The sequence below is a fragment of the Sphingobium estronivorans genome (assembly GCF_008692605.1).
Lineage (GTDB): Bacteria > Pseudomonadota > Alphaproteobacteria > Sphingomonadales > Sphingomonadaceae > Sphingobium > Sphingobium estronivorans.
The window spans coordinates 1-54217 of the sequence record NZ_LFCT01000032.1; the positions used below are offsets into that span (position 1 = coordinate 1).

The 54217-nt window shown below is 64.9% G+C and carries 63 protein-coding genes (1 of these 63 cut by a window edge); 23 read left to right on the forward strand and 40 right to left on the reverse strand.

All coding sequences use genetic code 11. From position 1 onward, the window contains the following. Positions 1 to 670 precede the first annotated feature (670 nt). Entirely contained in the window at positions 671 to 1288 is a 618-nt protein-coding gene (locus tag F7P65_RS19345) for a 5'-methylthioadenosine/S-adenosylhomocysteine nucleosidase (protein ID WP_150294713.1), read from the forward strand. A gap of 28 nt (positions 1289 to 1316) precedes the next feature. Here the strand turns inward: F7P65_RS19345 and F7P65_RS19350 are convergent, their stop codons facing one another. From F7P65_RS19350 to petA, 4 genes are all read right to left on the reverse strand, one after another. Continuing rightward, positions 1317 to 1853 carry an adenine phosphoribosyltransferase gene (locus tag F7P65_RS19350; RefSeq protein ID WP_150294715.1) on the reverse strand — a complete coding sequence of 179 codons (537 nt, stop codon included), beginning with the start codon at positions 1851 to 1853 and terminating at the stop codon, positions 1317 to 1319. 69 nt (positions 1854 to 1922) lie between these two features. After that, on the reverse strand, positions 1923 to 2771 hold the full coding sequence (locus tag F7P65_RS19355) for a cytochrome c1 (RefSeq protein ID WP_150294717.1): 849 nt from the start codon (positions 2769 to 2771) through the stop codon (positions 1923 to 1925). A 15-nt stretch (positions 2772 to 2786) separates the two neighbouring features. Then, a complete protein-coding gene (locus F7P65_RS19360; RefSeq protein ID WP_150294719.1) occupies positions 2787 to 4079 on the reverse strand; it encodes a cytochrome b in 1293 nt (430 codons plus the stop codon). 11 nt (positions 4080 to 4090) lie between these two features. Continuing rightward, positions 4091 to 4672, reverse strand: coding sequence for a ubiquinol-cytochrome c reductase iron-sulfur subunit (gene petA, locus F7P65_RS19365; RefSeq protein ID WP_150294721.1), 582 nt, complete (start codon positions 4670 to 4672; stop codon positions 4091 to 4093). A 197-nt stretch (positions 4673 to 4869) separates the two neighbouring features. Between petA and F7P65_RS19370 the strand changes: the two genes are divergently transcribed. The 3 genes from F7P65_RS19370 to F7P65_RS19380 are packed head-to-tail and all read left to right on the forward strand — an operon-like array spanning position 4870 to position 6792. Next, a complete protein-coding gene (locus F7P65_RS19370) occupies positions 4870 to 5340 on the forward strand; it encodes a tRNA (cytidine(34)-2'-O)-methyltransferase (RefSeq protein ID WP_150294723.1) in 471 nt (156 codons plus the stop codon). Next, a complete protein-coding gene (gene hemF, locus F7P65_RS19375; protein WP_150294726.1) occupies positions 5337 to 6200 on the forward strand; it encodes an oxygen-dependent coproporphyrinogen oxidase in 864 nt (287 codons plus the stop codon). Before F7P65_RS19370 ends, hemF begins: the two co-directional genes overlap by 4 nt. Before the next feature lie 7 nt (positions 6201 to 6207). Beyond that, positions 6208 to 6792 (forward strand): GNAT family N-acetyltransferase, encoded by a 585-nt coding sequence (locus F7P65_RS19380; RefSeq protein WP_150294728.1) that lies wholly within the window; start codon positions 6208 to 6210, stop codon positions 6790 to 6792. On the opposite strand, the gene F7P65_RS19385 is transcribed toward F7P65_RS19380, so the two are convergent. Then, on the reverse strand, positions 6789 to 7574 hold the full coding sequence (locus F7P65_RS19385) for a glycerophosphoryl diester phosphodiesterase membrane domain-containing protein (protein ID WP_150294730.1): 786 nt from the start codon (positions 7572 to 7574) through the stop codon (positions 6789 to 6791). The genes F7P65_RS19380 and F7P65_RS19385 overlap by 4 nt on opposite strands. Positions 7575 to 7651: 77 nt before the next feature. Between F7P65_RS19385 and lipB the strand changes: the two genes are divergently transcribed. The 3 genes from lipB to F7P65_RS19400 all read left to right on the forward strand — a co-directional run bounded on the left by lipB (position 7652) and on the right by F7P65_RS19400 (position 9493). Then, positions 7652 to 8365, forward strand: coding sequence for a lipoyl(octanoyl) transferase LipB (gene lipB, locus F7P65_RS19390; RefSeq protein ID WP_150294732.1), 714 nt, complete (start codon positions 7652 to 7654; stop codon positions 8363 to 8365). Between the two features lie 64 nt (positions 8366 to 8429). Then, positions 8430 to 8726: a hypothetical protein gene (locus tag F7P65_RS19395; RefSeq protein ID WP_150294734.1), complete on the forward strand. Its 297-nt coding sequence runs from the start codon at positions 8430 to 8432 to the stop codon at positions 8724 to 8726. 74 nt (positions 8727 to 8800) lie between these two features. After that, positions 8801 to 9493 carry a hypothetical protein gene (locus tag F7P65_RS19400; RefSeq protein WP_150294736.1) on the forward strand — a complete coding sequence of 231 codons (693 nt, stop codon included), beginning with the start codon at positions 8801 to 8803 and terminating at the stop codon, positions 9491 to 9493. A 165-nt stretch (positions 9494 to 9658) separates the two neighbouring features. Here the strand turns inward: F7P65_RS19400 and queE are convergent, their stop codons facing one another. From queE to F7P65_RS19525, 25 genes are all read right to left on the reverse strand, one after another. Beyond that, positions 9659 to 10306 carry a 7-carboxy-7-deazaguanine synthase gene (gene queE / locus F7P65_RS19405; protein WP_150294738.1) on the reverse strand — a complete coding sequence of 216 codons (648 nt, stop codon included), beginning with the start codon at positions 10304 to 10306 and terminating at the stop codon, positions 9659 to 9661. Positions 10307 to 10310: 4 nt separating this feature from the next. Next, on the reverse strand, positions 10311 to 11003 hold the full coding sequence (gene queC, locus F7P65_RS19410) for a 7-cyano-7-deazaguanine synthase QueC (RefSeq protein ID WP_150294740.1): 693 nt from the start codon (positions 11001 to 11003) through the stop codon (positions 10311 to 10313). Positions 11004 to 11050: 47 nt separating this feature from the next. Beyond that, the gene (locus F7P65_RS19415) at positions 11051 to 11443 is read right to left on the reverse strand and encodes a DUF3617 domain-containing protein (protein WP_150294742.1); all 393 of its coding nucleotides are present in this window, start codon (positions 11441 to 11443) and stop codon (positions 11051 to 11053) included. Positions 11444 to 11535: 92 nt separating this feature from the next. Further along, the gene (gene hslO / locus F7P65_RS19420; RefSeq protein WP_150294744.1) at positions 11536 to 12447 is read right to left on the reverse strand and encodes an Hsp33 family molecular chaperone HslO; all 912 of its coding nucleotides are present in this window, start codon (positions 12445 to 12447) and stop codon (positions 11536 to 11538) included. A gap of 75 nt (positions 12448 to 12522) precedes the next feature. Next, the gene (argF, locus tag F7P65_RS19425; protein ID WP_150294746.1) at positions 12523 to 13452 is read right to left on the reverse strand and encodes an ornithine carbamoyltransferase; all 930 of its coding nucleotides are present in this window, start codon (positions 13450 to 13452) and stop codon (positions 12523 to 12525) included. Positions 13453 to 13497: 45 nt separating this feature from the next. Next, positions 13498 to 14691: an aspartate aminotransferase family protein gene (locus tag F7P65_RS19430; protein WP_150294749.1), complete on the reverse strand. Its 1194-nt coding sequence runs from the start codon at positions 14689 to 14691 to the stop codon at positions 13498 to 13500. 244 nt (positions 14692 to 14935) lie between these two features. After that, positions 14936 to 15334 carry a flagellar export chaperone FliS gene (locus F7P65_RS19435; RefSeq protein WP_150294751.1) on the reverse strand — a complete coding sequence of 133 codons (399 nt, stop codon included), beginning with the start codon at positions 15332 to 15334 and terminating at the stop codon, positions 14936 to 14938. A gap of 21 nt (positions 15335 to 15355) precedes the next feature. Then, complete coding sequence (fliD, locus tag F7P65_RS19440) at positions 15356 to 16804, reverse strand: flagellar filament capping protein FliD (RefSeq protein WP_150294753.1); 1449 nt, start codon at positions 16802 to 16804, stop codon at positions 15356 to 15358. 194 nt (positions 16805 to 16998) lie between these two features. Then, positions 16999 to 17457, reverse strand: a complete 459-nt coding sequence (locus F7P65_RS19445) for a hypothetical protein (protein ID WP_150294755.1) — start codon at positions 17455 to 17457, stop codon at positions 16999 to 17001. Between the two features lie 94 nt (positions 17458 to 17551). Next, positions 17552 to 18691 (reverse strand): flagellar type III secretion system protein FlhB, encoded by a 1140-nt coding sequence (gene flhB / locus F7P65_RS19450; protein WP_150294757.1) that lies wholly within the window; start codon positions 18689 to 18691, stop codon positions 17552 to 17554. 3 nt (positions 18692 to 18694) lie between these two features. Continuing rightward, positions 18695 to 19477, reverse strand: a complete 783-nt coding sequence (gene fliR / locus F7P65_RS19455) for a flagellar biosynthetic protein FliR (RefSeq protein WP_150294759.1) — start codon at positions 19475 to 19477, stop codon at positions 18695 to 18697. Further along, positions 19474 to 19746 (reverse strand): flagellar biosynthesis protein FliQ, encoded by a 273-nt coding sequence (fliQ, locus tag F7P65_RS19460; RefSeq protein WP_150294761.1) that lies wholly within the window; start codon positions 19744 to 19746, stop codon positions 19474 to 19476. Before fliQ ends, fliR begins: the two co-directional genes overlap by 4 nt. 10 nt (positions 19747 to 19756) lie before the next feature. Next, positions 19757 to 20485 (reverse strand): flagellar type III secretion system pore protein FliP, encoded by a 729-nt coding sequence (gene fliP / locus F7P65_RS19465; RefSeq protein ID WP_240334401.1) that lies wholly within the window; start codon positions 20483 to 20485, stop codon positions 19757 to 19759. A gap of 46 nt (positions 20486 to 20531) precedes the next feature. Continuing rightward, entirely contained in the window at positions 20532 to 20795 is a 264-nt protein-coding gene (locus F7P65_RS19470) for a FliO/MopB family protein (protein WP_150294765.1), read from the reverse strand. A gap of 76 nt (positions 20796 to 20871) precedes the next feature. Continuing rightward, the gene (gene fliN / locus F7P65_RS19475; protein ID WP_150294767.1) at positions 20872 to 21210 is read right to left on the reverse strand and encodes a flagellar motor switch protein FliN; all 339 of its coding nucleotides are present in this window, start codon (positions 21208 to 21210) and stop codon (positions 20872 to 20874) included. Further along, positions 21207 to 22091, reverse strand: a complete 885-nt coding sequence (locus F7P65_RS19480; protein WP_150294769.1) for a flagellar motor switch protein FliM — start codon at positions 22089 to 22091, stop codon at positions 21207 to 21209. Before F7P65_RS19480 ends, fliN begins: the two co-directional genes overlap by 4 nt. Positions 22092 to 22142: 51 nt before the next feature. Further along, entirely contained in the window at positions 22143 to 22808 is a 666-nt protein-coding gene (locus F7P65_RS19485) for a flagellar basal body-associated FliL family protein (RefSeq protein WP_150294771.1), read from the reverse strand. Between the two features lie 22 nt (positions 22809 to 22830). Continuing rightward, a complete protein-coding gene (locus F7P65_RS19490; protein ID WP_150294773.1) occupies positions 22831 to 24792 on the reverse strand; it encodes a flagellar hook-length control protein FliK in 1962 nt (653 codons plus the stop codon). Further along, the gene (locus F7P65_RS19495; RefSeq protein ID WP_150294775.1) at positions 24785 to 25222 is read right to left on the reverse strand and encodes a hypothetical protein; all 438 of its coding nucleotides are present in this window, start codon (positions 25220 to 25222) and stop codon (positions 24785 to 24787) included. Before F7P65_RS19495 ends, F7P65_RS19490 begins: the two co-directional genes overlap by 8 nt. Beyond that, positions 25219 to 26547 carry a FliI/YscN family ATPase gene (locus F7P65_RS19500; RefSeq protein WP_150294777.1) on the reverse strand — a complete coding sequence of 443 codons (1329 nt, stop codon included), beginning with the start codon at positions 26545 to 26547 and terminating at the stop codon, positions 25219 to 25221. Before F7P65_RS19500 ends, F7P65_RS19495 begins: the two co-directional genes overlap by 4 nt. Next, on the reverse strand, positions 26544 to 27170 hold the full coding sequence (locus F7P65_RS19505; RefSeq protein WP_162854717.1) for a FliH/SctL family protein: 627 nt from the start codon (positions 27168 to 27170) through the stop codon (positions 26544 to 26546). The genes F7P65_RS19500 and F7P65_RS19505 overlap by 4 nt, the downstream gene beginning before the upstream one ends. After that, a complete protein-coding gene (fliG, locus tag F7P65_RS19510) occupies positions 27163 to 28179 on the reverse strand; it encodes a flagellar motor switch protein FliG (protein WP_150294780.1) in 1017 nt (338 codons plus the stop codon). Before fliG ends, F7P65_RS19505 begins: the two co-directional genes overlap by 8 nt. Further along, positions 28172 to 29923, reverse strand: a complete 1752-nt coding sequence (gene fliF / locus F7P65_RS19515; protein WP_150294782.1) for a flagellar basal-body MS-ring/collar protein FliF — start codon at positions 29921 to 29923, stop codon at positions 28172 to 28174. Before fliF ends, fliG begins: the two co-directional genes overlap by 8 nt. Before the next feature lies 1 nt (position 29924). Next, the gene (gene fliE, locus F7P65_RS19520) at positions 29925 to 30284 is read right to left on the reverse strand and encodes a flagellar hook-basal body complex protein FliE (protein ID WP_150294784.1); all 360 of its coding nucleotides are present in this window, start codon (positions 30282 to 30284) and stop codon (positions 29925 to 29927) included. A gap of 14 nt (positions 30285 to 30298) precedes the next feature. Continuing rightward, positions 30299 to 31540: a sigma-54 interaction domain-containing protein gene (locus tag F7P65_RS19525; RefSeq protein ID WP_150294786.1), complete on the reverse strand. Its 1242-nt coding sequence runs from the start codon at positions 31538 to 31540 to the stop codon at positions 30299 to 30301. Positions 31541 to 31878: 338 nt separating this feature from the next. On the opposite strand from F7P65_RS19525, the gene F7P65_RS19530 reads away from it, so the two are divergent. The 3 genes from F7P65_RS19530 (at position 31879) to mdoH (ending at position 36430) form a co-directional block, all read left to right on the forward strand. Then, on the forward strand, positions 31879 to 32745 hold the full coding sequence (locus F7P65_RS19530) for a flagellin N-terminal helical domain-containing protein (RefSeq protein WP_150294788.1): 867 nt from the start codon (positions 31879 to 31881) through the stop codon (positions 32743 to 32745). Positions 32746 to 32978: 233 nt separating this feature from the next. Further along, the gene (locus F7P65_RS19535; protein WP_150294837.1) at positions 32979 to 34463 is read left to right on the forward strand and encodes an OpgD/OpgG family glucan biosynthesis protein; all 1485 of its coding nucleotides are present in this window, start codon (positions 32979 to 32981) and stop codon (positions 34461 to 34463) included. Between the two features lie 74 nt (positions 34464 to 34537). Further along, a complete protein-coding gene (gene mdoH, locus F7P65_RS19540; RefSeq protein WP_150294790.1) occupies positions 34538 to 36430 on the forward strand; it encodes a glucans biosynthesis glucosyltransferase MdoH in 1893 nt (630 codons plus the stop codon). A 10-nt stretch (positions 36431 to 36440) separates the two neighbouring features. Here the strand turns inward: mdoH and F7P65_RS19545 are convergent, their stop codons facing one another. From F7P65_RS19545 to F7P65_RS19580, 8 genes are all read right to left on the reverse strand, one after another. Beyond that, a complete protein-coding gene (locus F7P65_RS19545) occupies positions 36441 to 37178 on the reverse strand; it encodes a sigma-70 family RNA polymerase sigma factor (protein WP_150294792.1) in 738 nt (245 codons plus the stop codon). A 12-nt stretch (positions 37179 to 37190) separates the two neighbouring features. Further along, on the reverse strand, positions 37191 to 39311 hold the full coding sequence (gene flhA, locus F7P65_RS19550; RefSeq protein ID WP_150294794.1) for a flagellar biosynthesis protein FlhA: 2121 nt from the start codon (positions 39309 to 39311) through the stop codon (positions 37191 to 37193). Positions 39312 to 39320: 9 nt separating this feature from the next. Continuing rightward, a complete protein-coding gene (locus tag F7P65_RS19555; protein WP_150294796.1) occupies positions 39321 to 40142 on the reverse strand; it encodes a lytic transglycosylase domain-containing protein in 822 nt (273 codons plus the stop codon). A 156-nt stretch (positions 40143 to 40298) separates the two neighbouring features. Further along, positions 40299 to 40607 (reverse strand): hypothetical protein, encoded by a 309-nt coding sequence (locus F7P65_RS19560; protein ID WP_150294798.1) that lies wholly within the window; start codon positions 40605 to 40607, stop codon positions 40299 to 40301. A gap of 4 nt (positions 40608 to 40611) precedes the next feature. Continuing rightward, positions 40612 to 40893 carry a flagellar biosynthesis anti-sigma factor FlgM gene (flgM, locus tag F7P65_RS19565; RefSeq protein ID WP_150294800.1) on the reverse strand — a complete coding sequence of 94 codons (282 nt, stop codon included), beginning with the start codon at positions 40891 to 40893 and terminating at the stop codon, positions 40612 to 40614. Positions 40894 to 40939: 46 nt separating this feature from the next. Then, positions 40940 to 41479 carry a flagella basal body P-ring formation protein FlgA gene (locus F7P65_RS19570; protein ID WP_150294801.1) on the reverse strand — a complete coding sequence of 180 codons (540 nt, stop codon included), beginning with the start codon at positions 41477 to 41479 and terminating at the stop codon, positions 40940 to 40942. Positions 41480 to 41553: 74 nt separating this feature from the next. Beyond that, positions 41554 to 42051, reverse strand: coding sequence for a flagellar motor protein MotB (locus F7P65_RS19575; protein WP_150294802.1), 498 nt, complete (start codon positions 42049 to 42051; stop codon positions 41554 to 41556). Next, the gene (locus F7P65_RS19580) at positions 42048 to 42716 is read right to left on the reverse strand and encodes a MotA/TolQ/ExbB proton channel family protein (RefSeq protein WP_150294839.1); all 669 of its coding nucleotides are present in this window, start codon (positions 42714 to 42716) and stop codon (positions 42048 to 42050) included. Before F7P65_RS19580 ends, F7P65_RS19575 begins: the two co-directional genes overlap by 4 nt. Before the next feature lie 265 nt (positions 42717 to 42981). On the opposite strand from F7P65_RS19580, the gene flgB reads away from it, so the two are divergent. The 13 genes from flgB (at position 42982) to F7P65_RS19645 (ending at position 53512) form a co-directional block, all read left to right on the forward strand. After that, a complete protein-coding gene (gene flgB / locus F7P65_RS19585) occupies positions 42982 to 43350 on the forward strand; it encodes a flagellar basal body rod protein FlgB (RefSeq protein ID WP_150294804.1) in 369 nt (122 codons plus the stop codon). A gap of 2 nt (positions 43351 to 43352) precedes the next feature. Continuing rightward, positions 43353 to 43763, forward strand: a complete 411-nt coding sequence (flgC, locus tag F7P65_RS19590; RefSeq protein WP_150294806.1) for a flagellar basal body rod protein FlgC — start codon at positions 43353 to 43355, stop codon at positions 43761 to 43763. Further along, on the forward strand, positions 43760 to 44419 hold the full coding sequence (locus tag F7P65_RS19595) for a flagellar hook assembly protein FlgD (protein ID WP_150294808.1): 660 nt from the start codon (positions 43760 to 43762) through the stop codon (positions 44417 to 44419). Before flgC ends, F7P65_RS19595 begins: the two co-directional genes overlap by 4 nt. A 70-nt stretch (positions 44420 to 44489) precedes the next feature. After that, positions 44490 to 45353 carry a flagellar hook-basal body complex protein gene (locus F7P65_RS19600; protein ID WP_150294810.1) on the forward strand — a complete coding sequence of 288 codons (864 nt, stop codon included), beginning with the start codon at positions 44490 to 44492 and terminating at the stop codon, positions 45351 to 45353. A gap of 70 nt (positions 45354 to 45423) precedes the next feature. After that, positions 45424 to 46167, forward strand: a complete 744-nt coding sequence (locus F7P65_RS19605) for a flagellar basal body rod protein FlgF (RefSeq protein ID WP_150294812.1) — start codon at positions 45424 to 45426, stop codon at positions 46165 to 46167. Between the two features lie 60 nt (positions 46168 to 46227). After that, positions 46228 to 47016: a flagellar basal-body rod protein FlgG gene (flgG, locus tag F7P65_RS19610; RefSeq protein WP_150294814.1), complete on the forward strand. Its 789-nt coding sequence runs from the start codon at positions 46228 to 46230 to the stop codon at positions 47014 to 47016. Between the two features lie 8 nt (positions 47017 to 47024). After that, complete coding sequence (locus tag F7P65_RS19615; protein ID WP_150294842.1) at positions 47025 to 47702, forward strand: flagellar basal body L-ring protein FlgH; 678 nt, start codon at positions 47025 to 47027, stop codon at positions 47700 to 47702. A gap of 14 nt (positions 47703 to 47716) precedes the next feature. Beyond that, positions 47717 to 48814, forward strand: coding sequence for a flagellar basal body P-ring protein FlgI (locus F7P65_RS19620; RefSeq protein ID WP_205452190.1), 1098 nt, complete (start codon positions 47717 to 47719; stop codon positions 48812 to 48814). Beyond that, complete coding sequence (locus F7P65_RS19625) at positions 48814 to 49149, forward strand: rod-binding protein (protein WP_150294818.1); 336 nt, start codon at positions 48814 to 48816, stop codon at positions 49147 to 49149. The genes F7P65_RS19620 and F7P65_RS19625 overlap by 1 nt, the downstream gene beginning before the upstream one ends. Next, positions 49146 to 50480 (forward strand): flagellar hook-associated protein FlgK, encoded by a 1335-nt coding sequence (gene flgK / locus F7P65_RS19630; protein WP_150294820.1) that lies wholly within the window; start codon positions 49146 to 49148, stop codon positions 50478 to 50480. The genes F7P65_RS19625 and flgK overlap by 4 nt, the downstream gene beginning before the upstream one ends. 18 nt (positions 50481 to 50498) lie before the next feature. Next, positions 50499 to 51344 (forward strand): flagellin, encoded by an 846-nt coding sequence (locus F7P65_RS19635; protein ID WP_150294822.1) that lies wholly within the window; start codon positions 50499 to 50501, stop codon positions 51342 to 51344. A gap of 248 nt (positions 51345 to 51592) precedes the next feature. Further along, positions 51593 to 52456 (forward strand): flagellar motor stator protein MotA, encoded by an 864-nt coding sequence (gene motA / locus F7P65_RS19640; protein ID WP_150294824.1) that lies wholly within the window; start codon positions 51593 to 51595, stop codon positions 52454 to 52456. Positions 52457 to 52459: 3 nt separating this feature from the next. Continuing rightward, positions 52460 to 53512, forward strand: a complete 1053-nt coding sequence (locus F7P65_RS19645; protein ID WP_150294826.1) for a flagellar motor protein MotB — start codon at positions 52460 to 52462, stop codon at positions 53510 to 53512. 62 nt (positions 53513 to 53574) lie between these two features. Here F7P65_RS19645 and F7P65_RS19650 read toward each other — a convergent pair whose 3' ends face one another. Both F7P65_RS19650 and F7P65_RS19655 read right to left on the reverse strand, forming a co-directional pair. Then, complete coding sequence (locus tag F7P65_RS19650) at positions 53575 to 54147, reverse strand: LptA/OstA family protein (RefSeq protein ID WP_150294828.1); 573 nt, start codon at positions 54145 to 54147, stop codon at positions 53575 to 53577. Continuing rightward, positions 54147 to 54217 carry the final stretch of an LPS export ABC transporter periplasmic protein LptC gene (locus F7P65_RS19655; RefSeq protein ID WP_150294830.1) on the reverse strand. The gene runs 577 nt beyond the window's last position, so the window shows 71 of its 648 coding nt (coding positions 578-648); its start codon lies beyond the right edge, outside the window; the stop codon is at positions 54147 to 54149. The genes F7P65_RS19650 and F7P65_RS19655 overlap by 1 nt, the downstream gene beginning before the upstream one ends.

Below are 54217 nucleotides of genomic sequence, written 5' to 3' on the forward strand. Positions count from 1 at the left end.
AGTCATTTTATGAGTTTACGGCCTAAGGCAGCCATCCAATATACTGCGAAATCTGAAAGGGAATTCAACTTTGAGCGAATTGGGCAAATTCCGGGCAAGCGCGCCGAGCCGATTCGCTATCAAATTGATTTTAAACAATAAAATCACAACCACCCATCGCATTGACATCGCAGGGGTCGCAAGTTCAATCCTTGCCTTATGCGGACCACGCATCTGCGATATCGATGGAGGCCGTATGAGAAAATTATCTCATTGCTGGGTTTTCTGAGGCGGAGAAGCGGGGTCGAACCCGCTTTACAAGCCTGAACGGGCAGGTGCATCGCCAAGCGCTTTGCCATGCAGCTATACCGGCCTGTCAGGAGAACGACCCTGGCAGTTTTGCACGGTCTTCATCAATACACGAGCACCACGGCCCACCTTAGAAATTCGCCCTCGACGCGCTGAAGGAATTGCCGACAGTGTCGGCAAAGCCGTCTTCACCCGCCCGAGACATGCCTAGGGCGCAGATGTGACCTAATTTGCCCAAGTGCAAAGGCTTCCTCTATCTGGCGGTCATCATGGATTGGGTGAGCCGGAAGGGGCTGACCTCGCTACCGATACGTGCTTAAGCGCATTTCGGGCCCGGCTGCCCTGCCCAGATGAACGAAGAGACGAAAAAGAGGGGACGACCATGGCCTGTGCCGCAACGATTGCCAACAAGCAAGTTCTGTTCGTCATGGCAGTGGAGAATGAATATGGCCCACACCTTAAGACCCGCTTCGATCCGCTGATGATCGGCGTCGGCCCGGTGGAGGCCGCGCTCAACACGGACCTTGCGCTTCAGCAACTGGATCAGGACCGAAACCTGCCCGATCTCGTCGTTTCGCTGGGATCGGCGGGATCGCGTGTCTGCGCCGTGGGTGACGTTTATCAGGTCGCCAGTGTGTCCTGGCGCGACATGGATGCTTCTCGCCTGGGCTTTCCGAAGGGCGTCACGCCCTTTTCCGATCATCCCGCCGAACTGCCGCTGCACACACCGCTGGAACTGCGCGCTGCGCGGCTTTCCACCGGCGCGAATATCGTGGGCGGCGAGGATTATGCCGCGATCGACGCCGACATGGTCGACATGGAAACCTTTGCGGTGGTCCGTGCCTGCCAGCGTTTCAGCGTGCCGGTCATGGGGCTGCGCGGCATTTCTGACGGCCCCGGCGAATTGTCGGACATGCTGGGATGGACGCAATTGCTGGCGCTGCTTGACCAACGGCTGGCAGAGGCGGTCGACATGCTGGCGGATGCCTTGCGGCCATAAACCCACCAAAAGGTGCACGACCGCCCGTTCAGTGCCCTTCAAAGGCGATGATCGCGGTCGATGACACGCCATCGGCTTCCAGAGCCGCCATTCCGCCCAGATCGGGCAGGTCGATGGCGAACAGCGCCATCAGCACCGACGCCCCCTGCTCACGAATCAACTGCGCCGCCGCCAGCGCCGTGCCGCCGGTCGCGATCAGATCATCGACCAGCAGCGCCCGTGCACCCTCGGGAATCTGCCCCTCATGAAGTTCCAGCCGGTCGGTGCCATATTCCAGCACATAATCGATGCCAACGGTCTTGCCCGGCAGCTTGCCTTTCTTGCGCACCGGCACAAAGCCCGCGCCCAGCGCATGGGCCAGCGCCGCCCCCAGGATAAAGCCCCGTGCCTCGATCCCGACGATCAGGTCCGGGTCCAGCGGTCGGGCAACCGCCGCCATGCGCTCGATCAGTTCGGCCAGCCCCTGCCCGTCCGCCAGCAAGGTGGTGATGTCCCGGAACTGGATACCCGGCTTGGGGAAGTCGGGAATGGTGCGGACCAGGGCCGCCAGACTGTCAGCGCTCATACAAGCCTTCAAAAGAAAAGGGGGCCCGGTTTCCCGTGCCCCCTGCGATGTTTCTGTTGCAGGCCGCGATCAGGCGGCCTTTTTCTTGTCCGCCCAGATATTCTGATAGGCCATATAAGCCAAGCCCGTTGCGATCAGCAGGAAGAAGATCGTCGCCAGGCCCGCACGGCGGCGGTTTTCCAGCTTGGGTTCGGCGGTCCACGTCAGGAAGGCCGCAACGTCCTGCGCCATCTGGTCGACGCTCGCCTTGGTGCCGTCGCCATAGGTCACCTGGCCATCGGCCGTCAGCGGCGGCGCCATGGCAAGGTTCAGGTTGGCGAAATAGGGATTGTAGTGCAGCCCCTGCGGCGTCTTGGCATCGGGAAATTCCTTCAGCAACTCTGCCGGCTGCGGCTGGAAGCCGGTGATCAGCGAATAGACATAGGCGCTGCCATGATGGCGGGCCTTGGTCATCAGCGACAGATCCGGCGGGATCGCATTGTTGTTCGCCGCGGCCGCCGCGACGTTGTTCGCGAAGGGCTTGGGGAAATAATCCGCCGGCACCGGCGCGCGGGTCGACATCTCGCCCGTCTTGGGATCGACGTCGGGGGTCTTGATCGCCCAGTTCTTGGCGATCGCCTTGATCTCCGCATCATTATAGCCAATGCCCTTGAGATCGCGGAACGCCACGAATTTCAGGCTGTGGCAGGCCGAGCAGACCTCCTTGAACACCTGGAACCCGCGCTGCAACTGCGCCTGATCGAACGTGCCGAAGGGCCCGTCGAACGAGAAGGACACATGTTTGGGATCGCGGTGGAATTCATGCTCCACCGTGACCGCCGGCGGCTCGGTGACATAGGCCACCGCGCCGACCAGGAAGGAAATCAGCAGCCAGCCGGAAAAGAAGAGGCCGACAAGAAATGCGCCGATGCGAACCATGTTCTGTCTACCCCCTTATTCGGCCGGGACCGCGACGGGTTCGCCGTCGGTCTTGCCATATTTCGCCAGCACTGCCTCGGTAATCGAATTGGGCAGCGGCAGCGGTTTTTCGAAGCGCGAGATAAGCGGCAGGATGATCAGGAAGTGCGCGAAATAATAGGCCGCGGCCACCTGCGAGATCATCACATAGGGTTCCGCCGCCGGCGCGCCGCCGCAATAGCCCAGGATCAGCACGTCAATGATCAGGATCCAGAAGAATTTGCGGAAGGTCGGCCGGTAGCTGCCCGAACGCACCGCCGAGGTATCGAGCCAGGGCAGGAAGAAGAGCAGCAGGATCGACGCGAACATCGCCAGCACGCCCAGCAGCTTCGCCGGCACGAAGAAGAAGTCCACCGTGAAGGCACGCAGGATCGCGTAGAAGGGCCAGAAATACCATTCCGGCACGATATGCGCAGGCGTCGAGAGCGGGTTCGCCTCGATATAGTTATCGGGGTGACCCAGATAGTTGGGCGCGTAGAACAGCAGGATCGCGAACAGGATCAGGAACACGCCCGCCCCGAAACCGTCCTTCGCGGTGTAATAGGGATGGAAGGGCACAGTGTCCTGCGGTCCCTTCACTTCCACGCCGGTCGGGTTGGACGAGCCGGGAATATGCAGCGCCCAGATGTGCAGGATCACGACCGCCGCGATCACGAAGGGCAGCAGGAAGTGCAGCGAGAAAAAGCGGTTCAGCGACGCGTTGCCGGGTGCGAAACCGCCTAGCAGCCAGGTCTGGATCGGCTCGCCCACTACGGGGATCGCGCCGAACAGGCCGGTGATGACCTTCGCGCCCCAATAGCTCATCTGTCCCCAGGGCAGCACATAGCCCATGAAGGCGGTCGCCATCATCAGCAGGAAGATGACGAGGCCCAGCAGCCACACCATTTCGCGCGGCGCCTTGTAGGACCCGAAATAGAGGCCGCGGAAAATGTGGAGATAGACCACGATGAAGAAGAAGCTGGCGCCGGTCGCATGGGCATAGCGCATCAGCCAGCCCGCGTTCACGTCGCGCATCGTCTGTTCGACAGTGGCGAAGGCCACGGCGGTATTGGCGCCATAATGCATCGCCATGATGATGCCGGTGACGATCTGGATCATCAGCGCCAGCCCTGCGAGCACGCCGAAATTCCAGAAATAGTTGAGGTTGCGCGGCACCGGATAGCCCGCGCCCACGGCGTTGTAGACGAGGCGCGGCAACGGCAGCTTCTCGTCGACCCACTGCATCACCGGATGCTTGGGGGTATATTGCTCAGCCCAAGGAAAGCTCATCTTCTACCCCCTCAACCCACAAGAATGGCAGTATCGGAAGTGAAGCTGTACTTCGGCACTTCCAGGTTCTTAGGCGCGGGGCCTTTGCGGATACGGGCGGCAGTGTCGTAGGAAGACCCGTGGCAGGGGCAGAAATAGCCACCGAATTCGCCGCGATTCTCACCCTCGCCCGCGCCCAGCGGCACGCAGCCGAGATGGGTGCAGACGCCCATGGTGATCAGCCACTGCTTCTTGCCGTCGACGGTCCGCTGCTCCAGCGTCTGCGGATCGCGCAGGGAGGCAATGTCGACCTTGTCGGCCTCGGCGATTTCCTTGTCGGTCAGATGCCGGACGAAGAGCGGCTGCGACCGGAAAGTCGTCTTGATCGCCTGTCCGGGCTGGATGGAGGAAAGATCAACTTCGGTCGACGCCAGCGCCAACACGTCCGCACTGGGGTTCATCTGATCGATCAGCGGCACCACGACCGCGACCGCGCCGACACCCGCGAAGCTCACGGCGGCGATGTTGATGAAATCGCGGCGGCGAACCCCGTCGCTGCCACTTCCACCGGAGACGGTGGCCCCTTCACTCTCCATATGTTCAACGATCGCCATGCACCTCAACCCTTGCAAGAACGTCTCTGGCCCCGCCGCATCGCCGTCTTCAGCTATGATGTTCGGAAGATCCGCAGACGCCCATGCAAATGGATGCCGCCTTTCCCCCTTTGGCGCGGTTTGAAGGCCTGATAACCGTAGGATGCGTCATTTGCCAAGCAATTTAGACGGGCTATGAGAATTTGCCGCGCTGTTCTATGGCGCGCGCCATGCGTATTGCCCTTTATCAACCCGAAATCGCCGGCAATGTCGGGGCCATTTTGCGCCTTGCCGCCTGTTTTTCCGTGCCGGTCGACATCATCATGCCGATGGGATTCGCCTTTTCCGACGCGAAGCTGAAGCGGGCCGCGATGGATTATGGCGCCTCCGCCGATGTCACGCGCCACGCCAATTTCGAGGCCTTCGATGCCGTTCGCCGGGCCGAGGGGCGGCGGCTGATGCTGATGAGCAGCCACGCCTCCCAACGCCTGCCCGATGTCGAATTTCGTGACGACGACATTCTTCTCATGGGGTCGGAGAGCGCCGGAGTCCCCGACGCTGTGCGCGATTTGGCCGATGTCCGCGTGCGTATTCCAATGGCGCCGGGCTTCCGGTCCTTGAACATCGCCGTTTCCACGGGCATCGCGGTTGCCGAAGCCCTTCGCCAGACTGGAAGTTTCCCGCAATGAGCCTGATCCTCGACCCGCAACAGCAAGCCGCCCGCACCTGGTTCGAGTCGCTGAGAGATCGCATCTGCGCCGAATTCGAGGCGATCGAGCGCGAGGCGGGATCGGACGCCCGCTTCGACTATCTCGCCTGGGACCGCGAAGCGCCCGACCTCGCCCCGGGAGAAGGCGGCGGCGGCGTGCGCGGCGTCATGAAGGGCAAGGTGTTCGAAAAGGTCGGCGTCAATGTCTCGACCGTGAGCGGCACCTTCTCGCCCGAATTCGCCAAGACCATCCATGGCGCGGGCGAGGACCCGAATTTCTTCGCCACCGGCATCAGCCTGGTCGCGCACATGGCCAATCCGCATGTCCCCGCCGTGCACATGAACACGCGCTATCTGGTGACATCGAAGCGCTGGTTCGGCGGCGGCGCGGACCTCAACCCCCCGCTTCCCCGCGATGAGGACACCGCCCATTTCCATGCCGTGCTGAAGGCCGCCTGCGACGCCCATGACGCGCATCATTATCCCCGCTTCAAGGCATGGGCCGACAATTATTTCTTCATTCCCCACCGCGGCGTCCATCGCGGCGTCGGCGGGATTTTCTACGATCATCTGGAATGCGCGGACGAAGCCGCTTTCGACGCCAATTTCGCCTTCACCCGCGATGTGGGCGAAGCCTTCCTCAAGGCGTTTCCGCCCATCGTCCGGCAGCGGATGCAGGAAAGCTGGTCGGAGGAGGATTATGCCCAGATGCTGGAATGGCGCGGGCGCTACGCCGAATTCAACCTGGTGCATGATCGCGGCACGCTCTTCGGGCTCAAGACCGGCGGCAATATCGACGCGATCCTGATGAGCCTGCCGCCCATGGCGAGCTGGAGCTGAGCCTTATATGAGCCTCAGCCCCGTCGCCAACGACCAGATCGCGACCATCGTCACCCATTTGGAGATGCGGGACAGGCCACGGCCTGCCCCCATCCCGCCCGCGCCGCTTCGGCTGGTGCCGTGGAAGGCGCCGACGCTGGAGAGCTATCGCGCACTGTTCCGGCGGGTGGGCGAACCGTGGCTCTGGTTCTCCCGTCTGGCGATGCCCGATGAGGAATTGAGTGCGATCGTCCATGATCCCGCCGTCGAGATCTACGCCATCACCGATCCGCGCGGCGTCGAGGTCGGGTTGCTGGAACTGGATTTCCGGTCGATGCCCGACTGCGAACTGGCCTTTTTCGGGCTGGTCCCGGATCTGAACGGCAAGGGCTTGGGCAAATGGCTGATGGCGCAGGCCAAGGCTTTGGCATGGCGCAAGGACGTAACCCGCTTTTGGGTGCACAGCTGCACGCTGGACAGTCCGGCGGCGCTCGGTTTCTACCGCAAGTCAGGCTTCGTCCCCACGAAGCGCGAGGTCGAAATGTTCGCCGACCCCCGCCTCGCCGGCCTGTTGCCGCGCGACGCCGCGCCGCATGTGCCGTTGCTGGGTTAGCGCTCCGACGCCTGACGGTACAGCCGGGACAGCATCACCAGCATATAGACCTGCACCACGGTGGAGACGGCGGCAGCCGCCACCCCGCCGATCAACCGCGCACCGTCGGTGCCCGCAATCAGGCGGCCCATAATGCCGAACACCGCCTGCGCGGCCGAACTGGCGATCAGCGACACCAGCGTCAGCACCGCGATCAGGCCCAGCAGATGCCAGAAATGGCCCTTGGTCAGCCCCCAGCTCCGCTTCAGCGAGGCGACGACGCCCTCCTGCCCATCGATCACCACCGGGTTGAGCAGCACTAGCCGCACGCCGACGAAAGCCAGCACCGCCACCATCGCCACCCCGAGCAACGGCGCCAGCAGACCGGGGGACACAGCGGCGATCACCATTCCCACGAGGGTCAGCACGATCAAAGCCAACGCAATCGCCCCCCCGGCGACAAAGCTGGTCCCGATCAGCACGGGCAAGCGCGCCAGACTGAGGCGCAGCGCCTCTCCCACGCTGATACCGGGCCGCAACGCCAGCGCGAACAGCGCCAACGATCCGAACCAGATGAGCAGCGCCGTCAGCAGCATCGCCAGCCCATAGCTGGCAGGTATCTGCGGCAGCGCGCCGCGCGGCTGCGACGCGGCCCAGGCGGTCAGTTCAGGCGGCGTCATCTCGCCCAATATGACACTGGGCAAGGCGATGAACAGCAGGGCGACGGGAAACAGCAGGCTGCTTTCGCGCGAGACGAAGGCGACCGCCTCCTCCCAAGCCTTGCCGATGGACATTGTCGCCATATCTTTACGCCCTGTGATACGATGGAAAAACGCGCAGGAGACTTGATCGCTCGCTCGCGCCAAGTCAAGGAACCGCCATGTCGTCCCTGCCCACATCCGCCGCCGTCCAAGGCATTGAATGGCGCGTCGAAAACACGCCCGTCGACTATCCCGTCGCGCTCGCGGACATGGAGGCGCGGGCGGCTGCGATCTTCGAAGGTCAGGCCAGCGAAAGGGTCTGGCTGCTGGAGCATCCGCCGCTCTACACGGCGGGTACCAGCGCCAATCCAGCCGAATTGCTCGACCCCCGCTTTCCCGTGCATGATGCCGGACGCGGAGGCCGATATACCTATCATGGTCCCGGCCAGCGTATCGGCTATCTCAACATCGACCTGCGCGAACGCGGCAAGGATGTGCGCAATTTCGTCCATCATCTGGAAGGCTGGATGATCGACGGCTTGAGCGATCTCGGCATCGCCGCCCGCCGCGCGGAGGGCCGCATCGGCATCTGGACCGATGACCGGGACGGGCGGGAGGCAAAGATCGGCGCGCTCGGCATCCGGGTGCGGCGCTGGGTCACGCTTCACGGTTTTTCGATCAATGTCGATCCCGACCTGTCCCATTTCGGGGGCATCGTGCCGTGCGGTATAGCCGAATATCCGGTGACCAGCATCGCCGCATTGGGCATGAAAGCGTCCATGGCGGAACTGGATGCAGCCCTTGAGCGTCATTTCCCTGCCTTTGTCAGCCGCCTGCGCCGCTGCCCCACCGACGATGGGGCGGGGGTTGAGCAATGCGGAACGGCCCGCTAGGGTCGCGGCTTTCGCCAGGTGGGGGGCTACCGGGCATGCTGAAACAGGCTTGATGGAGACCCGGATGCGCCTTGACGCGAAGATGGTTTGTACGACGCTGATTTTGTCCGGCTGCATGGCGCTGGCGGCCTGCGGCGGCAAGGAAAAGAACACGACCGCCGTTCCGATGAATCATATGGAGGTGGTCGACGGCACTGCCACGGACGCCATGACCGATCTGGACGGCGTGCAGAGCGAAGGCGGCGCCCTGGCGCTGCCCGCGAACCGCAGCGACAACGCCGCCGCGCGCACGACCGCGCCGAAGCCGAAGGGCGGCGAGGAAAAACCGGCGGCGGATACCGAAGTTCTCTCCGATCAATAGGCTGGCGCCGACATTCAGGCGTGATACAGACAGAGACAATATTTCTTGCAGCCTTGTTTCCAGAGGGGATTTCGATGACATTCCGTTCCACCGCGCGCCGCGCTGCTCTGGGATTGACGGCGTTGGCCATGCCCCTGCTCGCCCAACCGGCCACGGCGCAATTTTTCTGGTCGCCGCCCGATTTCTCGACCCCGCCGCTGACCGATGCGGAGGCGGCGACCGCGCTTGGCCTCCCCGGCGCCAATGCGGCGGAGATCAAGGCAGGGCTGGTGTGGAACCTGCGCGCGGCGCTCAATGTCGCGGCGCTGCAATGCCAGTTCGAACCCACGCTGCTGTCGATCAGCAATTATAACGCCATGATCGCCCATCACGACGCCGAACTTGATGCGGCGCAGACCGCGCTGCTCGGTTATTTCCAGCGCACCGTGGGCAAGGGCAAGCCCGGCCAGATGGCGTCCGACCAATATGGCACGCGCATCTATTCAGGCTATTCGACCGTGCAGGCGCAGCGCGGCTTCTGCCAGGCGGCGGCGCTGGTCGGGCGGCAGGCGATCTTCGCCCAGCGCGGCACGCTCAATGAAGTGGCCCGCAACGGTCTGGGTTCGATCAAGAAGTCGCTGATCCTTGCCGGCGAGCAATTTTACGGCGATCCGGGCCGCAGCTATTCGCTGGCATTGCCCTCCTTCGATCCCAAATGCTGGAAGAAGGGCAAGCTGCTGCCGGCCTGCCAGATGGCGTGGAACCAGAAAACCGGCGTTCAGCCCTAATAGCAAGGCGCGATGAGTTTGACTCATCGGACCTTGGTAAAGCCCGCGCGGCGCCTGAGCGAAACCCACTTGTGATCGGTCGAAGACCGAGCGCGATGGTATAAGCGGCAATTAACGCGCTCCTGCGCGAGCGGGAGCGTGTGCCGATGCGGCAAGCGGAAGCTTCTACCGCAATCCCAGATATTTATGGGATTGCAGGCTCAGCCGCCAGCGCGGCCGGTCCATCACCAGATCCACCGCCGCCTGCGCATTCCGCGCCGCATCCGGATCGTCCAGCGGCTGGATCAGCAGATGGTCGAAGGCCCAGCCCTCCATGTCCTCGACATCGGCCAGGCTGTGCCCCTGCCCCGGCTGGGGCCAGACCAGCTTCAGTTCGTTGCCGCTGCGCTGCACCACGTCGCTCCCGGCCTTTGGGCTGATGCAGACCCAGTCCAGCCCCGGATGCGCGGGCAAGGTGCCGTTGCTCTCGACCGCGATGGCAAAGCCCCGCTCATGCAGCGCATCGACCAGCGCATCGTCGATCTGGAGCATCGGCTCTCCGCCGGTCAGCACGATGTAGCGCCCGTCCTGCCCCTCGCCCCAAAAGGCAAGGGCCGCATCCGCCAGACCGTCCGCATCCGCGAACTTGCCGCCGCCATCGCCGTCCGTGCCGACGAAATCGGTGTCGCAGAACTGGCAGATCGCGCTCGCCCGGTCCTGCTCCCGCCCGGTCCACAGGTTGCATCCGGCAAAGCGCAGGAACACCGCCCGGCGCCCGGCATGGACGCCTTCGCCCTGAAGGGTGAGGAACATTTCCTTGACCGCATAGCTCATGGCGTCAGGGCTTCACCGCATAGATCGTCGGATCGGGCAGGCCCGCTTCCTCGAACCCCTTGGAGCGCAGGCGGCAGCTGTCGCACAGGCCGCAATGCTTGCCGTCGGGCGTCGGATCGTAGCAGGACCAGCTCAGTCCCGCGTCCAGCCCCAGCCGATGCGCCTCCCGCACGATGTCGGCCTTGCTCATATGCTGGAGCGGCGCGTTGATGTGGATGGGATTTCCCTCCACCCCAGCCTTGGTGGCCAGCGTCGCCATTTTCTGGAAGGCGTCGATGAATTCGGGGCGGCAATCGGGATAGCCCGAATAATCCAGCGCATTGACGCCGATGAACACGTCGCTCGCCCCAGCCACCTCGGCCAGACCCAGGGTCAGCGACAGGAAGATGGTGTTGCGCGCAGGCACATAGGTGATGGGAATATCGGGACCGACCCCCTCTTTGGGCACGGCAATGTCCGCGGTCAGCGCCGACCCGCCAAAAGCCGTCAGATCCAACGGCAGCACGATATGCGACATGGCGTTGAGCGCCGAAGCAATACGCCCCGCCGCCTGCAATTCCAGACGATGCCGCTGATTATAATCGATCGACAAAGCGAACAGCCGGTAACCGGCCTCGCGCGCCAGCCCGCCCGCGACCATGGAGTCGAGCCCGCCGGAGAGCAGGACGACGGCGAATTTTCCGCTATTGGCAACCATAAGCGTCGCGCTACCCTTCCCGGCGCGCCAGTGCAAGCGAGTCGGCCTTAATGGCAGGCCCCGACCCAGCGCCCCTCCAGAGCGAAATCGAAGGGCGCGCCATCGGCAATGCCCTGCGACATTATCTGCACCAGCCGGGACGTTTCGATGCGAAGGTCGGTCCGGCCATTGCCCGCCGCGCCGCATTCATAGGTGATAACAAGCCGCTTGGGCGTGTCGTTCACGGTAAAGCTCTTGCAGCCATGCCCGTCATGGCGGCGTTGCAGAAGCTGGCTCAGCTGAGACACGCAGAGCTTACGGACCGCGCCCGTCCCCCGCTCCCGCAATTCCCATTCCCCCGCTTCCAGCCCCTTGGCCAGGCGCGGCGCAGGACCCGCCGCGTGAACGGCGGCCGCCATCGCCATCATCAACACCGCCGCAAGGGCGCATCGTCCTGCCATCGTTCCGATCCCCCCGTCAGATCGCCTGTTCCGCATCAATCCTGCCCGCCAAATGCGGCAATTTGATAGCAGGGATTGCATCGGGCCGCGGGCTACTCCGCCGCCGCGAAACTGTCGAGCGCCACCGGGAACAGCCGCGAACAGAAAGCGCAATCGACCCCGATAATCCCCTGATCGTCGGCCATCTCCGCCCGCTCGGCCGCCGGAAACCGGCCGATGACGCTGCGGATATGGCCCAGATCGCAGCGACACCCCTTGGTCAGCACGGTCGGATCGGTGACCCGCACCTCATCCTCTTCATGAAACAGCCGCCAGACGATGTCGGTCAGTGGCAGATCGCCATCGGTCAGTTCCGCATCCTTCAGCGTGTGCGCCAGCGCCTGCACATGCTCCCATTCGGGATGGTCATGGCGGACATGCAGCCGTTCGCGTCCCACCTCGCCCTCGGGCAGATGCTGGAGCAACAGGCCGGCGGCCAGACACCCCTCGCCCGCATCATGGCGGGTCGCGATCTGGATGATGCTGGGGATCTGTTCGGACTGGAAGAAATAATGTTCCGCCGCGTCCGCCAGCGATTCGCCGTCGAGCGGCACAATCCCCTGATAGCGCTCGCCGCTCGCTGCCTGATCGAAAGTGACGGCGAGATAGCCCTTGCCGAACAGCCCGAACAGCGTCGGGTCGGCCCCCAGTTCGGCCAACCGGTCAGCGTCGAACTTGGCATAGCCGCGCAGTTCGCCGCCCTTATAGTCAGCGACCAGCAGGCTGACGACGCCATTTTCGGTCTGCGCCTGCAAGGTGAGCTGCCCGCCCGCATCCTTGAGCGTCGAACCGAGCAAGGCCGCCAGCACCAGGGCAGACGCGAGCAGCCGCTCGATCTGCGGCGGATAGGCATGGGCGGCGAGAACATCGTCGAGGACCGGCCCCAGCCGCACGATCCGCCCCCGCGTATGGCGTGAGGGGATGGTGAAGCCAAGGGCCTGGTCGAGTGAGGCGGTAGAGGTCAAATCAAGCTCCGTGCGGCCCACCGTCAGGCGGGCCAATCATATAAAGGCGCTAAGATAGGATCGCCGCCATCAAACTCAACCGAGACGGCCCAACGCCCACAGCAGCACCGACTTCTGGGCATGGATGCGGTTCTCCGCCTCGTCCCAGATCACCGATTGCGGCCCATCGATCACCGCTTCCACCACTTCCTCGCCGCGATGGGCAGGCAGGCAGTGCAGGAACTTGGCGGACGGCTTGGCCCGCGCCATCAATTCGGGCGTCACCTGATAGGGCATCATCGCCGCCAGCTTTTCCTCGGCATGGGCCTGTCCCATGGAAATCCAGGTGTCGGTGACCACGATGTCCGCGCCGCTGACCGCGGCCTGCGGATCGCGGCTGCGGGTGATGGTCGCGCCGCGCGTGCGGGCTTCGACCTCGAACGACGGATCGGGATCATAGCCCTCCGGCACGGCGATGCGCACGTCGAACTGCATCAGACCCGCCGCCTCCACAATCGAATGCAGCACATTATTGCCGTCGCCCAGCCAGGCCCACTGGCTGCCCGGCAAGGCCACGCCATGCTCCACCACGGTCAGCAGGTCCGCGACGATCTGGCAGGGATGCGACAGGTCGGTCAGGCCGTTGATGACCGGAACGCTGGCATGATGCGCCATTTCCTCGATCTTCGCATGATCGTCGGTGCGGATCATGATGGCGTCGCACATGCGGCTGAGCACGCGCGCCGTGTCGGCCACCGTCTCGCCCCGGCCCAACTGGCTGGTCGCGCCGTCCAGGATCAGCGAGGTGCCGCCCAGTTGGCGGATCGCCATGTCGAACGACACGCGGGTCCGGGTCGAATTCTTCTCGAAGATCATCGCCAGCGTATGGCCGGCCAGCGGCGCATCCGCATCGGCCTGCCCCTTGGGCCAGCTCTTGCGCGCCGCCTTCCGGTCGATGGCATCGGCAATCATGGCGGCAATCGCGTCACCGCCTGCGTCACTCAAATTCAGGAAATGTCTGGTCATGAGGAATCCCCCATCGGCCCGTTCGCTCACGCGAACGGGATTGGTTCAGGCCGCAGCCTCCGCAAAACTCCGCGCCCCGGCGGACAGCTTTTCGATGCATTCGGCGATATGGCTTTCCTCGATCACGAGGGGCGGCAGGATGCGCACGACATTCTGCCCCGCCGACACCGCGAGCAGGCCATGATGATCCCGCAGATGCGCCACGAAGTTGCGCGCATCGTAACCATCCGTCATCTTGACGCCCAGCATCAGGCCCATGCCGCGCACATCCTCGAACATGCCGTCATGATTGGGGATCAACTGCTCCAGCGCCGAACGCAGACGCGCGCCCATCGCCTTCACATGGTCGAGGAACCCCTCGCCCAACACCTCGTCCAGCACGGTCATGCCGACCGCCATGGCCAGCGGATTGCCGCCATAGGTCGAACCATGGGTGCCGAACACCATGCCCTTGGCCGCTTCCTCGGTCGCGAGGCAGGCGCCCAGCGGGAAGCCCGCGCCGATGCCCTTGGCGACCGCCATGATGTCCGGCGTCACGCCATATTGCTCATGGGCGAAGAAGGTGCCGGTGCGGGCATAGCCGCACTGCACTTCGTCCAGGATCAGCAGCATGCCCTTTTCGTCGCACAGCTTGCGCAGGCCGGAGAGGAACTCTTGCGTCGCCGGGGTTACGCCGCCTTCGCCCTGCACCGTTTCCACCAGGAAACCGGCGGTATTCTCATCGACGGCGGCCGTCGCGGCCTCCAGATCGTTGAACGGCACCACGGTGAAGCCGGGCAGCAGCGGCTCGAAGCCGTCGCGCATCTTGGGCTGGCTGGTCGCGGAGATCGTGCCCAGCGTCCGCCCATGGAAGGCGTTGTCGAAGCTGATGATCCTGTGCCGATGGGCCTCGCCATTGGCATAATGATAGCGGCGCGCGGTCTTGATCGCGCATTCCACCGCTTCGGCCCCCGAATTGGTGAAGAACACCGTATCGGCAAAGGTCGTGTCGACGAGACGCTGCGCGAACGTCTCGCCCAGCGGCATGCCGTAGAGGTTCGACGTGTGCATCAGCGTCGCGGCCTGATCGGCGATGGCCTTGACCAGCTTCGGATGGCCGTGCCCCAGCAGGTTGACCGCGATGCCGCTGGCGAAATCCAGATACCGCTCGCCGCGTTCCCCGATCAGGTAGCAGCCCTCGCCTCGGACCGGGCGTACATCACACCGGGGGTAAACGGGCATGAGCGGCGTAATCGACATGGGCCTTCCCTTCTGGGCTGATGTAAACAGGTTCCGAAACGCAAAAAGGCGGCCCCCGCCGGGCCGCCCTTTGCGAGCGCTGCCTATACAAGGACGCACCCTGAGGCGCAACCCGCTACGATAAAGCGCGGGTCAGGCGCTTATACCAACCCGCCAAGATGCCGACGCATCACGGATTGGAAATGCTCAAGCGCCGCACGGGCTTAATCAGGGCGCCATGAGTCAAGCTCATTGCCCCTTGCTATTATTGGCCGATCTGGCTCCAGGCGTCGGCGATTTCCCCGATCATCGCGCGGGCCTGCTCCACCGGCTCGGCGCTGTGCTCCTTGGCCCCGGCCAGCAGCAGGCGGCGCGCCTCGCGATAGATTTGCGCCAGGCCGGTCGCAATGTCGCCGCCCTTGTCGAAGTCCAGGCTCGATTCCAGCGCGAACAGGATCGACATGGCCCGGGCCTGCTTGTCCGACACCTTGAGCCGGTCGCCATTGCGTTCGGCCAGCGCCGTGGCGTCCAGCGCCAGCTGCAACTCGTCGAACAGCACCTTGACCAGGGCATGAGGGGTCGCGCCCTCGATCCGGCTGCCGGTGTGGACCGCCGCATAACGCCGCGCTGCCGCGCCGCCGAAACCGCCATGATTATAGAACATGATCTTCCTGACCCTCTTTTATCAATCGTTGCTCTTGGTCCACATCGCCACCTGTTGCGTCAGGTAGCTCTGCGTCGCCTTGAAGGCGGACAGCCGGTTTTCCATGACCGAATAGACCTTGGTCAGCTGCGTCTGATAGTCCGCCATCTGGGTGTCGAGCTTGTCGAGCTGGTCGCTCAGATTGCTCGCCAGCGCCTTGTACCTGGCCTGAGATGCGGCGAGCGGGCCGCCATCCTTCTGGCTATTGTCGCGCACCTTGTCCATCAGGCCGGCGAGACCGATATTGGTCGCGGTCTTGACCGAGGGATTCAGCATCTGCGTGATGGCCTTGGGGTCCGCCGCCATCACCTTGTCCAGCGCCGCCGTGTCCAGCGACAGCGTACCGTCGCGATTGGTGCTGACGCCCAGATCGTTCAGCGTCTTGTAGGGGCCGGTGGCGGTCAGTTGCGCCGACACCATCTGCGACAACTGCCGCTTCATGTCGCGGATCGACGCTTCGCCGTTCAGCACGCCCGCGGTCGATGCGTCGGTGCCGGTCGCCGTCGCCGTGTTCAGCGCCTTCATCAGCGTGTTATAGGCGTCGACGAACTCGACCATCAGGTCGCGCATGGAGGTGGTCGGCTCGGTCGTCGCCAGCGTGACGCTGGTGCCCGGCGCCGCCTTGTTAAGGTCGATGCGCAGATTGGGGATGGCGGTGTCGATGGTGTTGGCGGCATAATGCTGCTCCACCCCGTCGAGCAGGATGATCGCATCCTTGGGCTGCCCGGCCGAACTCATCGTGCTGCCGGAAACCGGGCCGGCCGAAGACCAGGCGAACCGGGACAGGTCCGCACCGGTCGTTGCATCCGTTGTCGAAGAAACGGTGGTCAGCGAGAAATCGTTCGCCGCGCCGGTCGGCCCCTTGAGCATCAGCCGCGTGCCCTGCGAATCCGTGACGACCGTCGCGGTAACGCCGGCCCCCGCATTGTTGATGGCAGCCGCCAGGCCCGTGTAGCTGTTATTGGTGGCGTCGATCTTGATGGAAACGGCATTGCCGCTCCCGACCTTCAGCGACAGCTCCCCGACGCCGACGGTGGCCGCCGCGCCCTGCGATGCGTCCTGATTGGCGTTGACCGCGGAAACCAGCGTCCGGGCCGAGGCCAGCTGCTGCACCTCAATCTGCGCGGGCAGGCCCGTCGGCGTCCCGCCGGGCAGCGCGCTGACCGCGACGATGCTGGTGTCGTTGGACGCAGGCGTGCCGGAATAGCCGGTGCCCGCCAGCAGGCTGTTCAGCGCATCGGCAAAGGTGTCGAGCGAACTGGAGGCGGAGGCCAGCGCGGAAATGCGCGCGCTGTTCAGCGACTGACGGCTGGTGATCGCATTCTGCTTCGGCTCCCTGGCCGCGCTGACCAGGCTGGACACGAGCGAGGAGGTATCGATGCCCGACCCCGCGCCAAGCGCCGTCAAGATGCTGCTGCTCACCGAAGTCATGGGCCGTCCTTTCACATGCAAGAACGGCCCTAGGCCCAAGACCTTTAGGAATGATTTTCATCGCCCGCCGCAAAAGCGGAAAAGCGCGCGTCATACCATCGCGCTCGGTCTTCGATCGATCACAAGTGGGTTTCGCTCAGGCGCCGCGCGGGCTTTACCAAGATTCGATGAGTCAAACTCATCGCGCCTTGGTATCAGACCCCGGCCGAGACGATCTGGTCGACGGCCCCGCGCCCCATATGGGCCTGCGCGGCATGGGCCAGCGCGGCCTGTTCGGCTATGCGCCGGGCAATGCGGATGGAACTTTCCACCGCTTCCTTCGAAGCGGGCGGCAGGGGCACCAGCACCTGCGGCGATGGCAGCATCGACTGGATTTCCTCCGCCGCGCCGTCCACCGTGGCGGTGCTGCCCTGCGTGCTCAGTTCCGCCAATATGCCCGCTATGCGGGCATGGACCCTGGCATATTCGGCGCTGCTGGCGATGCGGCCTTCCGGCGATGCCGGATCGTCAGTGGCGGCCTGCGACGCCGATCCGCCCTGCCGGCGCATCAGGGCGGCACCGGAAACCGGAGCGACCGGCGGCACGGCCGCCGGCGCACGGGTGTTGCTGCGCTCAACCGGCGGTAGTTCGCTCCGTGAAAAATAGTCGTTCATGACGCACCATCCTAATGCGTCCCCATGAACATTATACGGACAATAAGCCCTAAACTTGGGTTAAGCATCCGCCTGTTCCGCAAGCCAGCTGGATTTACGGCATTTTTTGGCCGTCCGCGTCGAAACGCAGATCGTCCGGCACGGTGATGAACGGCCGGTCCATCTCGCCAGCCATGCGATTCTCCACGCGAAAGACGAAGGCCAGCACGGTCGCAACCGCCATGTAGAGGCCCTCGTTCACGATCTGCCCGGCGCGCGAGGTGAAGTAGATGGCGCGCGCCAGTTCGGGATATTGCAGCACCGTCACGCCATTCTGGTCGGCCAGTTCGCGGATCGCCGCCGCCACCGCGTCGCAACCGCGCGCCACCACGACCGGCGCGGCGTCCTGCCCCGGCTTGTAGCGCAGTGCGACGGCGAAATGGGTCGGGTTGGTGATGATGACGCTGGCCTCGGCCACGGCCTGGCGGGTGGACCCGCTCAGCACCTCGAACTGGCGGCGGCGGATATGGCCTTTCAGTTCGGGCGAGCCTTCGCTTTCCTTATGCTCATCCTTGATTTCCTGCTTGCTCATCGACAGCCGCTTGGACCGCTGCATGAGCTGCGCGGGCACGTCGATGCCCGCGATCAGGAACAGCCCCCCCGCCATCACCAGGCAGGTCATGATGAACATATTGCCCAGGTCCGACATGGCGGGCGCCAGCCCGGATCGCCCAAGGCCGATGATCTCGCTCATCCGGTCCCAGATCATCCAGACGCCGATGGCGCCCAGCAACGACACCTTGGCGATCGACTTGAGGAGTTCGATAAGGCCCTGCATACCGAACATGCGCTTGAGACCGGAGGCGGGATTGAGCTTCGACGCCTTGGGCGCGAAGGCGCCGGGACGAAAGCCGAGCGACCCCAGCAGCGCCGGCCCGGCAATCGCCGCGATCAATGTCGCCAGCATGATCCCCGCCACCGGCAGCGCGATCCCCGACAACAGGCTGAAACCCCGGTCGGCGGGCGCGAAATTGACGATATCCTCGCGACTGAAGCGCAACGCCTGCACCAGCATGTGCGACAGCGATTTCACGACCGACGGTCCGGTGACCGCAATCCACCCGATTCCCGCCATCACCACCAGAGCGGTGGCGAGATCGCGGGACTGGAGGATGTCGCCGTTTTTCGCGGCGTCCTTGAGTTTCTTGGCTGTCGGTTTTTCGGTCTTTTCACCGCCGCCATTGCTCTCCGCCATGGTTCAGCGCCCTTCCGCCAGGCTTTGCGCCTGATCCAACCCGGCCTTGAGCGCGATGGTGATGCCCTCGCCCATGATCGGCACGGTCATCGCCAGCAGGATCAGCCCCGCCATCAGCGCCACCGGCATGCCCACCGCGAACAGGTTGAGCGCGGGCGCCGTGCGGGACAGCATCCCCATGACGATCTGCACCAGCACCAGCGCGAACCCGACCGGCAACGCGATGGTCAGCCCCGCGCCGAGCAAGGCGCCGCCAAATTCGACCAGATGCCAGACCGCATCATTGCTGAGCATCGCGCCGTTGGGCGGGATCGCCTGATAGCTCTGCACCACGAAACTCACCAGCATCAGATGCCCGTCCATGGCGAGCAGCAGGAAGGTGGAAAGGATCGAGAGGAACTGCCCTACCGCCTGCGTCGCCTGACCCGAGGACGGATCGACCATCGCCGCGAAATTCAGGCCCATGGTGTTGCCGATGGCCTCCCCCGCGACCAGCGCGGCGGCATAGCCGATCTGCACGGCAAAGCCCATGGCGAGGCCCGCCAGCACTTCGCCCGCGACCAGCATGATGCCCTCGAAACTGGCGACGCCATCGGCAGGAAGCTGGATATGCACGCTGTTGAGCGCCGCCATGCCCAGGGCCAGCGACAGGATCAGCCGCAATTGCAACGGCACCGCCGGCGCGCCGAAAACGGGCGCCGCCATGAAGGCCGCGCCCGGACGGATCATCGCGATCAGCCAGATCCACAGCTGGACTTCCACATGGGCGAAGCCCGGCGCGATCATTGCAGCAGGTCCGGAATGCGCTCGAAAATCTCGCGCGTGAAGTCCGCGATCAACACCATGATCGACCCGCCGAAGATCACCAGCATGGCGCCGACGATCAGGATCTTGGGGATGAAGCTCAGCGTCTGCTCGTTGATCGAGGTCGCCGCCTGGATCATGCCGATCAATACGCCCGCGACCAGCGCCGGAATCAGGATCGGCGCTGCCGCCAGCGCCGTGATCCACAGCGCCTGCTGCGCCAGCCCCATGAAGAAATCGGCGTTTTCCATGCCCGCGCGCCTATGTTGCGAAGGAGCCGGCCAGCGATCCCATGGTCAGCGCCCAGCCATCCACCAGCACGAACAGCAGCAGCTTGAACGGCATGGAGATGATCGTCGGGGACAGCATCATCATGCCCAGCGCCATCAGCGTGGAGGCCACGACAAGGTCGATGATGAGGAACGGCAGGAAGATCATGAAGCCGATCTGGAACGCGGTCTTCAGTTCCGACGTCACGAAGGCAGGCAGCAGGATCGAAAAGGGGATGTCGGCGGGCGACCTGAACGCGGGCGCCTCAGCCAGATTGGCGAACAGCTTGAGGTCGGTCTCGCGCGTCTGCTTGGTCATGAAGCCGTGCAGCACCTTGCCCGAACGGCCCACCGCCTCCTCAATGGAAATCTGCCCCTTGCCATAGGGATCGAAGGCCTGGGCGTTGATCTGGTCGACATAGGGCCGCATCACGAACAGCGACAGGAACAGGGTCAGCCCGACCAGCACCTGATTGGGCGGCGTCTGTTGCAGGCCGAGCGCCTGACGCAGCAGCGACAGGACGATGAGGATGCGGGTGAAGCTGGTCATCATGAGCACCAGCGACGGCAGCACCGTCAGCAGGCTCATCAGGATCAGGATTTGCAGGCTCAGCGACAGCGAACGGCCATCGCCCGAAATCTGCCCCATGGCCTTCGTCAGCGCGCCGCCATTGTCGACGGGCGCGGCCTGCGCGACCGTCTGCGCCAACGCCGGTTCCATCAGCAGCAGTGCGGCGGCCAGACCCAGGCCGCCGATCAGAAGCCGTTCAGCGCGCACGATAGGGGTCGCCTTCCGCGATCTTCTCAATGCGGCCACGGGTCACGGAGAGCAGGATTTTCTTCCCCTCGAACTCCACCACGGCGAGCTTGCCGAACGTCCCCATCGGCAAGGCTTCCAGCACTTTGAGGGAGCGGTCATTCTGCCCGGCCATCATGCCGGGTTGATATTTGCGCCACAGCCACAGCGCGCCGAAGGCCATGCCCCCCACCAGCGGCAACAAGATCAGCAGCTTGACGAAGTACCAGATCATGAACGGGCTTTCGAGATGATGGTTAATCCGTCACGCGGTCTGCCAATGTTGGCGCGCAAGGCAAGCGGTAATTCGTTCACCCGCGCCGTTCGACACCGGCAAGCCGCGTTTCGGTCGCCGCGATCTCAACGATGCGGATGCCGTAGCGACCATTGACCGTCACCACCTCGCCCTTGGCGATCAGCGCGCCATTGACCATGATGTCCAGCAGATCGTCGGCCTGCCGGTCCAGTTCCACCACGCTGCCTTCGGCAAGGTCCATGACCTCCGCCAGACGCAGCGAGGTCGACCCGACCTCCACCGACATGCGGACGGGAATGTCCGCCAGCAGACGAAATTGCCGGTTGTTCACCATGCGGCTGATGCTGTCCTCACCCCCATTGTCGAGGCGCGGGGCTTCACTCATATCGCTCATTGTCCGGGTTCCTGTGCAAGCTTTTCAATCTGGAATGCGGCGCGGCCGTCCTGTTCGCCAATGGAACCATGGGCGACAATGCGGTCGCCCACGATCAGCGGCAGGCTGCGGTTGATGGTCACGGGAATGACGTCCCCGGCCTTGAGCTGCATCAACTCGGCCAGAGACAGATTGGGACGCGCCAGCACAGTGCGGGCGGGCAGGCGGATGTCGCGCATCCGCGTGGCGATGCGCGCCTGCCAGACGGGATCGGTGCGTTCGTCATCGACCGGAACCTTCGCCCCCATCAGCGGCTCGACGGCGCGCAGTCCGGCCAGCGGAAACAACAGATCGATCGGCCATTCATGCTCTCGGCTGATGCTCAGGATAAAGCGTTGCAGCACCATCTGCTCGCCCGGCTGCGCGGCGGCGGCGAAGCCCACGCCCGTCTCGCGCACGATCAACCCCGGTTCGACCGTCAGCATGTCAGCCCAGCATTCCACCAGCCGGGCCATGAAGGCATCGGAAATGCGGGCGATCAGCCGGTCTTCGGTCGGCGTGAACTCGCCGCGCGCGGGCAGCGGCCGGTTGCCGATGCCGCCGTAGAAACAGTCGACCAGGGTCGAGATCATCGCCGCGTCCAGCCGCAGCAGCACCTGCCCCTTGAGCGGCGCGAGGCGATAGACGCCAATGCTGGAGGAAGCGGGCACATCGACGCTCCATGCGCCGAATTCCAGCGCCTTGGCGTCCCGCGCGGTGACAAGCGGACGCACCCCGGCAATCGGCTCGATCAAGGCACGAAGACGCCGGCCGAGCTTTTCGCCCAGCCGGTCCAGCCCTGACAGCATCAGCGGCGCCTGCGATTCCCCCCGCCCGAGGGCGTAGGCTTGAACGTCGGTCATTTCAGTCCCCTGCCGTCACGGGCGAGGGACGTCCCACGCGTTCAGGCAGCCCTATTGAATAACGAAATTGGTAAAATAAACGTTATCGACGCCACCATAGCCCGTCTTTTGCTTCAAAATGTCGTTAATGATGGTCTTGATCTTGCCCTGAAGCGCCCTTTTGCCCTCCGGGGTGGACAGCGTCTCGACCGGCTGTTCGGCCAGCATCATCAGCACCTGGCTGCGAATCGCCATCTCATGGGTCTTGATCGCCTCGACCACGCGAATGTCGTAATAGGTCGAAATGGCGATGGAGATCTGCGCGAACGCGTCCGTGTCCGACATGTTCGAGGTGAAGGGCGTCTGAAGCTGGAAATAGGTCGCCTGATAGGCCGCCGGATTGGCCGGGGTGGGCAGGTCGATGCCCTTGGCCGGGATGTGGATGCCGGAGGGCACGTGGCTGCTGCCGCCCCCGCCGCCGCCCCCATGGCCGCCTTCCTTCTCCCCGCCGCCGCTAAACCCATGGGCCTTGGCGACTTCTTCCGCGCTTTCGCCCGCCAGGACGAGCACGGGCTTGTTCGGGTCTTCCTTCGGCCCTTCTTCCTTGTGGCTGAAGAAACCGGCGGCATAGAGCCCGCCCGCCGCGCCGGCCCCACCGACCACCATGGCAATGACGATCAGCAGGATCATCTTCATGCCCCCGCCCTTTTTCTTCTTCGGCTTCGCGTCGTCACTCATGAAAATCGGTCCCCCGTCTTAATCAGGCATAGCGCGCGCGCACGGCGTCATTGCCCGCCCGGCGCGTGTCGTCATGGTTAAGAACGGCCGGATCGCCGGAATTTTTAGCGGCAAAGGCACTATTTTCGCGGCCTTGCCAGCGGCCCTGCCCCTGCGCCTGACCCTGTTGGGACTGCGCCATATTCTGGCTGTTATGGGCCCAGCCATGGGCGGTCTGCGAGGATTGCTGCTGAGACGATTGCGGGTTCGCGCTGTCAGTCCGCGCCGCTTCCGCGACAGGAGGGGCGCGCTCGACCTTCACCTCGGAAATGCGCACCGCCGAGAGGCTGGCATCGAGACGCAGCCGGTCGCTGTCCTGACGCAGCGCCATTTCCGCGGCCTCATTGGCGACGGTCAGGCTGACCGCCGCGCCGTCACTGCCCTGGCGGATGTCGACCTGCACCGGACCAAGCCGGTCGGCATTGATCTGGAACCGGCCCTGCGCACCATTGGCGGAAAGCCCCGCTATGTCGCGGGCCAGACCGTCGATCCACTGGCCCGACACGCCCATGTCGACCACCTGCGCGCCCAGGCTGGCGGACAGGTCGACCACCGGCTGGGCCGTGATTTGCGGCCCCGGCTGCGCGGTTTGCACGGCAGCGGGCTGGCTGGCGATAGGCGGCTGGTCGCCGGTCGGTGCCGACACGGGCAGGATGTCCCCGCGCTCCACCAAGCGATCGGCCTTGCCGCTGCCGGCAACGGTCTCGCCGGAGCGTTGTGCCGGGACGCGCTGGCCGAATTGTTCGCGCACAAGCTGCAACAGGGACAGCGCTTCGGATTTGACCGGCTTGGCCTTGCGGTTCGCGGCTGGCGGAATTGCGGCGGATGCCTCAGCTAAGACGGGCTGATCCGCAAGAGGATCGTCCACGGATGGCGCGCTCGCCGGGGAAACCGCTGGCACGGGAGCTTGCTTCTGCACGGCGACCGACGGGCTGACAGGCCCGGCGGTGGCCGGAACGGGCGCCGGACCGGCAGGCATGGACGGCGGTATCGGCAATGCCGCGTTCGACGCGGCCGCACGCTCCGCCTTCCCAGGCTGAAAGGCGGCGACGGGAACCGCCTGCGCCGTCACAGGCGAGGAATCGTCGACAGCTTTGGAAAGCGGCATATTTTGCGGAGCGGCAGGCGCACGCTCGGCAGGCAGCGGCGTGTCGCCCGAAGCGACCGGCCCAGGCACAGGCGCCGCTACGGGCGCCTGGGGCAGCGGCGGCATCGACGGGACCAGGACCAGCCGTTCCTTCTGCCCCTGCGGCGGGGGCGGCAGGGACTGATCCCGCACCGCGACCACGGCTGGCGGCACGGTCACCGGCATCGCCAGCGCAAGCGGCTGGGGCGCCGGATCGGCATCGGCGCGCTGGTCGTCGCGGTCCTCGACCTCGCCGTCGTCCTGCCTGTCCGGTTCAGCCTTTGCCGTCACGACGTCAGGATTCGGCGGCACGGGCAGCGCCCCGCCTTCCGGTTTCGGCGCAGCCTTGGTGGGGCCGGGAAGCGGTTCCTCGACGGGCGCGAGAGCCGCCATCACCGGAGAAGGAACCATCACGGGCTGCTGCTCGACCGGCGCTTCTGCGGAGGCCTCTACGAGTGGCATGGGCGTCGGCGCGGGAATGCCATCGGCCGCCGGGTCGAGCGGGACCGTCAAGGGGATGGGCGTCCGGGCCTGAAGCGCACCCAGCATCCGCGCCGTGCCCAACGGCAAAGTCGCGATTGCCGCTGCACCCGCGCCTTGCGTCCCATCACCATCCACCGTCTGCGGGAGGGGCAAAGGCAAGGCGGCGCCAGCGGTCGCCTCCCCCATGTCGCCAACCGCGCCGAACAGGGCGGCAAAATCCACCCCTTCGCCCGTCGGCGGCGCGGACACGCCCGGAGCAGCCGAGGGCGAAAGCTGCGTCGAGGCCGACGAAAAGAGCAGCGCCTTGAGGCTGGTCATCATATTCACGTCAGACATCTCCTGTCCTCTGCATCCGGCGATAGCGCGGCAGGGCCGCGAGCTTGTTTTCCCGCCATTCCTCCAGATCCGCGCGGGCGCGGTCCTTCAGCTTCACGGCGATTTCGCGATCCCGATTGGCCGCGAGGCTCAGGCCTTCCTTGACCTCCACCTTGCGGCGCGCATCGTAGAGCGCACCATCCAACTGACGCCCCGCCTGTTCCAGACGGCCCGCCAGTTCCTGCATCGCTGCAAAATTCGCGCCAGTTGCCACGCCCTGGCCAGAAACCTGCCCCTGAAAAAGATCATTGCGCACATTGCGCAGCCGCTCGACATTGCGGGCGAGGCCCTCCGCCTCGTCGCGGGCGCGGGCGGTTTCGGCGACCGCCATGGCATGCTGCACATGGCGGACGCGCAGCACGCGCTGGCGGCGGTCGACCTCTCCCTTCACGCGCCGAACTCAGCCATCAGGGCGTTGGCGCTGGTGTCGAGGTCGATGAAGCTCTTCTGATCCTGCCGGATGAAGTCGAGGATTTCCTGACGGCGCTGCACCGCCTCGTCGATCACCGGATCGTTGCCGGGGCGATAGGCGCCCATCAGGATCAGGTCGCGATTTTCCTCATAGGCGGCCCAGAGGCGCCGATAGGCAGCAGCAGCCAGCCGATGCTCCTCCGGCACGACATCGGCCATGACGCGCGACAGCGACTTGCCGATGTCGATGGCCGGGAAGATCGCCTGTTCCGACAGATGGCGCGACAGCACGAAATGCCCATCCACGATGGCGCGGGCCGCATCCACGATCGGATCGTCCGTGTCGTCGCCATCGGCCAGAACGGTATAAAGCGCCGTGATCGACCCCCCGGTCCGCGCGTCGACGCCCGCCCGCTCGACCAGACGCGGGATCAGCGCCAATGCGGAGGGCGGATAGCCCTTCATCGCCGGCGGCTCGCCCAGAGCGAGGCCGATTTCCCGCTGGGCATGGGCGCAGCGCGTCAGGCTGTCGATCAGCAGCAGCACCTTCTTGCCCCGCGCCCGGAAATATTCGGCAATCGCCGTCGCCCGCGCCGCCGCGCGCAGGCGCAGCACCGGCGGATGATCGGCGGGCACGGCAACGACGATGCTCTTGTGCATCGAATTTTTGAGCTTGGTTTCCAGAAAGTCGCTGACCTCGCGGCCACGCTCACCGATCAGGCCCGCGACGACGATGTCGGCCTCGGCCCCGGCGATCATCTGGCCCATCAGCACCGACTTCCCGACGCCCGACCCGGCGATGATCGCAATGCGCTGGCCGCGTCCTGCGGTCAGCAGCGCATTGACGGCCCGCACGCCCAGATCGAACGGCTCGGTCACGCGCCCCCGGTCCAGCACATTGCCCTTGACCCCGTTGAGCGGCCAGGACCCGCCCGCGATGATCGGCCCCTTGCGGTCGAGCGGCTGGCCCATGGCGTCGATGACCCGCCCGATCAGCCCGTCCCCCACCTGCACCATGGTCGCCTGCGAATCCGGTTCCACCCGCGCGCCATTCTCCAGCGGCGCGTCGGCATCCAGCGGCACCAGCAGGGTCTTGTCGCCGCGAAAGCCCACGACCTCGGCCCGGCAGACCGTGCCATCCGCCGCGATCACCCGCGCGCCGGCACCGATGGGGCGACGGAAGCCGGTGACTTCCAGCATCCCCGCATCATGGCTCACCAGCCGCCCGACATGGCGCGGCTGGCGATTCTGCACCTGCATATGGTCGAACAGCGTTTCCGCCTGAGCGAGCGCGGCGCGGATCATGCCTTCCCTTCCATATCGTCAAGCAAGGCGCGCAGGCGGGACAGGCGCACATCGGGCCCATCCTCGACCCAACCGTCAGCGGTTTCCAGCCGGACGCAGCCACGCTGCATATCCCGGTCCGCGATCAGCTTCACGCCGACCGCCTCACCCTCCAGCAACGCGGCATCATCAGGATGCAGGTGCAGCGCGCTCTTGTCCTCATTCTCCTCGATGAAGGCGGCCACGCTGTCGCAGCGCTGGACCAGCCGCTCAATGTCGATCTCGACCTCGCCGACGATCTGCTCGACCAGCCGGACCACGGTGGCGGAAAGCATGGTGGACAGCATGCCGCTGGGCGCGGGCGTCAGCAGCTCCAGCGCCTCGGCCAGCCGTTGGCGCGCCTCGCCATCGGCGCTGGCGGACTCGCCGGTCACGCGGCAACCTTCATCGAAACCCATGGCAAAGGCTTCGATCCGCGCCTGTTCGAGGATATCCTCCTCGCTTTCCGGCACGCTGTCATGAACCGCCTGGCCCGGCGCGGCATGAACCTCATTGAACAGGCTGCGGAACCCGCCGCTCTTGACATGCGCCACGCCGCCCAGGGGCACGCTGGCAACATCCGCATTGGCCCACAGCTTAGACAAAGTCGTTCCCCTTGCCGCCCAACATGATGGTGCCCGCATCGGCCATGCGGCGGGCGGTGGCGATGATGAGCTTCTGCGCGTCGATCACTTCGGCCAGGCGGATGGGCCCGCGCTCGTCGATCTCGTCGGAAATGGCCTGCGCCGCACGCGCCGACATCGACCCGAAGATCTTCGCCTTCAGCATGTCGTTCGCGCCCTTCAGAGCCACGACCAGCACGGCGCTGTCGACGGTGCGCATCAGCGTGCCCAGATTCTTGTCGTCCATGTCGATGAGGTTGTCGAAGACGAACATCTCCTCCTCGATCGTCTGGGCGACCATCTTGTCCCGCTTGGCGAGCGCCTTGATGATGCGCTGCTCATTGTCCTTGCGGACATTGTTCATGATCGCCGCCGCCTCGATGGTGCCGCCGCGCTGGGACGCGCCGCCCTGCTTCTTGGCCATGTTGCCGCGCAGCAAAAGCTGTTCCAGGTCATCCAGCGCCTCGTTCGACACCGGGCCGAGGGTGGCGATGCGATAGACGATCTCCTCCTGATATTCGGTCGGCAGCAATTGGAGCACATCGGCGGCGATCGGCGCCTCCAGATGGGCGAGCACGATCGCCATGATCTGCGGATGCTCCGCCTCGATCAGCGCGGCGATCTCCTTGCCGTCCATCCACTTCAGCATTTCCAGCTGGGTCGAACGGGTCGGCGGGGTGATGCGGGCCAGCATGTTCTCGGCCCGCTCCTCGCCCAGCGCCTTGGTCATCGCACCCCGGATATGGCGGGTCGCGCCATAGCCGATGGTGGTGCGCTTCTTCGCCTTGGTGACGAAATGGTCGAGCGCCTCGTTGACTTCCTCGACCGCGACGTCCGCGACATCGTACATCGCATAGCCAAGCTGGCGGACTTCCTCCGGCTCCAGGCGGGAGAGGATCTGCGCGGCTTCATCCTCGTCGAACAGCATCAGCAGGACGGCAGCGGCGGCGCTGCCCTTGAGCGCCTTGGCGGCTTCGGCGACCTCAGGCATTTTCCTTCTTCCCTTCCTTCAGAAGGTCACGGACGACGAGGGCGGCACGATCCGGGTCCTGCTTCACGAAATTGCGGATCAGGTCGGCGCGCTGGGCGTAATCATAGGTGGACGAGATCATGTCGAGCGTCACTGGCGTCGAGCCGTCAGGATTGACCGTCGCCTGACGGCCAATCTCGGTCGAGATTTCGCGGCCGATCTTCTGCCCTTCGGCGGCGGTCTGCTCGGCGGCGGCGGTCTGGGCAGCGGCGCGGCGCTTCAGCAGCGGACGACCGATGCCGAAGATCAGCAGCAGCGCGACCAGTAGCGCCGACACGTTGCGCACCAGCGGCGACACCCATTCGGCTTCATACCAGGGCGCCTTCACTTCCTCTTCCCTGGCGAAGCTGCGCGAGGACAGGGCCACCACGTCGCCACGGGCCTGATCGAAACCGACCGCGCCCTTCACCAAAGCCTCCAGAGCGGCGATTTCCTGCGCCGAGCGCGGCTTGCCGTCCGGGCCATTGTCGAGAGCAACGGCGACCGAGAGCCGCTTCACCGTGCCAATGGCATCCTTGGTCACGGACACTTCACGGCCCAGTTCGAAGCTGCGGTTGAAGGTCTCTTCCGTCTTCATCAGCGGATTGGGCGGCGTGCCGGGCTGGGCAGCGGTCTGCGCGCTGGCGGTGCCCTGAGCGACAGCCTGACCATTGGGATTGGTCTGGGTGACGGTCGGGTTGACCGGCGCCTGGTTGCTCAGCGCGCCGGGAATGCCGCTCGCCTCGCCACCATTGCCCTGACCACGCGGATCGGACTGCCAGCTGCCGGTTTCGGTGCGCAGGCGCGCCTCGTCCTGCGGATAGGTTTCACGGGTCGCCTGACGCTCGGCGAAGTTGAGTTCGGTATGCACCTCGGTCGAGAATTTGCCGGCGCCCAGGATCGGCGTCAGCAGCGCGATCACCGACTGGCGATAGCGATCCTCCATCCGGGTCTGGATGGCGATCTGGCGGTCATCGGCGGCATTGCTGTCATTGTTGCTGAGCAGGCGGCCATTCTGATCGACGACCGAAATATCCTCCGGGTTCAGTTCGGGGATCGAGGAAGCGACCAGATGCACGATGGCGCTCACCTGCTGGTCGGTCAACGACCGGCCCGAAGCGAGCCGCAGCATCACCGAGGCGGAGGGCTTGGACCGTTCGCGCAGAAAGACGCTCGGCGGCTCGACCGCGAGGTGGACCTTGGCGCTCTCGACGCTGTCGATGGCTTCGATGGTGCGGGCGAGGTCCATTTCGCGGGCCGAGCGCAGCTTTTCACCTTCCACGGCGCGGCTGGCGCCCATGGGCAGGCTGTCGATCATGCTGTTGCCGTCGGGCGCGCTCTTGGGCAGGCCCTGTGCGGCGAGCATCATCTTCGCCTTGAAATAATCGCCCTCGCCAACCGTCATGCCGCCGCTGTTATCGAAGTCGTAGCGGATGCCGCTCTGATCCAGCACCTGCGCGACCGCCGACTTGTCGGCATCGGGCAGGGCGCGGAACAGGTCGCGCTGTGGCGGCTCGCGCAGCGCCAGCCAGGCGGCCCCGGCCGTCGCGACGACGCCCAGCAGGCCCAGCAGCGGCAGGCTCTTCGCCACCGCCGGCTGCTTGATGAAGCCGGTGAAGCGCGCCTTCAGCGCATCCATGCCCTTCGCGCCGCCGAACGAGGCGGGGCTGGTGGCGGGGAGAGCGGCAGCGCCGCCAACGTGAGTGGAAAGTGCGTTCTCGCTCATATTACACCGGCATGCTCATGATGTCCTTGTAAGCGGACAACAATTTGTTGCGGACCTGAAGGGTGGCTTCGAAACTGACGGATGCCTGCTGCTTGGCGAGCATGACCCCGGCAATATCGGTGGTTTCCCCCCGTTCGAACGAGGCGGCTGCTTCACCCGCCTGAGTTTGCAGGCCGTTGACCTGCTCCAGCGCCGATTTCAGCGCATCGGTAAAGCCGCCAGGAGCGGTGGCGCCGTGGGTGCCGACCGCCGAACCCGTGCCGACAGTGCCGGTCTGGGCGACGTCGCGCAGCGCGGCGTTCTTCTGAAGGATGGCGTTGCGGATCGCCATCACGCTGTCGGTCGGAGAGATGCCGGACATGCCCTAGTCCCCCTTCAAGCCGCGGCCAGCTCGCGCATCTCGGCGAGCCGATAGCGCAAGGTGCGTTCGGAAATGCCCAGCTTGCGGGCAGCGGCGGCGCGATGGCCATCCGTCTCGCGCAGTGCGGCGCGGACAGCCTCCAGCTTCGAATGATGGGCGACGTCACGCAGGCGGATCGGCTCGGCGGGCGCGAGGAGCTGTTCCACCACGCGCAGTTGCGGGGCGCCGGTGATGTGCAGGTCGTCGGCATCGATGCGGTCGCCATCGCGCAGCACAACCGCGCGCTGAAGCACATTGCCCAGTTCGCGGGCATTGCCCGGCCAGACATGCGCGGCCAGCTTGGCCAGCGCATCGGCGGTCGGCCAGACGAAATCCTGCTGCCGCAGCAGCATGGCGGCGGCGATGGCGGTCACGTCGCCCGGCCGCTCGGCCAACGGGCGCAATTCCAGCGGCATGACGTTGAGCCGCCAGTAGAGATCCTCGCGGAAACGCCCGGCGGCGACCTCGGCAGCCAGGTTGCGGTTGCAGGCCGCGACGATGCGGACATTGACCGGAACCGGGTGAGTCGCGCCCACGGGCAGCACTTCGCCTTCCTGAAGCGCGCGCAGCAGCTTGGCCTGAAGGGCGAGCGGCAGTTCGGCGATTTCGTCGAGGAACAGCGTGCCGCCGTCCGCCGCGAGGAACAGCCCTTCCGACGCGTTGGCCGCGCCGGTGAAGCTGCCCTTCTTGTGACCGAAGAGCATGGCTTCCATCATGGTTTCGGGCAGCGCCGCGCAGTTGACGGCGATGAAGTCGTGGCTGACCCGGCCCGACTGGGCGTGCAGGAAACGCGCCATGCCTTCCTTGCCGGTGCCGGTGTCGCCCTGAATGAGCACGGTGGCGTCGCTGCGGGCGACGCGCCCCGCCAGCGTCATCAGCCGGGCGCTGGCCGCATCCCCCACGGCGGGCAATGCCGCCGGGCGGGCCAGTTCCGCGATCAGCGCGAAGGCAAAGCCCATATCCTCCAGGCCGAAGGCCACGCGGGCGGGGAGGCCGTTGGCGGCGGGCACCAGCGAGGGCGCGCCGTCGATCAGGGCGATGAGAATGTCGCGATGGGTCGCATGGCCGATTTCGGTCGCCAGCAAGACGCGGCGGTCTTCCCGCTCGCGCGGGCTTTGCGCGTCGACGATGCGCACGGTGAAGAACGCATTTTCCAGCCAGTGCCGCAGGCCCGGAACGAGCGCGCAGACCCCTCGGCTCACGTCCAGTGATGACATGAACTTGACCCCATGTTCTTGGCCGGCTTGTACCCCCGTACGTCCCAGCCCCCTTCGATGGGTTGAAACTGCCCGACCATGGTTAGCATATGGTTAATGCGGCAAACCACTTGCCGCAGAACGGCAATTTTTTTCCGCTCCTCCGGAACTTTTTGCCGATTTCTGTTTATGCAAACGCGTTCAGACCGTCGTAAAAGTCCGATTTTCCGGGCTTTTTCAAAGATTTTTCGAAAAAAATGACGCTGGTCCTAAAAGCTTTTTTCCAGCCGCCGTTATCCCCTTTCGAGGCCGCAAGCAGCCTGATGGCAGCGACCTGATTGAACGGAAAGGGAATCAAAATGACTGTTATCGGAACCAACTCCTCGGCGCTGCGGGCGATGAATTCTTCGGCTTCGGCCAACAAGGCGCTGAGCACCGCGATGGAACGCCTGTCGACCGGCAAGCGCATCAACTCGGCCAAGGACGACGCCGCCGGCCTCGCCATCGCCGCCACCATGACCTCGCAGATCAAGGGCATGACCCAGGGCATCCGCAACGCCAATGACGGCATCTCGCTGGCGCAGACGGCGGAAGGCGCGCTGGGCGAAGTCGACAATATGGTGCAGCGGATGCGCGAACTGACGGTCCAGGGCCTGAACGGCACCAACGACCTGGCGTCGAAGGCCAACATCCAGTCCGAACTGGATCAGCTGGCGGGCCAGATCAAGGACACGCTGACCAACACCAGCTTCAACGGTACCAAATTGTTCGACGCGGCCGGCACCGACATCACGATCCAGGCGGGCGCGAGCAAGTCCGACACCGTGACGATCACCGCGAACAAGCTGGCTGGCAACGCCGCGATCACCGATCTGGTCGACATGTCGACCGGCAAGGCGAAGATCACCGTGGCTGACATCAGCGGCGCGACACCGGCCGCCGGTACCGCAACCACGGCTGATCTTGACAAGTATGACGCTGGCGTTTCGGCAGTGGCCAACACTCGGGCCAACCTCGGCGCGGTCCAGAACCGCCTCGAATCGACGATCAACAATCTGACCGCGAACGTCACCAACCTGACCGACGCCCGCAGCCGCATCGAAGACGCCGACTTCTCGTCCGAGACGACCGCGCTCGCCAAGCAGCAGATCCTGAGCCAGGCCTCGACCGCGATGCTGGCCCAGGCGAACCAGAGCCAGCAGGGCGTGCTGAAGCTGATCAGCTAAGCCGCACGGAATTGACCGGCTGAGGGTTCTGGTCTCCTGACAGCCGATCATGTCGCCCCCGGCACATTAACGGTCCCCACCGTGCCGGTGGCAAACACTTCGATGAAACGACCAGAAACCGAAGCCTCCGTCCCCCCGGGCGGAGGCTTCATCGCATTTTGGGATCGGATCGGGATCGAAACGCTTGCATTGACGGTTGTCGCACCCATGATGCCACCATGTCCCAGGGTTCCATGACCAAGATCGACCGCCGCGCCATGATCGCCGGCACCGGCGCAGCGCTGCTGCTTCCCCGCTCTGCCCTTGCCCAGGGCAAGGCCGACGCCTTTTCCTGGGCCATGGTGATCGCCCGCGCGCAGCGGCTGACCCGCGCGCCCTTCGCGGTGGCGCCCTTTGTCCCTGGCGCGGACAAGATCGGTTATGACGCCTCCAACGAAGCCCGCTTCCGCGATGAGCGCACGATCTGGAACGATTTTCGGGACGACACCGGCATCCGCCTTTTCCCGTTGAGCAACACCGTGCAGCAGCCGGTCGAGATCGCGCTGGTGGAAAAAGGCCGGGCAACGCCGCTTCGCTACGACCCCCAAATGTTCGACGCCCCGCCTGGCAATGCGGTGCGCAGGCTTGGCCCCGGCGCCGGCTTTTCCGGCTTCCGCATCATGAACGCGGCACGGGACGGCGACTGGCTGTCCTTCCTGGGCGCGACCTATTTCCGGGCACCGGCGGAAAAGCAGTTCGGCCTTTCCGCCCGTGCCGTCGCGATCAACACCAGCATCGCGGGCAAGGAGGAGTTCCCCCGCTTCACCCATTTCTGGCTGGAACGGACCGGGCGCAGCAGCGTCACCATTTACGCACTGATGGACAGCGCCTCGCTCACCGGCGCCTTCCGCTTCGCCAGCACGCTGACGGCGCAGGGCGTGCGGCAGGATGTCGATGCCGTACTGTTCGCCCGCAAGGCGATCGCCGAACTGGGCCTGATGCCGATGACCAGCATGTTCTGGTACGATCAGGCCGACCGCGCCAAGCGCACCGACTGGCGCCCGGAAATCCATGACAGCGACATGCTGTCCATCGCCAGCGCCGACGGCACCGCCCATTGCCGTCCGCTGGTCAACCCCTCTGCGCCCCGTGTCGATGTCTTTGCGGAGCGCGATCCCAAGGGCTTCGGCCTGCTCCAGCGCGATCGCAATTTCGACCATTATCAGGACGACGGCGTGTTCTACGAAAGGCGCCCCTCGCTCTGGGCGACGTCGCGCAAACCGATGGGCGCCGGGCAGGTCCGGCTCTACGCCTTCCCGACCGACAGCGAATATACCGACAATGTCGCTGCCTATTGGACGCCCGCCGCGCCGACCCGCGCCGGCGCCCGGATCGAGGCAAGCTACCGGCTCGACTGGTCCTCGGCCCGCACGCCCGCCTCGACCGGCCTCGCCACGGTGGAGAATATCTGGACCGGGCAATCGGGTGAGGCCGGGGTCGAACGGTTCCTGGTCGATTTCGCGGGCGTTCCGGCGCAAGCCCGCCCCGATATCTGGGTCGATCTGGCGGGGGGCACGCTGGTCAAGAAAGCGGGCTATCCCGTCCTCCATCAAAAGGATATGTTCCGCATGGTCCTGGATATTCGTCGGGACAGGGGCAAGCCGACCGATATCCGCGCCCAACTCAGGTCCGGCAATCGTCCGTTCAGCGAATATGTGCATTACCCGCTGGGCGCCTGAACGACAGGCTAGCGGGAACCAGCCGGTCGGAAGGCGGTTCTGAATGACGGATTTCAGGCAAAAACGGAACAGGCATGAAGGCGACGGGTGGCGTGAACAGGGATAAGGCGAGCGGATCGGCGCCCGGCCCGGCGTTCGAGCATCTCCCCGCCGAAAGGCGGCTGGCCATGCCCGCGCAGGATTTCGCGGCGACTCCACGCGACCTGCCGCACCGTTCGTTCAACCTCGACATCTGGGCGCGGCGGATGCTGGTCGTGCTGCTGGCGCTGCTGCCTGCCTCCATGGCCGCCCATGAAATGCGGCGGTCCATCGGCCTGGACGGCATTTCCGGCTGGGAGGGGGTGTATCTGGCCCTCTTCATCCCGCTCTTCGCCTGGATCGCCTTCGGCTTCGCCACCAGCCTGATCGGTTTCCTGCTGCTGACCATGGGCAAGGGACAGGGCGTCCGCCCCTATCGCGCCCGCCCCGCAGCGCCCTTGCGCGGACGCACGGCGGTGCTGCTGCCCGTCTGCAATGAGGATTTTCAGGGCGTGCTGGGCCGCCTGTCGGTGATGGAACGCTCTCTGGCGCAGGTCATGGGCGGCGAACGTTTCGAATTTTTCATCCTGAGCGATTCCAATCCCGACAATGGCGAGATTGAGCGCGCCGCCTATCTGAAGATGCGCAAGGGCTTTTCCCGCCCCGTCCATTACCGCCGCCGCGCGCTCAACATCGGCCGCAAACCCGGCAACATCGCGGAATGGGTCGGACGCTTCGGCGGCGCCTATGACTATATGATCGTGCTGGACGCCGACAGCGTGATGAGCGGCCAGACCATGGCGCGCCTGGCCGCCGATATGGAACGGCATCCGCATGTCGGCCTGATCCAGACCGTGCCCAGCATCGTCGGCGCCTCGACCTTCTTCGCCCGCTGGCAGCAGTTCGCCAGCCGCCTCTTCGGCCCGATTTCCGCGGCTGGCATGATCTGGTGGTCGGGATCGGAAGGCATGTTCTGGGGCCATAATGCGATCCTGCGGACCAAGGCATTCGCGCAAAGCTGCGGCTTGCCCGAACTGCCCGGCCGGGCACCCTTTGGCGGGCACATCATGAGCCACGACATGGTCGAGGCCGCGCTGCTGCGCCGCCGCGGCTGGGACGTGCACATCGTCATGGCCGACGACAGTTTCGAGGAATTTCCGCCCTCCCTGCCCGATCTCGCCACCCGCGACCGGCGCTGGTGCCAGGGCAATATCCAGCACGTCCCGCTGCTCTCGAAGATCAAGGGCATGCACCCGGTCAGCAAGTTCCAGCTGTTCGTCGGCGCCTCGGCCTATTGCACCTCGCCGCTCTGGCTGGCGCTGATGCTGGTGGTGCTGGGCGGCGCAACGGCGGGCGTTTGGCCGCCCAGCGCCATCCTCCCCTCGGGCAGTCTGCTGGCATTGACCGCCGTGCTGCTGTTTGGGCCAAAGCTGCTGGCGCTGCTCTGGGCACTGGCCGATCCGGCGCGGCGTATCGGCTTTGGCGGGGGCGTGCGGATGATGCGCGGCGTGATCGCGGACATCGCACTCTCAATCCTGATGGCGCCGGTCAGCATGCTGACCCAGACGATCAACCTGTTCGGCATATTGATGGGCCGCAAGAGCAGTTGGAACGGCCAGACCCGCGACCGCGATGGCATGGCGATCCTGCCTGCCATCTGGCTGTTCAAATGGCATATCCTGCTGGGCGCGGGGCTGACGCTGCTGGCGGTCAAATCCCAGACGTCGCTGGGCTGGGTCATGCCGGTGGTGGCGGGGCTGGTGCTGGCGCCTTTCTTCGCGGCCTTCACCGCGCGCAAGGATCTGGGCACCCATGTCGCGAAAAGCGGGCTGTTCCAGGTGGCGGAACCCTGGTGGCGGACGCAGAATTACCAGAAGACGCGCTATCGCCAGTTGCAGCTCGACAATGCCCCCATGAAGGACTTTTCCAACGCGGCCAACGACAGTTGAGCCGATCTTTTCAGTCCCAGTCGCGCAATTTCTCACGCAGCTTGTCCAGCGCCGCCTTCTTGATCTGACACACCCGCGCCGCGCCAATATCCAGCGTCGCGCCGATTTCCTCCAGATTGAGTTCCTCGACGAAATACAGCTGAAGCACCAGCGCCTCGCGCTGCGGCAACTCTCCGATATATTTCGCCAGTGCGACCTTGAGCGACTCCCGCTCCAACACATCGTCGGCGCGGTCCTCGACATCGGCGAACCACATGGACTGGTCCGAATAGACCTCATCCATGCTGGTGTGCTGCACCATCTCGCACGCGTCAGCCGCTTCGCGATAGGCGGCCGCATCCAGACCCATTTCCGCCGACATCTCCGCTTCCAAGGGTGCGCGGCCCAATTTCTGTTCCAGCCGGTTGCGGATGCCCGCCATCGTCTTTCGCTGGGCCATGGCGGATCGCGTCATCGTCGCGCTGCGGCGCAGATGGTCGATCATCGCCCCGCGCACGCGCATCTGCGCATAGGAGGCAAAGCCCAGCCCCCGATCCTCGAACCCGTTGGCCGCCTCGACCAGCGCGACCATGCCGATCTGGAGCAAATCCTCGATCTCGATGGCGCTGGAAACCCGGCCATGGACATGCCAGGCGGTCTTGCGCACCAGCGGCATATATTGCCGGGCCAGCCGTTCGGGCGAGTTGGCATGGGCGGACCGGCCATAGGTGTTGGCATCGGAACCGGCGACGACCCTGTTCATGAACATGAGCTTGGCTCCTTATGCGACGCGTTCGCGAGTCGGCAGGGGATCGTGGCGGGGCGCGGGCCGCTGCTCGCCGCCGACCACGGCGACGACTTCCACACCCTTGCCATCGGGAATTTCCAGGAAAGACAGCACGGGCGTCTCCGGCAGATGTGGCTTGAACAGACGGGCCAGCGCGCGGCGCGCGATTGGCGACGTGACGATGGCGAAGTTGCGCGCCTGCCCCAGCAGCGGACGGGCCGCCGTGACCACCGCCTCGATAATGCGGTTGGCGAGCGCCGGTTCGATGGGATGACGGGCATCCCCGGCCATGCGCATCGCCTGCGCCAGCAACGCTTCGAGATCGCCGTCGAGCGTGATGACCGGCAACGGCATCTTCACCGGCACCAGCCCCTGAATGATGAGCGAACCGATGCGCTGGCGCACGGCTTCGACCAGCTGATCGAGGGTCATGTCAGGCCGCGCGGCATCGACCATCGCCTCGCAAATGCGGCGGAAGTCCTTGAGCGCAATGCCCTCGGCCAGCAGTGCACGGCAGAGCGCCGAAATCTGGGTGAGGTTCAACAGCCCCGGCGTCAGCCCTTCGACCAGTTGCGGCGCGGCATCCTTGAGGTTGTCGAGCAGCTTGCGCGCTTCGTCCAGACCGAACATCTCGCTCGCATTCATGGCGATCAACTGGTTGAGATGCGTTGCCACCACCGTCGGCGGATCGACCACGGTATAGCCCGCGACCACCGCTTCGCTGCGCTTGGCGGGCGAAATCCACACGGCCTCCAGCCCAAAGGTCGGGTCCTTGGCCTCACGCCCTGAAACCGTGCCTTCCAACGCCCCGCTATCGAGCGCCAGCAGATCGTCGGGGAAAATCTCATCCTCGCCCACGACGACGCCGGCGATGGTGATGCGATACTGGTTCGGCTCCAGCGCCAGATTGTCCTTCACGCGGACCATCGGCACGACAAAGCCCAGTTCCTTGGACAATTGGCGGCGGATGCCGGTGATGCGCGCCATCAGCGGTGCGCCCTTGCGCTCGTCGACCAGCCCGATCAGGCCATAGCCGATCTCCAGCCCCAGCACCGCGCCGTCGGATACGTCGTTCCATTCGATCAGCGCCGGATTGGGCGGCGGCGCAGCGGGTTCCGGCTCGGCCGCCTTGCGCTGGCTCGACTTGCGAAGCTGCCAGGCAATGCCCCCCGCAACCGCAGCGGCGGGCAGGATGATCATGTGCGGCATGCCGGGCAGCACACCCAGGAAAGTCAGGATCGCCGCGACCGGCATCCATGCCTTGCCCGAACCGAACTGGCTGGTGATCTGGTTCGACAGATCGTCCTCGCTGCCGACGCGGGTGACGATGGCCGCCGCCGCGATGGAGAGCAGCAACGCCGGAATCTGCGCCACCAGCGCATCGCCGATGGCGAGGATGATATAGGTCTGCGCGGCTTCCCCGATGGACAGCTTGTGGCTGACCACGCCCAAGATGATGCCGCCGACGATGTTGATGGCCAGGATCAGGATGCCCGCGACCGCGTCGCCCTTCACGAACTTGCTGGCACCGTCCATCGAACCGTAGAAATCCGCCTCGGTCGCGACTTCGCGGCGGCGGACCTTGGCTTCTTCCGGCGTCAGCAGCCCGGCATTGAGGTCTGCGTCGATCGCCATCTGCTTGCCCGGCAAGGCGTCCAGGGTGAAGCGCGCCGACACTTCCGACACGCGGCCCGCGCCCTTGGTGATGACCACCAGATTGATGATCATCAGGATCGCGAAGACGAAGATGCCGACGACATAATCGCCGCCGATCAGAAAATGGCCGAAAGCCTCGATCACATGGCCCGCCGAATCGGTGCCTTCATGGCCATTCACCAGCACCACGCGGGTCGACGCCACGTTCAGCGCCAGTCGCAGCAGGGTCGCGAACAGCAGCACCGTCGGAAAACTGGAGAAATCCAGTGGCTTGGCGGCGTTCAACGCCACCATCAGCACGGCCAGCGAGATCATGATGTTGGTGATGAACCCGATGTCCAGCATCACCGACGGCACCGGCACCATCATGAACAGCACGACCATCAGCGTCGCGAAGGGCAGCACCGCGCCCTTGGCGGCGCTCATCCAGATCTTCGCTTTGACTTGGGCAGGGGTCATTGTCGGCCGTTACCTTCCGAGGGTGGCGAGCATGAGATAGGCGAGGCGCGCCGTCTGCGGCTCCGGCCGGACGGTGACGTCGGCGGCGGTCGCAAGGCGCTGGGTTTCGATCCGCACATAGTCGGCGGGCTGCACGGTCTTCGCGCCGGAGGGCAGCGAGGCGTCGGCATATTGAATGTCGCCGGTCCCGACCGAATCGAAGCCCTTCTGGAGCTTGGCGGCAAAACGGTCGCGGATTTCGGCAAAGCTGCGGGCATTGCCCTGCTTGTCGTAGAAGATGGAGCGGTTGGCCCGCGCCGCCGCCGGGAACATGGAGGCGGCGGTCGCATGGGGCGCGCTATTCTCCATCGCCAGGAATTTGCTGGCCCCGCCGATGCCCAGGAAATGGGCCATGTAGAGATCGACCGGCTCTGCCTCGCGGCCCAGCTTCGATTCCAGATAGTTCTTGTTGTCGGCGGCATGCTCCGCCGCCATCACCGACGCCGTTTCGGGATGCTTGCGCAGGTCGAGAATCTGCTGGCGAAGGTCCGGGTCGGCCACATAATAGCGGCCATTGCTGCCCCGGCTGATCGCATCGGCGGCCCAGCCCAGACCATATTCGCTGCCATGCTTGTCGATGACGGCCAGCCAGCTCTGGTCGACGAACTGGTACAATCCGGTCGCGGACGATGTCGTCGCGCGGGCGGTGGGATTGAGGCTGCTCTCGATCTTGGCCTGGCCGAGCAGATAGGCGAAGTCCACGCCCGTCCGCCGGCTGGCCATGGCAATCGCGTTGGTCACGCGATTGGCCGCCGAAGCGCCTGTTGCTGTGATGTCTGCGAAAGCCGACACTGGTTGCCTGAAATCCCCGTTGGTACCGGGGGTCATTAGAGCAAGTGACGTGCCAAGATTTGGTTAACGCGCGCTCATAATTGCGCTTTCCCCATTCGACTCAACGAAAAAAGGCGCCCAGGAGCGCCTCGATAAACCACGGAGAATGAATGATTTTCAGCGCCCGTAGGTCAATGGCGCGGTTTCCGCCCCTTGCGCCGCCAACAGGGCCAAGCGCTGATTCGCGTGATCCGCCAGCAGGTTGGTGCGAATCCGCGAAGACTCCATCAAAGGCTGCAAAGCCTTGATTCGATCCTTCACCGCATCGTCCGACCGCCACACGCCGATCGCGCGCACCGCGGCTGCCGCTGTCGCAATCCGACGGGTCGCCGATTCGATTGCCGCCGGGTCGGTGCCGTCGAGAACGCCGCGCAGTTCTTCGAAAGCGGCGGTCAGTTCATCCAGCGCTGCCAGACCGAGCGGCATGGGTTCAGCCAGCCGCCGGCAGGTCGAGCGCCAACATGCGGTCGGCAATGGCCGAGGCATCGACCGGATAATTGCCCGACGCAATCGCCGCCTTGATCGCGGCCACACGGTCCATGTCGACCGGCGCGCCTTCCGCCGCCATGCGGGCAGCGGGGCTGGCCGAACTGGCCGAAGACGAAGCCGTGCCCGTCGAACCGACCGAAGAGGACGCACGCGTCTTGCCGCCCTCCTTCAGGCGGGCCGCCTCGATGGCGGCGCTGATATTCTGGCCGACAGACTTAATCATGGTTCCAATCCTTCATTCGTCCCGCACAGCCTATATACGGTCGGGTTCAAAAATTATTAAATCCCGGAATACGAACAATTCCCATTTCCACGACCTGCGCCAGAATCGGCGCGGATTTCTTGTCCTCGCGCACACGGATCGTCTCGCCCACGGCGCCATCCTCATCCGCGATCATCATGCGGGACACGCTGAAGGCCGCATTGCCCGCCATCAACTGGACCGGGTCGCCCTTCTTGACGATAGCCTCCTTCGGCGCCGCCCGCGCCGCGGGCGCATAGCGCGCCACCGGCCCCGAAGCCGCTGCCGCGCCACCCGCGACCAGAGGCACGCGAATCCGCCAGCCCAGCGCGTCGCATTTCACGATAGCCGCGCCGAACACCGGCCCATCGACGCTGGGCGTCGTCGGGCAGGCGGCCAGATGCAGGCGACGATCCACCGGCGCCATCGGCCCGCCCGGTTCGCCCAGATTGGCGCCGACGGTCATCGCGACCAGGCTGTCGATACGATCCAGATTCTCGAACTTCTGCTGCGCCAACGCCGGCTGCGACGCCGACACGGACAACGCAAGAAGGAGGATCTTGGGCATGATATTCACAGGTCTCTCCGGATGAAGCGGACAGGATTAACCATCAGTTACGCAATTATCGTGCCAGATAATGCTCAACTGGCCGCCATGATGCGCAGCACCTGCCCCTTGCCGCCTTCCCCGTCGAGTTGATCCAGCCCGCGCAGCACCAGCCGGTCCCGATCCACGCCATCGTCCCCCAGCGCTCGCGCCACCGCGCCCAGTCGCGCCGCCGCCAGATCCCAGCCGTCAAAGCGCTGCCGCCCCGGATCGCTTCCCCGGCTGCTGATTTCCAGGCGATTCTGTCCCATGGCGCGCCCTTTGGCAAAACGCGCCGCCAGCGCCTTCAGCCGCGCCTCGCCTGCCGGCGTCAGCATCGCCTCGCCCGGCAGGAACAGGTCGGCGGCCCGGATTTCCGTCGCCGCAGCAACCGCCCGCCCGCCAAATTGCTGACGCACCTGCGCCAGCATCGCGTCGCGCCGCTGCCCGCTCGCCTGCAACATCACGAAAAAACCGAGCAGCAACAGCAGCAGATCGGCAAAGCTGATCGCCCAGCGGCTGCGCCGGGCGCCGGAAAGAGTTGCGATGCTCATGCGACCTCGCGGATCGAGGCACGGCGCAGCGGCACATTTTCCCGCCGCGCAATCGCCGCCATGCGGTCGGCCACTTCCTTCTGCCAGGCGAGTTCCCGCTCGGACAGGTCGGCCAGCCGCGCCGCGACCGGCGCCGCGACGATATTGGCGATAACGACGCCATAGAAGGTGGTGAGCAGCGCCAGCGCCATGGAAGGCCCCAGCGATGCGGGATCGTTCATCCCCGCGAACATGCCGACCAGTCCGATGATCGTCCCCGCCATGCCCAGAGCAGGCGCGGCATCGGCGATGGACAGCCAGAGCTTGCACGCGCCGCCATGCCGCTCCGCGCGGTCGGCCATCGCCTGCGCCGCCCATAGCTCGAACTGTTCTGGTTTTTCGCAATTGGCGAGCTTGCGCGCCGCTTCGGTAAGGAAGGGATTGGCCGTCTTGACCCGGTCGGTGCAGGCCAGACCGCGCAGTTGCGCCACCTGGTCGATCTTCAGCATCGCCGCCCGCGCCGCCGCGCGATCCTTCGCCGGATCGGCCCGCAGCAACGGCCCCAGGGCGGCAAAGCCCCGCCCCATGCCGCGCCAGCCATTCTGGAACAGCGCCACTGCGCCGATCCCCGCCAGCATCGCCAGCAACGTCAGGGGATCGAAGAGATGCGCCATTGTTCCGATCATCGCCATTGTCCCCCGTCGATCATGCCCGGCGGGCGGCAAAGCCCTGCCACCACCCGGCAAATTCTTGCCGCCCTTGCCGATCGCGCTCCGCAATTCCCCGGATTTCCGCGATTTCCCGCCTTGCCGATGCGTCACCCACGCAAATTGGCACGGCTCTTGCGAATATCAGGCTGGATCACCCGCGGTTCACGCCATCAGGCTTCAGAACGGCGGAGGAACCCGAAGTTTTAGGCCCCTTCAGGCCAAAAAAAACGGAAGACGGAAAATGTCGCTGCAAGACGGATTGTTCGGGATACATGGAAAGGCGCTGGCGCTTCGCTCGCAGCGTCTGTCTCTGCTCGCGTCCAATATCGCGAACGCCTCGACCCCCGGCTACAAGGCGCGCGACATCGATTTCGAGTCCGCGCTGAAAGAAGCGACCACCCAGCAGAGCAAGTCCGCCGCCGACGTGTCCCAGGCCGTCGACGACAGCATGGGCTATCGCGTGCCGCTTCAGCCGAGCCTCGACGGCAACACCGTCGAACTCAGCACCGAACAGACGCTGTTCGCGGAAAATGCCGTCAAATATCGCACGACCCTCTCCTTCCTGGAGGGCCGCATCAACACCATCACCCGCGCCCTGAAGGGAGAATGAGCATGAGCGGCTCCGGTCCCCTGAACGTCTTCGACATCGCCGGTCGCGCCATGAGCGCGCAACTGGTGCGCCTCAACGCCACCGCGTCGAACATGGCCAATGCCGGCAATGTCACCGGCAGCGCCGCCGACGCCTATCGCGCGATCAAGCCGGTGTTCGAATCCGTCACCGACAGTCCCGGCGTCTCGACCGTGAAGGTCAAGAATGTCGTCACGACCAATGCGCAGCCCACCAAGCGCCACGATCCCAACCATCCGCTGGCCGACAAGAATGGCGATGTCTGGGAAGCGGCCGTGGATAGCAGCGCGGAGCTGGTCGACATGATCGAGACCGCCCGCATGTACCAGAATAATGTGCAGGTGCTGAACACCGCCAAATCCCTGATGATGGAAACCATAAGGATCGGCAAATGAGCACGACCACGACAGCCACCGACAGCGCGGGCCTGTCCGTCTATAACCCCTATGCCAATGTCGGCACGGGCAAGTCTGAAATGGGCCAGGCGGATTTCCTGCGCCTGCTTACCGCGCAGATGCAGACGCAGGACCCGTTCGAGCCGATGGATAACGCCCAGATGGTCTCGCAAATGGCGACCATCACCAACAGCAGCGGCATCGCGGAGATGAACCAGACGCTGAAGAATCTGGCGTCGGACATGAGCGGCTCACGGCTGGGCGATGCGGCAAGCTGGATCGGCAAGTCGATGCTGATCCAGAGCAACATCGCCGCGCCCGATGCGGCGGGCCAATATATGGGCCAGGTCAGCTTCGCCAACGCGACCAGCGGCGCGTCTGTCGATCTGGTCGACGGCAACGGCAATGTCGTGAAGACGATCGACCTGGGCAATCAGCCTGCGGGCGACATCAATTTCTTCTGGGACGGCAAGGACGATGCCGGCAACACCATCTCCACCGACGCGCTGAAGATCAAGGTCAACGGCGCCAACCCCAGCCGCGTCGCAAGCTGGGCCACCATCGCCGCCGTCCAGTCACCTGCTGACGGCAGCTCATCCAAGCTGATCACCGCGCTCGGCACCTACGCCCCGTCCGACGCCATTTCCCTCGCTTGATTTAAGCGAATCCTTTTCACCCCAAATTTCTTTTCACCCCCAAATTCCTTTTCACCCAAGGAGCAACGCCATGTCCTTCTACATCTCGCTTTCGGGCCTCAAGGCCGCCCAGGCCGATCTGTCGACCACGGCGAACAACGTCGCCAACGTCAATTCGACCGCCTTCAAGAAGAGCAAGGCCGTGTTCGGCGACATCTTCGCCGCCGCGCCGATGCAGACCACCACGCAGGTCGCCGGACAGGGCGTCCGCACGCTGGGCGTGAACCAGCAGTTCACCCAGGGCACCATCGAAACCACGGACAAGACGCTGGACCTCGCCATCACCGGCGAAGGCTTTTTCAGCGTCAAGCGCACCGCCGACAATCAGGTCAGCTATACCCGCAACGGCGCCTTCTCGGTGGATGAGAACCGCTTTGTCGTCGACACCACCGGCGCCCGTCTTCAGGTGATCCCGGTCGACGACGCCACCGGCCAGCCGAGCGCGGCCACCGCAACCGCCATCACCAACAACACGCTGGCGACCGGCGACCTCGTCGACCTTCAGGTTCCGACCAACTGGCCTTCGGGCGGCACCGGCAACCAGCTGACCAGCGTGGGCGTATCGGAAGAAGGCAAGATCACCGCCGTCTATGCCGACGGTTCCACCCATTATCTGGGCGCCGTCGCCATGGCCGCGTTCAACAGCCAGGAAGGGCTTCGCCAGCAGGGCGACGCGCACTGGACCTCCACCAACGCCAGTGGCCCGGCATTGTTGGGCATCGGCAACAGCGGCCTTTACGGCGCGGTGCGTTCCGGATCGCTGGAACGATCGAACGTGGACATCACCGAGGAACTGGTGAACCTCATCTCCGCCCAGCGCAATTTCCAGGCGAATTCGAAGGCGATCGAGGCGGCCAATACGCTGTCGACCACGATCGTCAACATGCGGTCCTAATGCTCAAGCTGCGGATGCTGACGCATCCGCACCTGGGTCAACCCAACATCCGCAAGAACAGGAATAACCCATGGACCGGCTCGTCAACACGGCTCTCACCGCGATGCGCGGCGCGATGGCGCGGCAGGCGGCGATCTCCAACAATCTGGCGAACGTCAACACCACCGGCTTTCGCGGCGAGATCGCCAATGCCGAGACGCGCTGGATCAAGGGCGATACCTTCGACACGCGGGCGCAAGCCTCAGAGCAAGTGATCGCCGCCGACATGGCGCAAGGCGCGGTCACGCAAACCGGCAATCCGCTGGACGTGGCGCTGAACGGCGATGCGATGCTCGCCGTTCAGGCCGCGGACGGCAGCGAAGCCTATACGCGCCGCGGCGACCTGAAGGTCACCGACAGCGGCCTGCTGACCACCGGCGACGGCTTGCCCGTGCTGGGCGAAGGCGGTCCCATCACCCTGCCGCAGATGGACAGCGTGTCCATCGCCAAGGACGGCAGCATCTGGGGCGTGCCTCAGGGCGGCGACCCCGCCAATCCGCAGCAGGTCGACAGGTTGAAGCTGGTCAGCCCGGTCGGCTCCAGCATCGCCAAGGGCACGGACGGCCTGTTCCGCGAGGTGAATGGCGGCGCCCTGCCCGACGACCCGCAGGCCAGCGTGACCGGCGGTGCGCTGGAAGGATCGAACGTCAACGCGACCGCCGCGCTGGTGCAGATGATCGAGGCCAGCCGCGCCTGGGAAACGCAGATCAAGATGATCGACACCGCCAAGCAGTTGGATGACGGCGGCGCGTCGCTGATGCGTCTTGATGGTTAATTCTTGGCACGGCTCTTGCTTTGCAGCCGATATGACCAAGTGTCGTGGAGATAAGAGACGATGACCAACGCAGCCCTTCATGTCGCCCGCACCGGCCTTGACGCGCAGAACACGAAGATGCGCGTGATCGCCAACAACCTGGCGAACGTCAACACCACCGGCTTCAAGCGCGACCGCGCCGATTTCGAAACGCTGGCCTATCAGCAGATCGTGGCGGCGGGCGCGAACAGCGACAGCGAGAACAAGTTTGCCACCGGCCTCAACCTCGGCTCGGGCGTCTCGCTCCAGGGCACCAGCAAGATCAACGAACAGGGTACGCTGAACCAGACCGGCAACACGCTGGACATGGCGGTCGAGGGTTCGGGCTATTTCCAGGTGCAGCAGCCGGACGGCTCCATCGCCTATACCCGCGCGGGCAATTTCACGACCACTGCGGAAGGCGTGGTCGTCACCAGCGAAGGCCTGCCGCTCATCCCGCAGATCACCGTGCCGCAGGGCGCGACCAGCATCTCCATCGGCAATGACGGCACCGTCTCCGCCACGCTTCAGGGCCAGAGCGAACCGACCCAGCTTGGACAGATCGAGCTGGCGAGCTTCATGAATCCGGGCGGCCTTCAGTCGGTCGGCGGCAATCTGCTCAAGGAAACGGCCGCCAGCGGCACGCCGCAGACGGGCGTCGCGGGTCTCGACGGGCGCGGCGCGATCCGCTCCGGCTATCTGGAAACCTCGAACGTCAATGTCGTCGAGGAACTGGTCGACATGATCGAGACCCAGCGCGCCTATGAGGTCAATTCGAAGATGATCAAGGCGACCGACGAAATGCTGCAATACGCCAATCAGCAGCTGTGAGGATGACGATGCGCTTCGCTTCCGCCTCCCTTTTCGCCGTGTCGCTGGTCGCTCTTGCCGCCTCCCCGGCACTGGCCGGCAAGAAGCGCGATGCCGAGCGGCAATTTTTTGCCCCCACGGTCATTGCCGCCCCTGCCGCTCCGCCGGCCAACGGCTCGATCTTTCAGGCGTCGATGGGCTACACCCCGCTGACCAGCGGCGCGCGGGCCACCAGCGTGGGCGACATCATCACCATCGTGCTCGTCGAAAAGACGCAGGCGACCAAGAGCAACAGCGCCGACACCAGCCGCGACGGCAGCATCGCGCTGAACCCGCCCAGCACCGGCCCGCTGTCCAAGCTCTTCTCTGCCAGCGACGTCGGCGCCAGCGGCAGCAACAGCTTCACCGGCAAGGGCGCCGCAACCCAGTCGAACGCGCTGAATGGCGAGATCACCGTGACCATCGCGGCGACCTATCCCAACGGCACGATGCTGGTGAAGGGCGAAAAGGCGCTGACGCTCAACCGCGGCGACGAGTTCATCCAGATCAGCGGTCTTGTCCGTCAGGCCGATATCGGCCCGGACAACCGCATCGCCTCGACCCGCGTGGCCGACGCCAAGATCATCTACACTGGCAAGGGGGAAATCGCCCGGGCCAGCCGTCAGGGCTGGTTGCAGCGCTTCTTCTCCATGATCAGCCCCTTCTGATGGACATGCCCGCCATGACCCGCCTGTTTCGCGTCCTGTTGCCGCTGATGGCCCTTTTCGCTGTTCCGGCCCATGCCGAGCGAATCAAGGACCTCGGCACCTTTCAGGGCGTGCGTCCCAACCAACTGACCGGCTATGGCATCGTCGTCGGCCTCGCGGGCACGGGCGACGACAGTCTGGACTATGCGACGCAGGGCATGAAGGGCGTGGTCTCGCGCTTCGGCCTGACCCTGCCGCAGGGGATCAACCCGGCGCTCAAGAACGCGGCGGCGGTGCTGGTGACGGCGGACCTGCCCGCCTTCGCCAAGCCCGGCCAGCGGCTGGACGTCACCGTCTCGGCGCTGGGCAAGGCCAAGTCGCTGCGCGGCGGCACCCTCATCATGACGCCCCTGCGCGGCGCGGATAACGAAATCTATGGCATGGCGCAGGGCAATCTTGCCGTTGGCGGCCTCGGCGTCTCCGGCGCGGACGGCAGCCAGGTCTCGGTGAACATCCCCTCGGCGGGCCGCATTCCGGGCGGCGCGACGGTCGAGCGCGCGGTCGCGACCGGCTTCGACACCGCGCCCACCCTCACCTTCAACCTCTCCGAAGCCGACCTCACCACGGCCCTGCGCGTGGCGGACGGCATCAACCGCACCTATGGCGACCATCGCGCCAGGGCCGTGGACGCCGTGTCGATCACCATCGACGCCGCGCCCGGCGCCACCGACCGCATCATGATGATGGGCATGATCGAGAATATCGAGGTTTCGCCCGCCGACGCCCCTGCCAAGGTGATCGTCAACGCCCGCACCGGCACGGTCGTCATCAACGGCGCGGTCAGGATCCACCCCGCCGCCATCGCGCACGGCAAGATCACCGTCAGCGTCAACGAATCGCCCCGCGTCGTTCAGCCCGCGCCCTTCTCCCAAGGCCAGACGGCGGTGGAGCAATCCAGTTCGATTTCGATCGACCAGGAAAAGAAACCGATGATTAATTTTAAAGGTGGAGCCTCCCTGGCCGATATAGTCAAAGCGGTGAACGCCATCGGCGCCTCCCCCGCGGACATGGTCGCGATCCTCGAAGCTTTGAAGCAGGCAGGCGCGCTGAAGGCTGAACTGGTGGTGTTGTGATGCAGGTAAACGCGACTTCGGCGGCAACGCCCCAGACCGGCGGAAAGCCGGACAAGGCATCGCTGGAAAAGGCGGCGCAGCAGTTCGAGGCGATCTTCCTGCGTCAGATGATGGGCGCGATGCGCTCGGCCAGCCTTGCCGAGGGCATCAACGATTCCAGCGCGACGGACCAGTTCCGCGACATGGCCGACGCCCGCACCGCGGACAGCATGGCGAACCGGGGTACGCTCGGCATCGCGGAAATGCTGATGCACCAGTTCGGCGCCCGGGTCAGCCCGGCCGCCACCCCGGCAGCAGGCGCTACGGACGCCTTTGCTGCGGACAAGGCCGAATGAGCGATCTCTTCATCATCGGCGCTTCGGGCACCAAGGCCTATCGCTCGGCGATGGCGGCGATTTCCGAGAATATCACCAATGCCAGCACCGAAGGCTATACCCGCCGCTCGGTCACGACGGTCGAAGCCGGTTCGTCGACCGCGACCATGGCCATGTACATTGCGCGCACCAATTTCGGCGGCACCGAGGTCAAGAGCGTCAACCGCGCGACCGATCCTTATCTCGACGCGGCGGTGCGCGCCACCAACATGGCGCTGGGCAGTTCGACCGCGCGGCTGCGCTGGCTGAGCGATTCGGAAACGGCGCTCAACGACACCGAAACCGGCGTCGGCCAGCTGCTGACCGGCATGTACCAGAATATGGACAAGCTGGCCGCCAGCCCCAATGACAATTCCCTGCGCGTGACGACGCTGGACGGCATAAGCCGCGTCGCCCAGGCGTTCCAGCAGACGGCGGGCGACCTGCAACAGGTGTCGAACGGCATCGCGACCGAGGCGCAATCCTCGGTCGCGACGATCAACCATGCGCTGTCCGTGCTGGCCGACATCAACAACAGCCTGCTGCGCGCGCAGCCCGGTACCTCCGCCTATGCCCAGCTGCTCGACAGCCGGGACGCGGCGCTGGGCACGCTGTCGTCCAACCTCAATATCGACATCGGCTTCGGCACGCACGATCAGGCCAATGTCACGCTGAACGGCCAATCGCTGGTCCAGGGCAGCACCGCCACCACCCTCGCCGTCACCGCCAACAGCGACGGCACGCTGGCGCTCGCCACGGGCGACGGCACGGCGCTGGCCGCGCCCGCCAACGGCACTTTGGGCGGCCTGTTTTCCGCTGCCGACACGGTGACGCAGCGCCGCACCAGCCTCGACGCGCTGGCGGTGCAGTTCGTGACCAAGATGAACGACTGGCACGCCCAGGGCGTCACCGATGCGGGCGCCGCCGGCGCGCCGCTGCTTTCCGGCACCAACGCCGCCACCGTGACCGCGCTGATCACCGATCCCAGGCAGTTCGCCACCAAATCGTCGGACGGCACGGCGAACGGCAATCTGCTGACCGTGTCCGCCACCCTGCGCGGCAATGGCAGCGTGGAACAGGGCTGGACCTCTCTGGTCGCCGCCCAGGCCAATCTGCTCTCCTCCACCAAGGCGGAGCAGACCACGGCCCAGAATCGCAGCGATCAGGCCGTCGCCGCCCGCGAGGCAGTGAGCGGCGTCGATCTCGACATGGAGGCGGCTGACCTGCTCCGGGTCCAGCAGGCCTATTCGGGGTGCGCGAAAATCCTTCAGGTGGCGAAGGAAACCGTCGACGCCATCCTCCAGATCATGTGAACGGAAAAGGGCTGACCCATGGTAGGCATCACCAATAAAGTCCTTCTGGCGGAAGTCCGGCGGCAGCAGCAACTCTCGCAGGACATTGTCGACGGCCAGACCGCGATTTCCAGCGGCAAGACGCTGACCAAACCGTCGGACAATGCGCTGGCGTGGGTGCAGGTGTCGGACATCGGCCGCGCGCAGGCGCAGCAGGCCGCCTGGCAATCCAATGTCAGCACCGGCTCGACGCGGGCCAACACCGCCGAATCGAACCTGGACGAAATGAACACCCTGCTGACCCGTGCGCAGGAACTGCTCACCTCCGCCCGCAACGGATCGATGAACGACACCGGCAAGGCCGCGATCATCGAGGAAATGAAGACGATCCGTTCGACCATCGATTCGCTGCTGAACCAGAAAGACTATAATGGCGTGCCCGCCTTCGACGATGGGCAGAGCATATTGGTCCCGGTCAGCCGTGGCCTCAATCTCGCCGTGGTCGGCACCCGGCAGGAAGTGTCCGAAGGGATCGACGTCAACGGCACGCCCATGTCGCTGGACGACATATTGGCGCAGAGCATCACGGCGCTGCAAACCGGCACCGACACGGATGTCGCCGCCAGCCTGGACGCGATCAAGGCAGGCCAGCAGCATGTCGTTCTGGAACAGACCAAGCAGGGCGTGCGCAGCGACCGGCTCGACACCATCGGCACGCGCCTGACCGATATCGACCTGGACCTGACCGATCGGCGCAACAACCTCGAATCGACGGATTTGACCAAGGTCATTTCCTCGGTCTCGGCCAAGCTGCTCCAATTGAACGCGGCGCAATCCTCCTTCGCGCGGATCAACCAGCAGACGCTGTTCGACCTGATCAAATAAGACCGCGCCATCGATCCCGAGGCTTGGGAACCGGACGCCCGCCTTCGCGGGCGTCCAGCGCGGCCATCGTCGGCGCGCGCATTCAACCCACTGAAACAAAATTATTTTCTTTTGAAAATTCGATGCCCGAATTTTCGACCGGCGGCCTAAACCACATCCTAACCAAGCCGTATTAACCAATCGGGAGCGTCGTTCATGCGACGCTGGAAACAAGACGGCGCCTTCGGGCGGATTTTTCGGGGATAGTCATGTTCGCAATCATCGGCCTGGTCGTGCTGCTCGCCATGGTGTTCGGCGGCTTCATTTTCACAGGCGGCGACATCGGCCCCGTGCTCGAGGCCCTGCCTCATGAAATGATCATCATCGGCGGCGCCGCCGCGGGCGCGCTGATCATCGGCAATTCGGGATCGGACCTGAAAGCGCTGGGCGGGGGCCTGGCCAAGGTGTTCAAGGGGCCGAAGTATAAGAAGCAGGATTTTCTCGACTGCATTTTCCTCGTCTCGCGCCTGATGAAGACGCTGCGCGTCGAAGGCCCGGTGGCGCTGGAACCGCATATCGAAGATCCGGGCAGTTCCGCGATCTTCTCCGAATATCCGCGCCTGATGGGCGACAAGACGCTGATCCACCTGATCAGCGACACGCTGCGACTCGTGGTCGTCTCCTCCGGCACGCTCGATCCACACGCGGTCGAGGAAGTGATGGATAATGCGCTCAAGACGCACCATCACGAAGCGTTGAAGCCTGCCGACAACCTCCAGGGCCTGGCCGACGCGCTCCCCGCGCTGGGCATCGTCGCGGCGGTTCTGGGCGTGGTCAAGACCATGGGCTCGATCGACCAGCCCCCGGCGATCCTGGGCGGCATGATCGGTTCGGCGCTGGTCGGCACCTTCCTGGGCGTGTTGCTGGCCTATGGCATGGTCAATCCCTTCGCCAACCGCTGCCGCGCCGTGATCGAGGCCGATGGTTCCATCTACCATGTGGTGAAGCAGATCATCGTCGCCTCGCTGCACGGCCATCCTCAGCCGCTGGTGATCGAAGCCGCGCGCTCCAGCCTGACCCATGCGAACCAGCCGGCCTTTGCCGAAGTGTTCGACGGCATGCGGGGCAAATAAGCCATGGCCGAGAAAAAGCGCGGGGCGAACGAGCCCGAACCCCGGCCGATCATCGTCAAGAAGATCATCGTCGACGGCCATGGCGGTCATCATGGCGGCGCGTGGAAGGTCGCCTATGCCGACTTCGTGACGGCAATGATGGCCTTCTTCCTGCTGATGTGGCTGCTGGGCGCGACCACGGAAAAGCAACGCAAGGGCCTCGCCGACTATTTCACGCCGACGCTGGTGCAGATGAAGGAAAATTCCGCAGGCTCCAACGGGCTGTTCGGCGGCGACAGCCTGATGGGCAAGGAAAATTATCCGACCACCGGCGGTCAGGGCAACCTTGCCATCACCATCCCGCGCGACGCTTCGGGCACCAAGGACCAGGGCGGCAAGGCCACCCGCTCCGCCGACCGGGCGAAGTTCGAATCGATCAAGCAGGAACTGGAAGCCCGCATGGCCCGGCGCCAGGGCATGGCGAATCTGCGCAAGAACATCCGCTTCACCGAAACCCGGGAGGGGCTGCGCATCGACCTGATCGACGAAGCCGATTTCGCGATGTTCGCCATGGGCACCGACCGCCTGCTGCCGCAGGCCCAGCAACTGGTCAATGAGGTCGCGCAGTCCATCAGGACCATGCCCAACCCGCTGATCGTGCGCGGCCATACCGATGGCCTGCCCTATAGTTCGGGTCAGACGATGAACAACTGGATGCTGTCATCCGCCCGCGCGGAAGCGACCCGCAAGGCGCTGGCCGGCAACGGCATCGGCAATGACCGCTTCGCCCGGATCGAGGGTGTCGCCGACCGCGAGCCCTTCGCCAAGGACGATGCCTACGATCCGCGCAACCGCCGCATGTCGATCATCCTGGGCTGGACGCGCGGCGCGGACAGCGATTCGGACGAGCAATCCGATGCGGAGACCAAGGCCGCGATCAAGGAACGCGACGATCCCAAGCACGTGGCCCAGGCCGAAGCGCAAAAGCTGGACATGGGTGGGACCGCCCTGCCCGCCGGCGCGATGCTGATCAATCCGACAGCCAAAGGCACGTCCAACAAGCCCGGTAAGCACTGATAGAGTGCGTGGTGCCGGAAGACGTCCGGCACAAGCTGGGGCAAGCCCCTTGCCTCTGCCGGTCAGTTTTTCCGCTGCGGCACCGTGAAGGTTCCGGACACGCGCCCGCCTGCGCCGCTGGTCACGCCCGAAGCGCCGCCTCCCGTCGCCCGCCCGTCCACGGTCGAGCGTCCGCTGGTCAGATCGATCACCAGTCGCCCTCCGGTCAGCCGGTTCGCCCCTTGCGTCAGCGACACATTGCCCAGCATGGTGATCAGCTTGCTGTTGAGATCGTAAATGGCGACATTGCCCCGCGCCGTCTCATCCGCCTTGGTGACGACGACATTGCCGGAGGCGTCGATCCGGTCGATCTGCACCCCGTTGGTTCCGGTCCCGCCGCCCGGCTGGTTCTTATAGGCCACCGTCATCCGCGCGGCGTTCAGCGTCATGCCCGCCTGCGTCACCTCGACATTGCCGGACACGATCACCCGGTCGGCGCGATCCTGCACCTCGATCCGGTCGGCGGTGAAGTTCACCGGCGCATTGCTGTCATGATTTTTCAGCACCTGCGCCCAGGCCTCGACACCGCCCCCTGTAGAAAGCAGGCCAGCCGCGCCAAGAGCGCCCAAAGACAGCAGGATAAGGGGCTTTTTCATCACTTCCGCCCTTTGAGGCCATTTTGTTCGATACGCAAGCTCGCTCGCCCATTGAGCGTCACCGTCCGCG

What these genes read in the sequence shown, in the direction of transcription:
- F7P65_RS19345 (WP_150294713.1), top strand. Translation starts at nt 671, where the DNA reads ATGGCCTGTGCCGCAACGATTGCCAACAAGCAAGTTCTGTTCGTCATG.
- F7P65_RS19350 (WP_150294715.1), bottom strand. Translation starts at nt 1,853, where the DNA reads ATGAGCGCTGACAGTCTGGCGGCCCTGGTCCGCACCATTCCCGACTTC.
- F7P65_RS19355 (WP_150294717.1), bottom strand. Translation starts at nt 2,771, where the DNA reads ATGGTTCGCATCGGCGCATTTCTTGTCGGCCTCTTCTTTTCCGGCTGG.
- F7P65_RS19360 (WP_150294719.1), bottom strand. Translation starts at nt 4,079, where the DNA reads ATGAGCTTTCCTTGGGCTGAGCAATATACCCCCAAGCATCCGGTGATG.
- petA (WP_150294721.1), bottom strand. Translation starts at nt 4,672, where the DNA reads ATGGCGATCGTTGAACATATGGAGAGTGAAGGGGCCACCGTCTCCGGT.
- F7P65_RS19370 (WP_150294723.1), top strand. Translation starts at nt 4,870, where the DNA reads ATGGCGCGCGCCATGCGTATTGCCCTTTATCAACCCGAAATCGCCGGC.
- hemF (WP_150294726.1), top strand. Translation starts at nt 5,337, where the DNA reads ATGAGCCTGATCCTCGACCCGCAACAGCAAGCCGCCCGCACCTGGTTC.
- F7P65_RS19380 (WP_150294728.1), top strand. Translation starts at nt 6,208, where the DNA reads ATGAGCCTCAGCCCCGTCGCCAACGACCAGATCGCGACCATCGTCACC.
- F7P65_RS19385 (WP_150294730.1), bottom strand. Translation starts at nt 7,574, where the DNA reads ATGGCGACAATGTCCATCGGCAAGGCTTGGGAGGAGGCGGTCGCCTTC.
- lipB (WP_150294732.1), top strand. Translation starts at nt 7,652, where the DNA reads ATGTCGTCCCTGCCCACATCCGCCGCCGTCCAAGGCATTGAATGGCGC.
- F7P65_RS19395 (WP_150294734.1), top strand. Translation starts at nt 8,430, where the DNA reads ATGCGCCTTGACGCGAAGATGGTTTGTACGACGCTGATTTTGTCCGGC.
- F7P65_RS19400 (WP_150294736.1), top strand. Translation starts at nt 8,801, where the DNA reads ATGACATTCCGTTCCACCGCGCGCCGCGCTGCTCTGGGATTGACGGCG.
- queE (WP_150294738.1), bottom strand. Translation starts at nt 10,306, where the DNA reads ATGAGCTATGCGGTCAAGGAAATGTTCCTCACCCTTCAGGGCGAAGGC.
- queC (WP_150294740.1), bottom strand. Translation starts at nt 11,003, where the DNA reads ATGGTTGCCAATAGCGGAAAATTCGCCGTCGTCCTGCTCTCCGGCGGG.
- F7P65_RS19415 (WP_150294742.1), bottom strand. Translation starts at nt 11,443, where the DNA reads ATGGCAGGACGATGCGCCCTTGCGGCGGTGTTGATGATGGCGATGGCG.
- argF (WP_150294746.1), bottom strand. Translation starts at nt 13,452, where the DNA reads ATGACCAGACATTTCCTGAATTTGAGTGACGCAGGCGGTGACGCGATT.
- F7P65_RS19430 (WP_150294749.1), bottom strand. Translation starts at nt 14,691, where the DNA reads ATGTCGATTACGCCGCTCATGCCCGTTTACCCCCGGTGTGATGTACGC.
- F7P65_RS19435 (WP_150294751.1), bottom strand. Translation starts at nt 15,334, where the DNA reads ATGTTCTATAATCATGGCGGTTTCGGCGGCGCGGCAGCGCGGCGTTAT.
- fliD (WP_150294753.1), bottom strand. Translation starts at nt 16,804, where the DNA reads ATGACTTCGGTGAGCAGCAGCATCTTGACGGCGCTTGGCGCGGGGTCG.
- F7P65_RS19445 (WP_150294755.1), bottom strand. Translation starts at nt 17,457, where the DNA reads ATGAACGACTATTTTTCACGGAGCGAACTACCGCCGGTTGAGCGCAGC.
- flhB (WP_150294757.1), bottom strand. Translation starts at nt 18,691, where the DNA reads ATGGCGGAGAGCAATGGCGGCGGTGAAAAGACCGAAAAACCGACAGCC.
- fliR (WP_150294759.1), bottom strand. Translation starts at nt 19,477, where the DNA reads ATGATCGCGCCGGGCTTCGCCCATGTGGAAGTCCAGCTGTGGATCTGG.
- fliQ (WP_150294761.1), bottom strand. Translation starts at nt 19,746, where the DNA reads ATGGAAAACGCCGATTTCTTCATGGGGCTGGCGCAGCAGGCGCTGTGG.
- fliP (WP_240334401.1), bottom strand. Translation starts at nt 20,485, where the DNA reads ATGGAACCGGCGTTGGCGCAGACGGTCGCGCAGGCCGCGCCCGTCGAC.
- F7P65_RS19470 (WP_150294765.1), bottom strand. Translation starts at nt 20,795, where the DNA reads ATGATCTGGTACTTCGTCAAGCTGCTGATCTTGTTGCCGCTGGTGGGG.
- fliN (WP_150294767.1), bottom strand. Translation starts at nt 21,210, where the DNA reads ATGAGCGATATGAGTGAAGCCCCGCGCCTCGACAATGGGGGTGAGGAC.
- F7P65_RS19480 (WP_150294769.1), bottom strand. Translation starts at nt 22,091, where the DNA reads ATGACCGACGTTCAAGCCTACGCCCTCGGGCGGGGGGAATCGCAGGCG.
- F7P65_RS19485 (WP_150294771.1), bottom strand. Translation starts at nt 22,808, where the DNA reads ATGAGTGACGACGCGAAGCCGAAGAAGAAAAAGGGCGGGGGCATGAAG.
- F7P65_RS19490 (WP_150294773.1), bottom strand. Translation starts at nt 24,792, where the DNA reads ATGTCTGACGTGAATATGATGACCAGCCTCAAGGCGCTGCTCTTTTCG.
- F7P65_RS19500 (WP_150294777.1), bottom strand. Translation starts at nt 26,547, where the DNA reads ATGATCCGCGCCGCGCTCGCTCAGGCGGAAACGCTGTTCGACCATATG.
- fliG (WP_150294780.1), bottom strand. Translation starts at nt 28,179, where the DNA reads ATGCCTGAGGTCGCCGAAGCCGCCAAGGCGCTCAAGGGCAGCGCCGCC.
- fliF (WP_150294782.1), bottom strand. Translation starts at nt 29,923, where the DNA reads ATGAGCGAGAACGCACTTTCCACTCACGTTGGCGGCGCTGCCGCTCTC.
- fliE (WP_150294784.1), bottom strand. Translation starts at nt 30,284, where the DNA reads ATGTCCGGCATCTCTCCGACCGACAGCGTGATGGCGATCCGCAACGCC.
- F7P65_RS19525 (WP_150294786.1), bottom strand. Translation starts at nt 31,540, where the DNA reads ATGTCATCACTGGACGTGAGCCGAGGGGTCTGCGCGCTCGTTCCGGGC.
- F7P65_RS19530 (WP_150294788.1), top strand. Translation starts at nt 31,879, where the DNA reads ATGACTGTTATCGGAACCAACTCCTCGGCGCTGCGGGCGATGAATTCT.
- F7P65_RS19535 (WP_150294837.1), top strand. Translation starts at nt 32,979, where the DNA reads ATGACCAAGATCGACCGCCGCGCCATGATCGCCGGCACCGGCGCAGCG.
- mdoH (WP_150294790.1), top strand. Translation starts at nt 34,538, where the DNA reads ATGAAGGCGACGGGTGGCGTGAACAGGGATAAGGCGAGCGGATCGGCG.
- F7P65_RS19545 (WP_150294792.1), bottom strand. Translation starts at nt 37,178, where the DNA reads ATGTTCATGAACAGGGTCGTCGCCGGTTCCGATGCCAACACCTATGGC.
- flhA (WP_150294794.1), bottom strand. Translation starts at nt 39,311, where the DNA reads ATGACCCCTGCCCAAGTCAAAGCGAAGATCTGGATGAGCGCCGCCAAG.
- F7P65_RS19560 (WP_150294798.1), bottom strand. Translation starts at nt 40,607, where the DNA reads ATGCCGCTCGGTCTGGCAGCGCTGGATGAACTGACCGCCGCTTTCGAA.
- flgM (WP_150294800.1), bottom strand. Translation starts at nt 40,893, where the DNA reads ATGATTAAGTCTGTCGGCCAGAATATCAGCGCCGCCATCGAGGCGGCC.
- F7P65_RS19570 (WP_150294801.1), bottom strand. Translation starts at nt 41,479, where the DNA reads ATGCCCAAGATCCTCCTTCTTGCGTTGTCCGTGTCGGCGTCGCAGCCG.
- F7P65_RS19575 (WP_150294802.1), bottom strand. Translation starts at nt 42,051, where the DNA reads ATGAGCATCGCAACTCTTTCCGGCGCCCGGCGCAGCCGCTGGGCGATC.
- F7P65_RS19580 (WP_150294839.1), bottom strand. Translation starts at nt 42,716, where the DNA reads ATGATCGGAACAATGGCGCATCTCTTCGATCCCCTGACGTTGCTGGCG.
- flgB (WP_150294804.1), top strand. Translation starts at nt 42,982, where the DNA reads ATGTCGCTGCAAGACGGATTGTTCGGGATACATGGAAAGGCGCTGGCG.
- flgC (WP_150294806.1), top strand. Translation starts at nt 43,353, where the DNA reads ATGAGCGGCTCCGGTCCCCTGAACGTCTTCGACATCGCCGGTCGCGCC.
- F7P65_RS19595 (WP_150294808.1), top strand. Translation starts at nt 43,760, where the DNA reads ATGAGCACGACCACGACAGCCACCGACAGCGCGGGCCTGTCCGTCTAT.
- F7P65_RS19600 (WP_150294810.1), top strand. Translation starts at nt 44,490, where the DNA reads ATGTCCTTCTACATCTCGCTTTCGGGCCTCAAGGCCGCCCAGGCCGAT.
- F7P65_RS19605 (WP_150294812.1), top strand. Translation starts at nt 45,424, where the DNA reads ATGGACCGGCTCGTCAACACGGCTCTCACCGCGATGCGCGGCGCGATG.
- flgG (WP_150294814.1), top strand. Translation starts at nt 46,228, where the DNA reads ATGACCAACGCAGCCCTTCATGTCGCCCGCACCGGCCTTGACGCGCAG.
- F7P65_RS19615 (WP_150294842.1), top strand. Translation starts at nt 47,025, where the DNA reads ATGCGCTTCGCTTCCGCCTCCCTTTTCGCCGTGTCGCTGGTCGCTCTT.
- F7P65_RS19620 (WP_205452190.1), top strand. Translation starts at nt 47,717, where the DNA reads ATGACCCGCCTGTTTCGCGTCCTGTTGCCGCTGATGGCCCTTTTCGCT.
- F7P65_RS19625 (WP_150294818.1), top strand. Translation starts at nt 48,814, where the DNA reads ATGCAGGTAAACGCGACTTCGGCGGCAACGCCCCAGACCGGCGGAAAG.
- flgK (WP_150294820.1), top strand. Translation starts at nt 49,146, where the DNA reads ATGAGCGATCTCTTCATCATCGGCGCTTCGGGCACCAAGGCCTATCGC.
- F7P65_RS19635 (WP_150294822.1), top strand. Translation starts at nt 50,499, where the DNA reads ATGGTAGGCATCACCAATAAAGTCCTTCTGGCGGAAGTCCGGCGGCAG.
- motA (WP_150294824.1), top strand. Translation starts at nt 51,593, where the DNA reads ATGTTCGCAATCATCGGCCTGGTCGTGCTGCTCGCCATGGTGTTCGGC.
- F7P65_RS19645 (WP_150294826.1), top strand. Translation starts at nt 52,460, where the DNA reads ATGGCCGAGAAAAAGCGCGGGGCGAACGAGCCCGAACCCCGGCCGATC.
- F7P65_RS19650 (WP_150294828.1), bottom strand. Translation starts at nt 54,147, where the DNA reads ATGAAAAAGCCCCTTATCCTGCTGTCTTTGGGCGCTCTTGGCGCGGCT.